This window comes from Kaistella sp. 97-N-M2 (assembly GCF_021513235.1).
In the GTDB taxonomy this organism is placed as follows: domain Bacteria; phylum Bacteroidota; class Bacteroidia; order Flavobacteriales; family Weeksellaceae; genus Kaistella.
The window spans coordinates 921,843-979,513 of record NZ_CP090976.1 but is presented as its reverse complement, the minus strand read 5'-3'; the positions used below and the strand labels follow the sequence as shown (position 1 = coordinate 979,513).

54 protein-coding genes (2 of these 54 cut by a window edge) are annotated in these 57,671 nt (G+C 41.0%); 14 read left to right on the top strand and 40 right to left on the bottom strand.

Annotated features, from left to right (window positions below; genetic code table 11):
• The 5 genes from L0B70_RS04715 to L0B70_RS04695 all read right to left on the bottom strand — a co-directional run.
• Window positions 1-338, bottom strand: partial view of a TIGR00730 family Rossman fold protein gene (locus L0B70_RS04715; protein ID WP_235143551.1) — the 5' end (the start) only. The gene continues 394 nt to the left of window position 1, outside the view; the window shows 338 of its 732 coding nt (coding positions 1-338); its start codon is at window positions 336-338; its stop codon lies beyond the left edge, outside the window.
• Window positions 339-370: 32 nt separating this feature from the next.
• Window positions 371-1,084 (bottom strand): nucleotidyltransferase family protein, encoded by a 714-nt coding sequence (locus L0B70_RS04710; protein ID WP_235143142.1) that lies wholly within the window; start codon window positions 1,082-1,084, stop codon window positions 371-373.
• A gap of 48 nt (window positions 1,085-1,132) precedes the next feature.
• The gene (locus L0B70_RS04705; protein WP_235143141.1) at window positions 1,133-1,558 is read right to left on the bottom strand and encodes an RNase adapter RapZ; all 426 of its coding nucleotides are present in this window, start codon (window positions 1,556-1,558) and stop codon (window positions 1,133-1,135) included.
• A 107-nt stretch (window positions 1,559-1,665) separates the two neighbouring features.
• Window positions 1,666-2,076, bottom strand: coding sequence for a GxxExxY protein (locus L0B70_RS04700; RefSeq protein ID WP_235143140.1), 411 nt, complete (start codon window positions 2,074-2,076; stop codon window positions 1,666-1,668).
• A gap of 24 nt (window positions 2,077-2,100) precedes the next feature.
• On the bottom strand, window positions 2,101-3,123 hold the full coding sequence (locus L0B70_RS04695) for an aminoglycoside phosphotransferase family protein (RefSeq protein WP_235143139.1): 1,023 nt from the start codon (window positions 3,121-3,123) through the stop codon (window positions 2,101-2,103).
• 53 nt (window positions 3,124-3,176) lie between these two features.
• On the opposite strand from L0B70_RS04695, the gene xrtF reads away from it, so the two are divergent.
• Together xrtF and L0B70_RS04685 are read left to right on the top strand one after the other, a co-directional pair.
• Window positions 3,177-3,719, top strand: coding sequence for an exosortase family protein XrtF (xrtF, locus tag L0B70_RS04690; protein ID WP_235143138.1), 543 nt, complete (start codon window positions 3,177-3,179; stop codon window positions 3,717-3,719).
• Complete coding sequence (locus L0B70_RS04685) at window positions 3,706-4,140, top strand: exosortase F system-associated membrane protein (protein WP_235143137.1); 435 nt, start codon at window positions 3,706-3,708, stop codon at window positions 4,138-4,140. Before xrtF ends, L0B70_RS04685 begins: the two co-directional genes overlap by 14 nt.
• On the opposite strand, the gene L0B70_RS04680 is transcribed toward L0B70_RS04685, so the two are convergent.
• From L0B70_RS04680 to L0B70_RS04620, 13 genes are all read right to left on the bottom strand, one after another.
• On the bottom strand, window positions 4,137-5,144 hold the full coding sequence (locus L0B70_RS04680) for a cation diffusion facilitator family transporter (protein WP_235143136.1): 1,008 nt from the start codon (window positions 5,142-5,144) through the stop codon (window positions 4,137-4,139). The genes L0B70_RS04685 and L0B70_RS04680 overlap by 4 nt on opposite strands.
• Before the next feature lie 72 nt (window positions 5,145-5,216).
• Window positions 5,217-6,209 (bottom strand): aspartate-semialdehyde dehydrogenase, encoded by a 993-nt coding sequence (locus L0B70_RS04675; RefSeq protein WP_235143135.1) that lies wholly within the window; start codon window positions 6,207-6,209, stop codon window positions 5,217-5,219.
• Window positions 6,210-6,282: 73 nt separating this feature from the next.
• On the bottom strand, window positions 6,283-6,723 hold the full coding sequence (locus L0B70_RS04670; protein WP_235143134.1) for a hypothetical protein: 441 nt from the start codon (window positions 6,721-6,723) through the stop codon (window positions 6,283-6,285).
• 83 nt (window positions 6,724-6,806) lie between these two features.
• Window positions 6,807-9,296 (bottom strand): TonB-dependent receptor, encoded by a 2,490-nt coding sequence (locus L0B70_RS04665; protein WP_235143133.1) that lies wholly within the window; start codon window positions 9,294-9,296, stop codon window positions 6,807-6,809.
• A 217-nt stretch (window positions 9,297-9,513) separates the two neighbouring features.
• Window positions 9,514-10,374, bottom strand: a complete 861-nt coding sequence (nadC, locus tag L0B70_RS04660) for a carboxylating nicotinate-nucleotide diphosphorylase (RefSeq protein WP_235143132.1) — start codon at window positions 10,372-10,374, stop codon at window positions 9,514-9,516.
• Between the two features lie 35 nt (window positions 10,375-10,409).
• Entirely contained in the window at window positions 10,410-11,255 is an 846-nt protein-coding gene (locus L0B70_RS04655) for a sulfurtransferase (protein WP_235143131.1), read from the bottom strand.
• Complete coding sequence (nadB, locus tag L0B70_RS04650) at window positions 11,255-12,826, bottom strand: L-aspartate oxidase (protein ID WP_235143130.1); 1,572 nt, start codon at window positions 12,824-12,826, stop codon at window positions 11,255-11,257. The genes L0B70_RS04655 and nadB overlap by 1 nt, the downstream gene beginning before the upstream one ends.
• Window positions 12,827-12,899: 73 nt before the next feature.
• Window positions 12,900-13,133, bottom strand: coding sequence for a hypothetical protein (locus tag L0B70_RS04645; RefSeq protein ID WP_235143129.1), 234 nt, complete (start codon window positions 13,131-13,133; stop codon window positions 12,900-12,902).
• Window positions 13,133-13,357: a hypothetical protein gene (locus L0B70_RS04640; RefSeq protein WP_235143128.1), complete on the bottom strand. Its 225-nt coding sequence runs from the start codon at window positions 13,355-13,357 to the stop codon at window positions 13,133-13,135. Before L0B70_RS04640 ends, L0B70_RS04645 begins: the two co-directional genes overlap by 1 nt.
• Before the next feature lie 33 nt (window positions 13,358-13,390).
• The gene (locus tag L0B70_RS04635) at window positions 13,391-14,020 is read right to left on the bottom strand and encodes an NAD(P)H-dependent oxidoreductase (RefSeq protein WP_235143127.1); all 630 of its coding nucleotides are present in this window, start codon (window positions 14,018-14,020) and stop codon (window positions 13,391-13,393) included.
• Window positions 14,021-14,234: 214 nt separating this feature from the next.
• A complete protein-coding gene (gene rnhA, locus L0B70_RS04630) occupies window positions 14,235-14,723 on the bottom strand; it encodes a ribonuclease HI (protein ID WP_235143126.1) in 489 nt (162 codons plus the stop codon).
• 2 nt (window positions 14,724-14,725) lie between these two features.
• Complete coding sequence (gene dnaB / locus L0B70_RS04625) at window positions 14,726-16,321, bottom strand: replicative DNA helicase (protein ID WP_235143125.1); 1,596 nt, start codon at window positions 16,319-16,321, stop codon at window positions 14,726-14,728.
• Window positions 16,322-16,574: 253 nt separating this feature from the next.
• Window positions 16,575-17,813, bottom strand: coding sequence for an MFS transporter (locus tag L0B70_RS04620; RefSeq protein WP_235143124.1), 1,239 nt, complete (start codon window positions 17,811-17,813; stop codon window positions 16,575-16,577).
• A 241-nt stretch (window positions 17,814-18,054) separates the two neighbouring features.
• On the opposite strand from L0B70_RS04620, the gene L0B70_RS04615 reads away from it, so the two are divergent.
• Window positions 18,055-18,393, top strand: a complete 339-nt coding sequence (locus tag L0B70_RS04615; protein WP_235143123.1) for a multidrug efflux SMR transporter — start codon at window positions 18,055-18,057, stop codon at window positions 18,391-18,393.
• Here L0B70_RS04615 and L0B70_RS04610 read toward each other — a convergent pair whose 3' ends face one another.
• From L0B70_RS04610 to L0B70_RS04590, 5 genes are all read right to left on the bottom strand, one after another.
• Window positions 18,394-18,765: a hypothetical protein gene (locus L0B70_RS04610; RefSeq protein ID WP_235143122.1), complete on the bottom strand. Its 372-nt coding sequence runs from the start codon at window positions 18,763-18,765 to the stop codon at window positions 18,394-18,396.
• Window positions 18,766-18,792: 27 nt separating this feature from the next.
• Entirely contained in the window at window positions 18,793-20,295 is a 1,503-nt protein-coding gene (locus tag L0B70_RS04605; protein WP_235143121.1) for a GH3 auxin-responsive promoter family protein, read from the bottom strand.
• Window positions 20,296-20,343: 48 nt separating this feature from the next.
• Complete coding sequence (locus L0B70_RS04600; protein ID WP_235143120.1) at window positions 20,344-20,955, bottom strand: hypothetical protein; 612 nt, start codon at window positions 20,953-20,955, stop codon at window positions 20,344-20,346.
• On the bottom strand, window positions 20,952-21,314 hold the full coding sequence (locus L0B70_RS04595; protein WP_235143119.1) for a hypothetical protein: 363 nt from the start codon (window positions 21,312-21,314) through the stop codon (window positions 20,952-20,954). The genes L0B70_RS04600 and L0B70_RS04595 overlap by 4 nt, the downstream gene beginning before the upstream one ends.
• A gap of 107 nt (window positions 21,315-21,421) precedes the next feature.
• Complete coding sequence (locus tag L0B70_RS04590) at window positions 21,422-21,838, bottom strand: hypothetical protein (RefSeq protein ID WP_235143118.1); 417 nt, start codon at window positions 21,836-21,838, stop codon at window positions 21,422-21,424.
• A 263-nt stretch (window positions 21,839-22,101) separates the two neighbouring features.
• Here L0B70_RS04590 and mfd point away from each other — a divergent pair, with 263 nt between their 5' ends.
• The 3 genes from mfd to pth are packed head-to-tail and all read left to right on the top strand — an operon-like array spanning window position 22,102 to window position 27,029.
• Window positions 22,102-25,518, top strand: coding sequence for a transcription-repair coupling factor (mfd, locus tag L0B70_RS04585; RefSeq protein ID WP_235143117.1), 3,417 nt, complete (start codon window positions 22,102-22,104; stop codon window positions 25,516-25,518).
• A 56-nt stretch (window positions 25,519-25,574) separates the two neighbouring features.
• Complete coding sequence (locus L0B70_RS04580; RefSeq protein WP_235143116.1) at window positions 25,575-26,456, top strand: hypothetical protein; 882 nt, start codon at window positions 25,575-25,577, stop codon at window positions 26,454-26,456.
• A gap of 9 nt (window positions 26,457-26,465) precedes the next feature.
• Window positions 26,466-27,029 carry an aminoacyl-tRNA hydrolase gene (pth, locus tag L0B70_RS04575; RefSeq protein WP_235143115.1) on the top strand — a complete coding sequence of 188 codons (564 nt, stop codon included), beginning with the start codon at window positions 26,466-26,468 and terminating at the stop codon, window positions 27,027-27,029.
• A 97-nt stretch (window positions 27,030-27,126) separates the two neighbouring features.
• On the opposite strand, the gene L0B70_RS04570 is transcribed toward pth, so the two are convergent.
• The 8 genes from L0B70_RS04570 to L0B70_RS04535 all read right to left on the bottom strand — a co-directional run bounded on the left by L0B70_RS04570 (window position 27,127) and on the right by L0B70_RS04535 (window position 34,523).
• Window positions 27,127-27,957 carry a T9SS type A sorting domain-containing protein gene (locus tag L0B70_RS04570; protein ID WP_235143114.1) on the bottom strand — a complete coding sequence of 277 codons (831 nt, stop codon included), beginning with the start codon at window positions 27,955-27,957 and terminating at the stop codon, window positions 27,127-27,129.
• Window positions 27,958-28,294: 337 nt separating this feature from the next.
• A complete protein-coding gene (locus L0B70_RS04565) occupies window positions 28,295-28,963 on the bottom strand; it encodes a carbonic anhydrase (RefSeq protein ID WP_235143113.1) in 669 nt (222 codons plus the stop codon).
• A gap of 95 nt (window positions 28,964-29,058) precedes the next feature.
• On the bottom strand, window positions 29,059-29,616 hold the full coding sequence (locus L0B70_RS04560) for a serine acetyltransferase (RefSeq protein ID WP_235143112.1): 558 nt from the start codon (window positions 29,614-29,616) through the stop codon (window positions 29,059-29,061).
• Between the two features lie 26 nt (window positions 29,617-29,642).
• Window positions 29,643-30,815, bottom strand: a complete 1,173-nt coding sequence (locus L0B70_RS04555; protein WP_235143111.1) for a glycosyltransferase — start codon at window positions 30,813-30,815, stop codon at window positions 29,643-29,645.
• Window positions 30,816-30,819: 4 nt separating this feature from the next.
• Window positions 30,820-31,380: an acyltransferase gene (locus L0B70_RS04550; RefSeq protein WP_235143110.1), complete on the bottom strand. Its 561-nt coding sequence runs from the start codon at window positions 31,378-31,380 to the stop codon at window positions 30,820-30,822.
• A 1-nt stretch (window position 31,381) separates the two neighbouring features.
• Entirely contained in the window at window positions 31,382-32,536 is a 1,155-nt protein-coding gene (locus L0B70_RS04545) for a glycosyltransferase (RefSeq protein WP_235143109.1), read from the bottom strand.
• A gap of 29 nt (window positions 32,537-32,565) precedes the next feature.
• Window positions 32,566-33,585: a glycosyltransferase family 2 protein gene (locus L0B70_RS04540; protein ID WP_235143108.1), complete on the bottom strand. Its 1,020-nt coding sequence runs from the start codon at window positions 33,583-33,585 to the stop codon at window positions 32,566-32,568.
• Window positions 33,576-34,523, bottom strand: a complete 948-nt coding sequence (locus L0B70_RS04535; RefSeq protein WP_235143107.1) for a glycosyltransferase — start codon at window positions 34,521-34,523, stop codon at window positions 33,576-33,578. The genes L0B70_RS04540 and L0B70_RS04535 overlap by 10 nt, the downstream gene beginning before the upstream one ends.
• A gap of 167 nt (window positions 34,524-34,690) precedes the next feature.
• Between L0B70_RS04535 and L0B70_RS04530 the strand changes: the two genes are divergently transcribed.
• A complete protein-coding gene (locus L0B70_RS04530; protein WP_235143106.1) occupies window positions 34,691-35,686 on the top strand; it encodes a glycosyltransferase in 996 nt (331 codons plus the stop codon).
• Here the strand turns inward: L0B70_RS04530 and L0B70_RS04525 are convergent.
• The 9 genes from L0B70_RS04525 to L0B70_RS04485 form a co-directional block, all read right to left on the bottom strand.
• Complete coding sequence (locus tag L0B70_RS04525; RefSeq protein ID WP_235143105.1) at window positions 35,648-36,580, bottom strand: glycosyltransferase family 2 protein; 933 nt, start codon at window positions 36,578-36,580, stop codon at window positions 35,648-35,650. The two genes, L0B70_RS04530 and L0B70_RS04525, sit on opposite strands and share 39 nt — an antisense overlap.
• Window positions 36,577-37,335, bottom strand: a complete 759-nt coding sequence (locus tag L0B70_RS04520; protein WP_235143104.1) for a glycosyltransferase family A protein — start codon at window positions 37,333-37,335, stop codon at window positions 36,577-36,579. Before L0B70_RS04520 ends, L0B70_RS04525 begins: the two co-directional genes overlap by 4 nt.
• A complete protein-coding gene (locus L0B70_RS04515; RefSeq protein WP_235143103.1) occupies window positions 37,332-38,237 on the bottom strand; it encodes a glycosyltransferase family 2 protein in 906 nt (301 codons plus the stop codon). Before L0B70_RS04515 ends, L0B70_RS04520 begins: the two co-directional genes overlap by 4 nt.
• Window positions 38,234-39,100: a glycosyltransferase gene (locus L0B70_RS04510; RefSeq protein WP_235143102.1), complete on the bottom strand. Its 867-nt coding sequence runs from the start codon at window positions 39,098-39,100 to the stop codon at window positions 38,234-38,236. The genes L0B70_RS04515 and L0B70_RS04510 overlap by 4 nt, the downstream gene beginning before the upstream one ends.
• A gap of 52 nt (window positions 39,101-39,152) precedes the next feature.
• Window positions 39,153-39,986 (bottom strand): FkbM family methyltransferase, encoded by an 834-nt coding sequence (locus tag L0B70_RS04505; protein ID WP_235143101.1) that lies wholly within the window; start codon window positions 39,984-39,986, stop codon window positions 39,153-39,155.
• Window positions 39,987-39,998: 12 nt separating this feature from the next.
• Window positions 39,999-41,225 (bottom strand): polysaccharide ABC transporter ATP-binding protein, encoded by a 1,227-nt coding sequence (locus L0B70_RS04500; RefSeq protein WP_235143100.1) that lies wholly within the window; start codon window positions 41,223-41,225, stop codon window positions 39,999-40,001.
• Between the two features lie 88 nt (window positions 41,226-41,313).
• A complete protein-coding gene (locus L0B70_RS04495; RefSeq protein WP_235143099.1) occupies window positions 41,314-42,162 on the bottom strand; it encodes an ABC transporter permease in 849 nt (282 codons plus the stop codon).
• Between the two features lie 29 nt (window positions 42,163-42,191).
• Complete coding sequence (locus L0B70_RS04490) at window positions 42,192-43,175, bottom strand: hypothetical protein (RefSeq protein ID WP_235143098.1); 984 nt, start codon at window positions 43,173-43,175, stop codon at window positions 42,192-42,194.
• A gap of 27 nt (window positions 43,176-43,202) precedes the next feature.
• The gene (locus tag L0B70_RS04485; RefSeq protein ID WP_235143097.1) at window positions 43,203-44,513 is read right to left on the bottom strand and encodes a UDP-glucose/GDP-mannose dehydrogenase family protein; all 1,311 of its coding nucleotides are present in this window, start codon (window positions 44,511-44,513) and stop codon (window positions 43,203-43,205) included.
• A 184-nt stretch (window positions 44,514-44,697) separates the two neighbouring features.
• Between L0B70_RS04485 and rimP the strand changes: the two genes are divergently transcribed.
• The 7 genes from rimP to L0B70_RS04450 all read left to right on the top strand — a co-directional run.
• The gene (gene rimP, locus L0B70_RS04480; protein WP_235143096.1) at window positions 44,698-45,165 is read left to right on the top strand and encodes a ribosome assembly cofactor RimP; all 468 of its coding nucleotides are present in this window, start codon (window positions 44,698-44,700) and stop codon (window positions 45,163-45,165) included.
• A 61-nt stretch (window positions 45,166-45,226) separates the two neighbouring features.
• Entirely contained in the window at window positions 45,227-46,474 is a 1,248-nt protein-coding gene (gene nusA, locus L0B70_RS04475) for a transcription termination factor NusA (protein ID WP_235143095.1), read from the top strand.
• 73 nt (window positions 46,475-46,547) lie between these two features.
• Window positions 46,548-49,442: a translation initiation factor IF-2 gene (gene infB / locus L0B70_RS04470; protein ID WP_235143094.1), complete on the top strand. Its 2,895-nt coding sequence runs from the start codon at window positions 46,548-46,550 to the stop codon at window positions 49,440-49,442.
• 265 nt (window positions 49,443-49,707) lie between these two features.
• The gene (locus tag L0B70_RS04465) at window positions 49,708-52,686 is read left to right on the top strand and encodes a SusC/RagA family TonB-linked outer membrane protein (RefSeq protein WP_235143093.1); all 2,979 of its coding nucleotides are present in this window, start codon (window positions 49,708-49,710) and stop codon (window positions 52,684-52,686) included.
• An 18-nt stretch (window positions 52,687-52,704) separates the two neighbouring features.
• Window positions 52,705-54,183, top strand: a complete 1,479-nt coding sequence (locus L0B70_RS04460; RefSeq protein ID WP_235143092.1) for a RagB/SusD family nutrient uptake outer membrane protein — start codon at window positions 52,705-52,707, stop codon at window positions 54,181-54,183.
• 280 nt (window positions 54,184-54,463) lie between these two features.
• Window positions 54,464-57,256, top strand: coding sequence for a SusC/RagA family TonB-linked outer membrane protein (locus L0B70_RS04455; RefSeq protein WP_235143091.1), 2,793 nt, complete (start codon window positions 54,464-54,466; stop codon window positions 57,254-57,256).
• A 12-nt stretch (window positions 57,257-57,268) separates the two neighbouring features.
• Window positions 57,269-57,671 carry the beginning of a RagB/SusD family nutrient uptake outer membrane protein gene (locus L0B70_RS04450; protein ID WP_235143090.1) on the top strand. Its footprint extends 1,034 nt past the window's final position, so 403 of the gene's 1,437 nt are visible here — the first part of the coding sequence; it begins with the start codon at window positions 57,269-57,271; its stop codon lies beyond the right edge, outside the window.

Sequence of the window (57,671 nt, the reverse complement as noted above, 5' to 3'; positions counted from 1 at the left end):
ATGGATTTTCCACCGCCTTCGCGTGCGCCTTTGTTGCCCGCTTCCATGATGCCGGGACCTCCACCGGTAATAACGCCAAAACCGATATCGGTTATTTTTTGGGCGATTTCTGCGGCCAGATTATAATATTCGCTGTCGGGCGCCAGGCGCGCAGACCCGAAAATTGAAACGCAAGGGCCTATTTTCGCCAGTTTTTCGTAGCCGTCCACAAACTCTGCCATAATTTTGAAAACCATCCAGCTGTCTTTGGTAATGGTTTCATCCCAGGTTTTCTCGCTGAAAGAACTTTGAACTTTTTGATCGATCTCAAATGCCGGACCAGCAGCTTCTTTCGTCATTCCTTTGCCTCTGTTTATCTTACTCATTCTGTTTATTTAAAAATTTTTTCGGCCGCTAAAATAGATTCCGGCCTTCCGACATCAATTAAATTTGCATGATGTTCAAAACCATGAATTTCTTCCGTATGTATCAAATCCAGATATTCTTCCATGATAGAAAATTTACCTTTTCGTTTGATCTTCTTAAAAATTCGGGGATTAATGCAGTGTATGCCACTAAAAGCCAGGGGTTTAAATCCTTTGTTGAATTCTGCCAGGCGTTGCTCACCGGTTTGTACGTTCAGCCAACCGCGCAGAATCATCGCTTCATTGAAAAGCAATTTTCGCGAGCTCACTCTATCGGAGACGGCTAATGTAGCGAAATCTTTCTTTTCCTGATGATATTTAATAAAACTGTTTAAATCCAGATCCGTTAAAATATCCGCGTTCATGATTAAAAAATCTTCGTCGAAGTCCAGAAATTTCCGCGCAAAAACCAGTCCGCCACCCGTTTCCAAAAGTTCAGCCTTCTCATCGGAGAACTCTATTTTGGCACCGAAATTACTGTTTTTCTTCACAAAATCTACAATTTGATTCCCAAAATGGTACACGTTGATTACGAAATCATTAATGCCGTAACTTTGCAGATACTTGATGTTTCTTTCGAGCAACGGAACGCCATTAACAACCGCCAGCGCTTTTGGATGATGATCTGTAAAGGGTTTCAGGCGGGTGCCCTTACCGGCCGCGAATATAAGTGCTTTCATTTTGTTTGATGCTTGATTACCGATAACTGATTTTATTTGCAAAAAATATCAATGATCTTTCAGTGCTGATGAATTGAGCTGAGGTTGCTCATCGTGCTGAACCGTCACCTGTGTCTGCGGATATTTTTCCTTCACAAAAACAGCAATTTTTTCGGCGCAGTAAACTGAACGGTGCTGCCCGCCCGTACATCCAAAATTGATCTGCAAATGTTCGAAGCCGCGCGACAAATAATTATCGATGTTGATGGAAACCATCTTTTTTGCGAGGTCCAGAAAACCGGGCATTTCCGTTTTGGTTTCCAAATAATCTTGAACGCCGCTGTCGCAACCGGTCTGTTGTTTATACTCCTCAATCCGTCCCGGATTCAAAATTCCGCGGCAGTCAAACGTGAAACCGCCACCATTACCGCTGGTATCTTTTGGTATTCCGCCTTTTTTGTAGGAAAAACTGTGTATTTCGATTTTTAAACTCATTGTTATTTTTAAATGTATTTTATGATGACCATTGAATTAATAGTAACGGCGTCACGTAATATTTGCTGTTTATATTTTTAACATTAAGGCATTAAGTCTCATTAAGATTAATCTGGTAACGATGTAAAATATTCGTTAACCAGAGGTTTTAAAGATTTGGTAATATTTTCTGTATAGAAATTAATCAGTAAGCCCTGTGGCTTTTCGAGCAATTTCATGTAGGTTAAAAGTTGTGCCTGATGAACAGGTTTTAATTCTTCTACCGTTTTTAATTCTACGACCACCAGATCGTTAACCAGCAAATCGATTTTTAAACTTGTTTCAATCAGCAAACCATCATAAACAACATTGGCCGTTACTTGCTGCTTAACGGAGTAGCCATTTCTTTCAAGTTCGAACCTCAGGCAGGTTTCATAAATACTTTCCAGTAATCCTGGCCCAAGATTTTTATGAACTTTTATCGCAAAACCAGTAATGTCGTAAGACAGTTGCGTTACCTGCTTTTTTGTTGCTGCCATTTCATCTTAATTTTTCTTAATACCTTAATGGTCCAAAGTCATTTCCTTAATTTTATGTTTAATGGTTTCGGATTGCAGCGCTGCAATTATTTTCCGCAGTTCCGGATAATCTTCCATTTCCGTCCACGACTCGGAGAATTCTGAAAGGTTTTGGATGCCCAAACCAATGCTGGAGATGAAATGCGCTTTTCTTTGAATGAGGCCACGGAAACCATAAGCGCCCAAAACTTGCAGAAAGCGGATCAGTTTAATGGGTTCCAGTGCCTTTTTTAAATGCGCAACTTTAACTTCATCCTTCCAAAGGGAAAAATAATAATCCAGCATTTCATTTTTAAAATCTTCGGGAAAATTGGCTTTTGCCTGAAATAAGAAGGAAACAACATCATACATCAATGGACCTTTCATAGCAGATTGATAGTCGATAAAGTGAACGTTTTCCGTGTTATCCACCATAATATTGCGCGCCTGAAAATCGCGGATCATCAAACCCGTCGGTTCCAGATTTTCGATAAGTGCCACGAGGGCTTTAAATTCCCGCAGCAACGAGGCTTTGTGATACGGAATTTCTAAAACGTCGGCGATGAAACTTTTAAAATAAAATAAATCGTTCAGGACCGGAAGTTCATCATACTTTTCATATTCAAACGTTTTTGAATAATCGATAAGCCCGGCAGTTTCAGTTTGAAGAGTATATAATTTTGCGAGCGTCTGTTTTACGAGGAATTTCGTGCGGTCGGAAAGTCCGTCGGTTGAAATGATCTCAGACAAAGTATGTTCGCCCAAAAATTCCTGAATGTAGAATTGCCGGTCTGCAGAAATCTTTAAAACCTTGGGTGTATTTAAATATAAACGGGAAAAAAGCTGCGAAAAGTAGTAGAAACTCTCGTTTTCCGCCAAATTCGTGTTCAAGGTGATGATGTATTTTGTGGTGGAATTTTTGCCGACAAAATTAATTCGTGCAGAGCCGCTTTGTGCTAAGGTAAAAAATTCGGCGGCCTTTTCACCTAGAAATTCTTCGAAAAAAAGTTGGGCCTTTTCGTTGGTCATACTTTTACAAATATAGGGAAATTACAATTTTAGAAAAGATTATATTTGTCTTAATGTTTAGCGATTTCAAACCGGTTCTCAAGATTCTCCTGCGTTTTATCCTCATTTATGTGGTGATGGTTTTGGCGTATCAGTTTTACTTGAACGAATTTAAAAATACGGGTCTGGATCCTTTTTCCCGTTGGGTAATGGAGCAAACGACGTTTGTACAGAACTTTCTGGGTTATCCGTCGAAGATGATTCCGGGAAAACCGCAGCAGGAAACAACGTGGTTTTTTGTAAGCGGAAAATATGTGTCGCGAATGGTAGAAGGCTGTAACGCCGTGTCCGTAATGATTTTATTCCTCTCCTTTATTTTCGCTTTTTACAAAGGCTTCAAAACTTTTCTTTTCGTCGGCGCGGGTGTTCTGTGCCTGCACGTGATGAATGTTTTGCGGATTGCCGGCCTGAATGTGCTGCTCGTCGAATTGCCGCAATATTCCCGGATCGGACACGACTATCTTTTTCCGGCGATTATTTATGGGAGTGTGGTGGTGCTTTGGCTGCTTTGGATTAAATTATTTGCTTTAAAAGAACCGGAAAATGAAAATTCTTAGGTGGTTTTTGGTGATATCCGCAATTTTTGGTCTCATCGCGGTGCGGATGCTCGAAGATAAAATCTTTTACGATCCTTTTCTGTATTACTTTCACGAGGCAAACAAAAATGCTGACTTCCCCGAGTTTGCATGGCTGAAGCTCGTTGTTAACCATCTTTTTCGCTTTCTCCTAAACCTGATATTCTCTTGTGCCGCGGTTTTTTTTATTTTTAAAAATAAAAAATGGACCATACAGGCGGGCGTTTTAATGCTGATTGTTTTTGCGATTACCTTACCGATCTACCTCTACTGCATCCACACGAAATTTGAAATCGGCTATCTCTTCTCTTTTTATATGCGTAGATTCGTCATTCAACCCTTAATTTTGTTGCTCATCATTCCGTTGTTTTATTACCGAAAACAAATGGCGGGCAAAATTTAGAATTTTGTATTCACGTCGTGTTTATTTTCCTGAGCAATATTTTTGTAGTTCCATCCGATTTTTTTGACGAAAGGTCTTTCCCGAACAGGACATCCAAAAAGTTGGCAAATCTCGCAGGATAAAGGTTTACAATCATCTAAATGGAAATTGAATTCGATCTCGCGATCGGTATTTTCGCCAATCAGTTTATAAAGCTCTTCCATGGAGTTATGTGCTTTTCGCAGTTCAAAATACCACGGAATCGTTAAATGCGCGTCGATATGAAGACCGCTGCCGTGCTGCTGGATTCGCATGTTGTGAATGTCGATCCACTCAGGTTTCCGGTTGTCATTCAGAAAACTTGAGAGACGCGAGAGCATGTCGAGATCAGCTTCATCCATAATTCCACTTAAAGCTTTTCGGATGATCTTGTAACCCACAAACATAATATAACCTCCAAAAAGCAGTGCCACCACGCCGTCGATCCAGTAGATTTTCGTAAAATAAACCAAAACCAAACTGAGTACAACGCCCAAAGTGGTAAACGTATCACTCTGCAGATGTTTCCCGGAGCTTTGAAGCACAAGGGAATTCTCCTTAACGCCTTTTTTATAAGAAATGTAACCGATCAAATAATTAATTCCGGCTGTAACCGCGATAATGAGAATTCCCCAGTCCAGTTTTTGCGGAATATTGCCTTCCAACAACGAATTGACAGATTGCACAATGATGATGACGCCGGCGAAAATAATAAGCGCGCCTTCAATTCCGGACGTTACGAATTCCACTTTGCCATGACCGTACGGATGTTCGCGGTCTTTCGGTTTCGCCGCCAGATACAGCGAATACAGACCCATAAAAGCGGCAATGATGTTCACAATACTTTCCATCGCATCGGAAAAAACCGCGTCGGAATTGGTTAAATGCCAGGCGATGAGTTTCGCAATGAAAAGGGCAATTCCGATGATGGCCACCCATCGCTGAAAGGTGAAACTGGTGGTGGTGGAATCAGCGTTTTCTGTCATTACAGTTCTATTACAGTTATCATAAATGTTTGAGGCGTCTAATTAAAAATGCTCACCTTCGTGAGCATTTGTTTAAACCAATTTGTTTTCGAGCAGATACTCCGCGATCTGCACGGCGTTTGTTGCGGCGCCTTTGCGGAGATTATCGGCGACGATCCACATGTTGAGTGTCTTCGGTTGGGAAATGTCCCGTCGGATTCTTCCGACGAAAACCTCATCTTTTCCTTCCGCGTACAGCGGCATCGGGTAAATTTTATTTTTAACGTCGTCGAGAACAACTACGCCGGGCGTATTGGAAAGAATGTTTCGGATCTCCGCAAGGTCAAATTCATTTTCAAATTCGATATTCACACTTTCGGAATGTCCGCCCTGTACGGGAACCCGAACTGCTGTGGCGGTAATATTGAAGGTGTTGTCGCCTAAAATCTTTTTGGGTTCCGTCATGAGTTTAATTTCCTCTTTCGTGTAATCATCATCAGAAAAAACATCGCACTGTGGCAAAGCATTTTTAAAGATTTCGTACGGATACACTTTTCCGGCCTCTTTATTTCCGGCGATTTCTGCGTTGAGCTGATCGACGGCATTTTTCCCGGTGCCCGTCACCGATTGATAGGTGGAAACGATAACGCGTTTCAGGTTATATTTTAAATTTAAAGGATGCAAAACCATCACCAGCTGAATGGTGGAACAGTTTGGGTTGGCGATGATCTTATCGTCTTTCGTCAATTCTGTTGCATTGATTTCGGGAACAACGAGTTTTTTGTCGGCTTCCATTCGCCACGCAGAAGAATTGTCGATGACCGTAGTTCCCACGGCGGCGAACTGAGGCGCAAACTCCAGAGAAGTTGTTCCGCCGGCGGAAAACAGGGCGATTTCGGGCATCATGTCGATCGCCGTTTGCATGGACACAACTTGAAAGTCTTTTCCTTTAAAAGTAACAACTTTGCCCACCGATTTTTCGGACGCCACGGGAATCAGTTCGGTAAGAGGAAAATTTCTTTCCTCTAAAACTTTTAACATCACCTGGCCCACCATTCCGGTTGCGCCTACAAGTGCTACTTTCATTTTATAAGTAATTATTGATAATTTTAAAAAGAATGAACAGGTATAAGCTGCCTCTTTTTACACGAAGTTATAACTATGCGCCGAAAACTCTTGTCCACGGGAAGGCATAGGCAAACAGCAAGACTGCGACAACGCCCATAATTACAATTCCGAAGTTGAGTTTTTCGTTGGTTTTTAATTTTTTGTTGATGATGGTCATCAAAACTGCACCTACAACCATAGAGAAAGGGTGTTCTACAAATGTTTGTCTGTTGTACGAGTCGCTCATTAATGTTCCACCGTCTAAAGCGGCTTTAAAACCGGGAGAAAAGATGAATAACAAAACAATCCCAATCAGGGCCTGAATATGGAACATAATCATCGTAAATAACGTGGATTTTTTGAGCAGTTTGGAAATCTTTCCGGAGTAGCCAAACATGCAGACGAGCAGTGATACAAGGAAAACTGCCACAAGAAGCAGAACGAGGTAACCGAATCCTTTGTGTGCCTGAAGAAAAATGTTGTAAAAATCCATAATGTTATTTTTAAGTTAAGCGCAAAGATAAAAAAAATCCCGACGAATGCCGGGATTAAAGTTGATAATGAGGTTGCTATTTACTAGAAAGTAAATGTTACCGAAGCGTTCCATGTTCTTCCGAATCCGAAATATACCTGGTTGCCATCTGCAATACCATCATAGATTCTACCAGCTTCCTGATAAGTCTGTGCATTTGCAGCAGAACTTACTTTATCTGTAGGTAAAATACTTGTTCTTGATTCTGCGATATAAGTTTCATCCAGCACATTGTTTACGTTAACTCTGAATCTGAAACCTTGGTCTTTGTTCAATTTAAATTTAAAAGAAGCTCCGGCATCAAGAAGTCCGAAAGAAGGCAGTTCAATCGCCTCTCTTCTGGTGTCTATACTTGCGGCAGGATCGTAGCTGGAATAAAGTTTATCGGCATAACGGTAACTTGCATCAAGAGAGAACCAGTTAGTTACGTCTAAATCTGCTCCTAAAGATGCGGTAAGTTGAGCGGCGTCGCCTACTTTTACGTCTTTAATTAAAAGTTGACCTGCTTTAATAACTTCTCTTGTTTCATCGTCAACGAAAGAAGCGGTAACGTCTTTGTTGTAATACCAGTCACCCACAGATAACATACCGTTGATTCTTAATTTGTTGATCGCTTTCACAACAAAATCAAGTTCCACCCCCTGGTGAATTTCGTTGATTCCTAAAACGCTTGCATAATAGGTTTTATTTGCAACAGCATCACGGTAAGAGATTCTTTTGTAGATATCATCCCAAGATGTTCTGTACACGTTTACGTTTGCATCTAAAATAGGTGATCTGTACCCGTAACCGATTTCTGCCGAGAAAATCTTCTCGTTCGTCAGGTTTTCGTTGATGTCGTTTCTATTATTTAAAAATACAGCACCAAAGAAAGGTTGTCTTTCGTAGTAACCAATGTTACCAAAAATGTTACTTGTGGAAGAGATATTGAAGTTTGCACCCCCTTTAACGTTATAACCGGTAAGGCTTTGGTTTTTGGTTTTTTGTTCGTTCGGAGCGTACAGGAAGTAATCTACTCTTTGGAAACCCTGGTTGGAAACAGATCCCTGAACAAATGCAGAAATTAGATCGTTCGAGTATTCTAACTGACCGAAACCTCCTAACCATTTTACAATCCCATCATTATAATAAACGATTTTCTCTTCGTTGGTTTTGCTTCCGAATGGATTCCAGTTTGGCGTCGCACTATAAGTGTTGGTTAACTGTCTGTTTGGATTGTTAATGTCGGTATTGTCTACAATATATTTCGCGCCTAAAAGATCTGAAGATACTCTGTAGTGAATTCCTTTGTAATATCTGGCATCCACACCTACGGAGAAGTTTAAATTCTCGTTGATTTTGTGATTGAAACTGGAGATTGCTCCAATCCAGTTATGAGAGTTGATGGATGATCTTCTGGTGAAAACAGCATTAGCACCAGTTCCTGGAGCAGCAATTGCTTGGTTTGCCTCCACGATTGCGTCGAAATCGATATATCCTTCAGAGGTTCTGAAACCATTTTCGGTTTTGTTGTTCACTTTTCCTAAAGTTCCAGTTCCACCACCTCTACCAAATGAAGCATAAACCACAGTTGATAATTTAGAAGCAGGAGAAATGGTCCAGTCCCAGTTTAAGGACATTACCGGTTTGTGATAATAATTTCTGGCAAAAGAATATTCTCTTCTTACACCTGTCTCATCACTTTTGTAACCCCAGTTAAGGTTATATCTTCTGTCGATCTCCCCGTTTTCGCTGTATTTTTGATATTCTGCAATTGTGGGTGAAAAAGATCTTTGGTTGTGCCATTGCGGCGCGCCCGTAATCGTAAATTGTAAATCGTGTTTTTCAGAAGGGTTAAATCCTAAAGCAAAATAGTAGTTGTACCCTTCGAATTCAGTTCCGTCTGCGTACATTGAACCTGCTGTTCTGCTCACTAAGAATGAAGAAGACCAACCTTTTTCGGATTTTCCTGTGTTGTAAGAAAATAAGGATTTGTAATAACCATCATTACCCACACCTAAAGTAACATTCGCCTGTCTTTTTTTATCTGCTGATCTGGTTAAAATGTTAATGGTTCCACCAACAGAAGCAATAGCCAGTTTTGAAGAACCTAAACCTCTCTGAACCTGCATTGCAGAAGTTACATCCGCAAGTCCGGCCCAGTTCGACCAGTATACAGAACCGTTTTCCATGTCATTAATCGGAACCCCGTTGATCAATACGGCAGTATTTACCTGATCAAATCCACGAACATTCACTCTGGAGTCTCCAAAACCACCGCCTCCTTTCGTTGCGTAAACGGAAGGTGTTGTGTTTAGAATTTCCGGAAATTCCTGGTTACCCAGTTTTTTAATGATCTGCTCTTCTTTGATGGTAGAGACTGCTACGGGAGTTTTTCTGTCTTTCGCAAGATCGGCAACACCGGTTAATACCACCTGCTCAATGTCTGCTTCTCTGTTCAAAGTATCTTTCACAGACTGCGCATAATATACGCTTGCCGTTGAAAGAGTGATAACCACCGTTAACATCGATTTTTTTAACAAAATACTTTTCATAAATTTTAGACTTATTTTTAGTTCTAATTAATTTTTTGCAAAACTATTTAAAAAAAACGGAACATTTATTAATAAATTGTTAAATTTTAAAGTTTTGTTAATTTTTATATTAAATTATTGATTTTAAATCCGTTGGAGCCGCAATTATTCAAAAAAAAAAATTATGCGCATTGCATAATTTTCGGATTTGTTAGATTATAATTACTATTTCAATAAATTATTTCACCGCTTTTAAACTTAGGTCAATGTTCGAGGCAGAGTGCGTTAAGGCGCCCGCAGAAATGTAATCCACCCCTGTATTTGCAATGTTTTTCAACATGTCGCGCGTTATGCCGCCCGAGGCTTCGCTTTCGCATTTCCCGTTGATGAGGTGTACGGCTTTTTTCATGGTTTGGGTGTCCATATTATCCAGCATAATTCGGTCTGCACCGGCTTTTATAGCTTCTTCAACTTCCAGAAGCGTGCGCGTCTCAACTTCGATCTTCAGTTTCTTTTTATTTTTTTTGATGTATTCCTGCGCCATTTTTACCGCATTCGTAATACTTCCGTTGTAATCGATGTGGTTGTCCTTCAGCATAATCATATCGTACAAACCATATCGGTGATTTGTTCCGCCGCCAATAGCGACGGCCCATTTCTCGCAAATCCGGAAATTGGGTGTTGTTTTTCTGGTATCCAAAAGTTTCGTTTTCGTGCCCAGCAACCGCGAATCCCAGTCGTGCGTTAGCGTCGCAATTCCGCTCATTCTCTGCATGCAGTTTAGGATAAACCGTTCCGTGGAGAGGATCGACCGCGCATTTCCGGTAACAAAAAAAGCCACATCGCCCGCTTTTGCCATTTCTCCGTCTTTAATGAAAACTTCGACTTTCAAATTTTTATCGAAAGTGTTGAAAATAATTTCAGCCAGTTCCACACCCGCCAAAATACAGTCTTCTTTTACCAGCAATCTTGCTTTCTGCTGCAGATCTTTCGGAATCGTGGCTAAAGTAGAGTGGTCGCCTTCGCGAATGTCTTCTTCCAAAGCATTTTTAATAAAAGTTTTTAAGGCATCTTTCGTTACGTAGGCGGGTCTTTTCATTCTTTATTTTTTTGAAAACTTTCGAAGGTTTAAATTTAATCAATATTTTTTGCAACCGGTTTGTCGTTTCGCGACCATTCGCTCCAGGAACCGACGTAGAGACTGGGGATTTCGAAGCCGGCATAATCCAAAGCCAGCAAAGTATGACAGGCTGTTACGCCCGAACCGCAATGGACTGCGATTTTCGTGGAGTTTGTGTTTTTTAAGATCTTATCATATTTTTTCCGAAGAATATCCGGATTTTTAAAAGTTCCGTCTTCGTTCAGGTTTTCTTTAAAGGGAATATTGACCGCACCCGGAATATGTCCCGCAATTTCATCGATAGGTTCAGATTTGCCGTCGTAACGGTCTTTCTCGCGAACATCAATCACGGTAAATTCGGGATTTTCTGAGTTCTTTTCGATGAAATCCATATCAACTTTCGGCAGTTTCCACTTTTTTAGCGTAAGTTTTTCCACTTTTCCCGCTTCTGCAATTTCTGAATTGATTGGAAACCCCTGCGCTTTCGCCGCTTGAAAACCACCGTTTAAAACCTGCACGTTTTCTATTCCTACGGATCTTAACATCCACCAAAATCTCGCCGCCGCGTTGGCTGCATTTTTATCATCGTATACAATAATGTGCGAATTTTCATCGATACCAAGTGTTGCTAAAAGTTCTGCAAATTTTTCCAAATCGGGCAAGGGATGTCGCCCGCCGTCCTTCGCGTTTTCTGGAATTTGCGCTAAATCTTTATTCAAATCAACATACAGAGCCCCGTCGATATGCTCCGAAAGGTAATGTTCAGAAGCAGCATCGCCACTTCCCGCATCTACAATAACCAAATTGCCTTTGCTTAAATTACGTAATTCTGCTGCGTTGATAATGGGAGATATTTTCATTAGACTAAATCTTTATTAAAAAATGCGCCTTTGTTTTTTTTCATTTTCATGGACTGTTTGATGATCAGATAAGAAATGTTCACCAGATTCCGCAGTTCAGAAAGTTGCGGCGAAATGATGGAATAATTGTAAAGTTCCGTTACCGCTTCGAAAATTTCCTGCTGTTTTTTCTTTGCCAGCAACAGTCTTTCGTTGCTTCGTACGATGCTTACAAGATCGCTCATCATTTCCTGAAGCTGTCGCCGAAAATAGGAAACCATCACCATTTCGTCCATCATTTTCATTCCTTCCTCGTTCCATTCGGGGACCGCCTTTAAATCTTCAAAATTAAAATCATTAATTTCCAAAAGTTCGACGGTTTTTAGCGCGGCATTGTGACCGAAAACCAAACCTTCCAGCAAAGAGTTGGAGGCCAGCCGGTTAGCACCGTGCAAACCCGAGTTCGTACATTCGCCCACGGCAAATAAATTTTTAATGGAACTCTGTCCGCTCATATCGGTTTCGATGCCGCCCATCAGATAATGACACGCCGGAACGACGGGAATTAGCTGTTTGAAAGGATCAATACCTTCTTCCAGGCATTTCTGATAGATGTTAGGGAAATGATCCATGAATTTTTCGTGGTTCATATTGCGGCAGTCCAGACCAACATAATCGGCGCCGGAAATTTTCAATTCACTGTCAATCGCGCGGGCTACGATATCGCGGGACGCCAGTTCTTCGCGTTCATCGTATTTATGCATGAATTTTTCGCCGTCTTTTGTTCGGAGTTTCGCGCCGTCACCCCGAACCGCTTCCGAAATCAGAAACAGCATGCCGTCTCTTTTCGAATACAACGCCGTGGGATGAAACTGATAATACTGCATATTGGAGACCTTGCCGCGCGCGCGGTGTACGAAGGCAATTCCGTCGCCTGTTGCGATAAGCGGATTTGTTGTGTTTTTATAAACATGACCGGCGCCGCCTGTGGCAACCAAAGTAATTTTGGCCGTAATCTTTTTGATTTTTTTGTTTTTCTCGTCCAAAATATAGGCGCCGTAGCAGTCGATTTTATTCAGGTCGAAAATTTTGTTTGGAACGTGGTGCTGCGTGATCAGATCGATGACGTAATGATGCGCCATGATTTCGATATTCGGCGATTTATTTACGGTCGCGAGCAAAGCGCGTTCAATTTCTTTCCCCGTGATATCTTTGTGATGCACAATGCGGTTCTCCGTGTGGCCGCCTTCTCGACCAAGCATGAGATGCCCATCTTTCTGATCGAAATTGGTGCCCCATTCTACGAGTTCTTTAAACCGTTCGGGACCTTCTTCGATCACCATTTTCACGACATCCAGATTATTTTCGCCGTCGCCCGCGCGCATGGTATCGTCGATGTGTTTCTGGAAATTATCGTTGTCGAAATTGGTCACCACGGCTAAACCGCCCTGGGCGTATTTGGTGTTGCTTTCGTCTTCATCGGCTTTTGTAACGATGATGATTTTGGCTTCGGGCATTTTCTCGGAAATTTTTATCGCGTAAGAAAGTCCGGAGATTCCGGATCCGATGACGAGTACGTCTGCTTTTATCATTGAGGTGGTCGGGGGTTTTATATTTTGGGATAATTTTCAGGGTTTTGTTTTGTAAAACGGACCCCATGAACAATTACGGTTTCTTTTGAAGCAATAATGAAATGCAATAAAACCGGGAATTTCTTGATCTCCGGATCCGCATTTCATCATATCTGATTTGAAAAAAAGGATTGGTTTCCAGTTGCAAAGAAGTCTCATCAAAGTTTTGAATAAATTTCTTTCCTAATTCCACGGAAATATTGTTGTAAAAACCAACAGCGATCTCCAGATCTTCCATTGCTTTCTCGCAAAATAGAACGGTAAACATTACAAATACTTTTCCCGCAGCTTACGCCAGTCTTCAAATTTCGATGGGTCCGTATTTTTCAACCTTTCCCGCATCAGTCCTTTCTCTTCTTCCGAAAAATCGTAAACCTCTTCTTCCTCAACCGGAAAAATGATAATTTCGACTTTATCGGTCGTAAAAGTGTCGGGTATTTCTATATTGATTTGGTGATCTTTCACCGCCACAATTTTTCTTATTGCATTCATTTATAGTGATTTTGCTTCTCAAATTTACACAATTTAAATAAACTTAAACAGTTTGTCATTGGGCTTCCGCACTTTTTTTAATTTTTGAAACTGATCTTCTTCGGAACGGTAACCGAGCGCCAAAGTAACGGCAACTTTTTCTGTGGACGCATCAATTTCCAGGACCTGGGAGATTTTTTCCGGACTGAAACCTTCCATCGGACAAGTGTCCACGTTTTCCAGAGCTGCGGCGAACATGAGATTTCCCAGGACGATATAGCATTGTTTATCGGCCCACGCCATTACTTCTTCGGGACTTAATTTTTCGATGTGGCTGCTGATGCTTTGTTTAAAAGGGTTTAAACTTTCCAAAGGAATTTCCCGGGTTTGAGAGATATGCGAGAAATATTTACCGATATATTCTTCGCCGATCGTGTTTTTGGACACGAGGACAATTAAATGCGAACACGTAGAAATCTGGGAAGGATTGTAAAAAGCGGGAACGAGTTTTTCCTTCATTTCCGCGCTTTGAACGATGATGATCTCGTATGGTTGAAGTCCCAGGGAACTAGCAGAAAGTTTTGCCGCTTCCAGAATATTGGCGATCAAATCGGAAGAAACTGTTTTGTCTTTGTCAAATTTTTTCACAGAATAGCGGTTGCGCAAAGATTCGAGATAATTCATAATTCAAAGATAGAAAAACGAGGCGAAAGATTGAAAGGAAGTGCCGCGTGAATTTTTATCAGAGCGGATTTCCAAAGGTGAATTTCTTCGCGTCGGTTTTTCGCTAGTAAATCCAAAACAAATTTTTATTTGTCAAAAACAACTTCATGTTCTTTGTTCTTCCTGAATATTAAGGGTTTATCAAACTTTCTTTAAAAGCCTGTTTTCCCCACGTTTATTTATCGAAAAGTCCGCCGTCCTTTTGCTTCTCGAAAAATTCATCGATTAAAAGCGGTTCTTTCTGCGCGGCTTTTACGGCCAGTTCGTCGCAGATCTCATTTTCCGGATGTCCGGCATGGCCTTTAACCCAGTGAAAAGTAGTTTGGTGCGTTTTCAGAAGAGGAATCATTCGCTTCCACAGGTCGGGATTTTTTACGTTTTTAAAACCTTTTTTTATCCAGCCGAAAATCCATTTCTGATTAATGGCGTCCGAAACATATTTGCTGTCCGTATAAATATGGATGTCGTTTTCTGTGGATTTAAGTTTTTCCAAAGCAGTGATCACCGCCAGTAATTCCATGCGGTTATTGGTGGTTAACCGGTAACCCTGAGCATATCTTTTTTCGTAATTTTTCTCGGGAACTTTCATCACGATTCCATAACCGCCTCTGCCGGGATTTCCGCTGCAGGCACCGTCGGTATAGATTTCAATTCTTAAACTCATGCCTAAAAATCAAACTCGTCGTCATCATCCAGATCATTCATCGAGGAGCCGGAAAGATTTTGTTTGCTTGGCAGATCGAAAGCTGCTCCCGGATCGATGGTGGTTTTAATTTTCTCGAAACCGCTTGGCGCGTCCAACTGTGCAAAATTGGAAGGCTGATAACCCGTTCCGTATTGGTTTCCGAAAAGATCGAGATCCGCAAATTTTGCAATATTTTTGTAGAAAGACATCCGCACATCGGCGGTCGCACCGTTACGGTGTTTTGCGATGATGAGTTCTGCCTGATTTTCGGTGGAAGATTCTGCGCCGTCTTCATCGTTGTCCCACGTGGCAATTTTATAATATTCCGGACGGAAAATAAAAGAAACGATATCCGCATCCTGCTCAATCGCACCGGATTCCCGCAAATCCGAAAGCATCGGGCGTTTGCCGGGACGCGTTTCCACACTTCGGGAAAGCTGAGAAAGCGCGATTACAGGAACGTTCAATTCTTTGGCAATGGCTTTTAAGGATCGGGAGATCATGGCGATTTCCTGCTCCCGGTTTCCTGCGCCGCCTTTGCCGGAATTGGCCGTCATCAGCTGAAGATAATCCACCATGATGATCTTTACGCCGTGCTGCATGACGAGGCGTCGGCATTTTGCACGGAAATCGAAAACGGAAAGCGACGGCGTTTCGTCGATAAACAAGGGTGCATTTTCCAAAGCCGAAACGTTGGAGAAAAGCCGCTGCCATTCTTCATCGCTCATTTGTCCTTTTCGTAATTTCTCCGAAGAAATTCCGGTTTCGGAGGCGATCATCCGTGTAATTAACTGAACTGAAGCCATCTCCAGAGAGAATAAGGCCAAAGGTATTTTATGTTCAACGGCAATATTTCGGGCCATGGAAAGAAGGAAAGCTGTTTTTCCCATCGCCGGACGCGCCGCGATGATGATTAAATCTGAATTTTGCCAGCCACCGGTTTCTTTGTCGATGTCTTTGAAACCGGACGGAATTCCGGAAATCCCTTCTTTGTCTTTTAGAGATTTGATGGTTTCGATGGCCTGTTTTACCAACGTATTTGCGGTGTCGAAACCTTTTTTAATGGTTCCGTTCGTGATTTCGAAAAAGGATTGTTCGGCTTTGTCGAGGAGTTCGAAAACATCGGTGGATTCTTTGTAAGAACTGTCGATCACGTTGGCGGAAACATTGATCAAACTTCGCAGGATAAATTTCTCCAGTATCACCCGAACATGATATTCGATATGCGCACTGGAAGAAACGCCCATGGTAAGATCGATGATATAATGATCGCTGCCCGCAAAACCGAGTTTTTCGGTTTTTTTGAGTTCCTGAATTACCGTCATTAAATCGACGGGATGGTTTCCTTCAAAAAGTTTTAAGATGGCCCGAAATATTTCCTGATGCCGTGGATCGTAGAAAACTTCGGGCGTTAATAAATCGATGGAATAATCGAGGCCTTTTTTATCAATGAGAAAAGTTCCGATGACGAGTTTCTCGAAATCAACAGCATTGGGCGGCATTTTGCCGTCGGAAATAGAGAGTTCTTTCGCAAAATTGCCGTGAATGAGAGATGATAAAGTTTCCTTTTGAGTCATTTGACAAAGATAGTTGTTTTATGTTTTTTTCCTAAATTTTTAACCAACAATTGCGGCGGGAAGATACTTAAAATATTGGCAGTCAAATATTTTTGATGTTGGTAAGTCGGCAAAAAGACGGCTTTTTATTCTAACCCGGATTGCAATGAAAATCCTTTTTTTGGCCTCGGACAAAGGTAGGGCGAAAAAAAGATTGTAATGGAAAGCCGGCACTTGTTGCGCAGGAAGATCCCCTTTTTGTGTTCCTCAAAAATCAATAGTTCATTTTTCGGAGTTTCGGTACTTTGGCGGCGACCAAAAGCGCGATGAGGACCGTCATTGTTCCGCCGAAAATGACGGAGCGCACCACGCCGAGAAGTTTTGCCGCGAGACCGCTTTCGAACTGGCCCATTTCGTTGCTGGACATGATGAAGATGGAATTGACGCTTAAAACGCGGCCGCGAATATAATCCGGTGTTTTTAGCTGAACGATGGTGCCGCGGATCACAACGGAAATCCCGTCCAGCATGCCGCTGAAAGCGAGCAGCACAAAGGAAAGCCAATACCATGTGGAAAGTCCGAAACCGATAATACACAGTCCGAAGCCGGCAACGGCGACGAGCAGTATTTTTCCCTGATTTTTTCGCAGCGGAACGAAAGCCAGAAAGGCAATAACGCACATAGAACCGATGTCGGAAGCGGCGTTGAGCAGACCAAAACCTTCCGCACCCACTTTTAAAATGTCGGTTGCGAAGACGGGAATCATGGCGACAGCGCCGCCGAAAAGTACAGCAAACATATCGAGGCACAGCGCGCCCAAAATTTCTTTGGTTTTATAAATGTAAGCGATTCCCTCGCGCATGCTTTGTACGACGCCAACTTCGCTGCCCGTGTTTTCCGAATGATGTTGGTTGAGGAACCAGAAGAAAACCGAAGAGAAAATCATAAGACCGACAACGACTAAAATAGTTCCGGAAATACCGATCCAGTGAATAAGAAAGCCGCCTAAAGCGTGGCCGCACACGGAAGCGATCAAAAAAGTGGCCTGGTTTAAAGTGATGGCGTTGGGCAGGGTTTCGCGGGAAACGATTTTTGGAATCATGGACGGAATGATGGGTCCGATAAAGGCGCGGCAAAATCCGGTGAAAAAGATTACAGCGTAGATAAAATAAGAAATCTGAAGGTTGCTGAAATGCAATAATTTATGGCCGAAAAAGGCAGGAATTACGAGCAAACTGATGAGGAAAACGTACGCGTAATTGCAGATCAAAAGAAGTTTTTTCTTTTCGGAATTATCGATCACGTGGCCGGCATACAGTGCCGTGGAAACTGCGGGAATCACTTCGGAAAGCCCAATGAGGCCAATGGCGAAAGGATCTTTCGTCAGCTGATAAATCCACCAACCCATCAACGTTGCCAACATCCGGAAAGACAAAACCAGAAAGAATCTTCCGGTCATTAAATTTCGAAACTCAGGAATTCTGAGGGTCTGAATGGGTTGCAGTGAAATCATTTTGCAAAAGTAAATTTTCGAAACGGAAAATCATTTAATTATTTGCCGCTATTCGCGAATTATTTAGTGGTGGTGGGTTTAATGGTCTGCCGGTATTTTTGGTGAATTTTGCCTTTTGAGGTTTGCCAGCAATGCAGGAATGCTCAGCCTGGATTTTTTAAGGAGCTTTTAAAGAATGCTAAGAAATCGCGTTATTGAATTCGTGACTTTGAATCTTCCCAAAAAAAATTATCTTTGAAACATGAACTGGATTTTACTCATTATTGGCGGCCTCTTCGAAACGGGATTTGCCACGTGCCTTGGAAAAGCGCAGGAAACGACCGGCAGAGAAAGTTATTTGTGGTGGGCCGGTTTTGTGGTGTCGTTATTTCTGAGCATGTTTTTGCTGTACAAAGCCATTTCTGTGGGCGCGCAACCAATTCCGATCGGCACTGCATATGCGGTCTGGACGGGGATTGGCGCAGTCGGCGCCGCGCTGATGGGCGTTTTCGTGTTTAACGAACCGGCGACGTTTTGGCGCATGTTCTTTGTTTTTACGTTGATCGCGTCGGTAGTTGGGTTGAAAGTGGTTTCGAATTAATTATTGTCCGGCGGCCGTATGTCCGAAAGCCCTGCCAATTTGGGCAACTGCACTAAATATTACCGCTGTAACAACGATGAATCCCGCAGAAGTTCCCACAAGGATTACAGTACCTGCTGTATTGTCTTTCCGCACCTTCCAAATCGTTTTTTTTGACAGAGCAATCCGAGATTTATGATGAAGTCCAATAATGCTGTCTTTTTCAACGGAGGTAATTTCCATGTTGGTTTTTAAATCGTTTTCATGAAAAAAGACATATTTTGTTCCGGCCTGCAGTTTTTCGAAATTTCCCGAATCTTCATCGGCGCTGTATTTATTTGATGAACAGCAGTGAAAAGCAAGAAGGGACATTAGAATCAGCAGATATTTCATAGAAATTATTTAAACTAAAGTATGAATTTAATCTCTTATATATTGCTCAAAAAAATCCGCGATCTTTCGGTCATTGGCCAAACGCGGGATTTTATTTTGTCCGCCTAATTTTCCTTCGGATTTCGCGTATTCCTGAAACGCGTTTTTCACCAACGAAGAAATTTTTAAAGGCTGTAGAATTTTTCCGGAGATGAGATCATCATAATAGGAATTTCTTTGCCGCATTTCTTCGTCTAAATTTTTCCGGAAGGCTTCCAAATTTTCCGGCTCTTTTTCAAACTCGATAAACCATTCGTGGTAAGGCAAACCTTCCGCAGGATTAACCTGTGGGGCGAGATGAAACTCGGTGATCTGCGCCGGAAATGCTTCAACTGTGGCTTTCATGGCTTCTTCCACTTCAAACGCGATAACGTGTTCGCCAAAAGCGGAAGTGAAGTGTTTTGTCCGCCCCGAAACCAAAAGCCGGTACGGATTTTTCGAAATAAATCTCACCACATCGCCGATGGAATACGCCCAAAGTCCGGAATTGGTGGTTAAAATTAAAGCGTAATCTTTATTCAATTCCACGTCTTTTAAAGTCAGTCTTTTCGCCCCGGGTTGTCCGAATTCTTCCAGCGGAACAAATTCATAGAAAATTCCGTGATCCGTTAGCAGCAGCAAACCCTCTTTCTCGTAATCATCCTGAAAGGCAAAAAATCCTTCGCTTGCCGGAAAAGTTTGAATGATATCGACCTTTCCGCCCAAAAGTTCTTCCATTTTTTCACGGTACGGTTCGTAATTCACGCCGCCCGTGATGATGAGCTGCAAATTCGGGAATAAGTGCGTAATCTTTTTGCCGTTTCGCTCGATCAGTTTTTCAAAATACATGATCAGCCAGGGCGGAATGCCGGAAATTAAAGTCATGTTTTCGTTTTCGGTTTCCTTTACGATTTCGTCCACCTTGGTTTCCCAGTCTTCGATGAGGTTCGTTTTTAAGCTGGGCAAACGGTTTTTCTGCAAATATTTCGGGATGTGATGTGCGACGATGCCCGAAAGTCGGCCCGTCTTTATGCCGTTGACTTCTTCCAGTTCCGGGCTGCCCTGCAGGAAAATCATTTTTCCGCCCACGAATCCGGCGTTATTTTTTTGGGCGATATAGTGAAAAAGCGCGCTGCGTGCGGCATTAATATGAAAAGGCATTCCTTCTGTGGAAATAGGAATGTATTTGGAACCGGACGTAGTCCCGGAGGTTTTCGCAAAATATTCTGGCGTTTCCGTCCAGAGAATATTGCGCTGGCCTTTTTTTACTTTTTCGATGTAGGGTTTTAGATCTTCGTAATCCGCAATCGCCACGTGCTTTTGAAAATCCTGAATATTTTTAATGTTTTCGAACTGATGTTCGCGGCCGAACAACGTTTTTTCTGCCGTTTGGATTAATGAAAGCAGGAGTTTTTCCTGATCTCCGACGGCGTTTTGTTTGAAGGACTTGGTTTCTTTAACGTGATTTTTGGCCCAAATTAAAGCGATATTTTTCTTAATGAAATTCAGCATAGCGCAAATTTAGAAGATTTTGGAAATAAAACGGTGGAAGTGCCGATTTCAAAAGTTGTAGCGGTAGCCCAAACTTAAACGCAAAAAAGCGGAATGATTAAAATATTTTTGAATGTCGGCGTTTTCATTATAAATATTGGTGGAATAATAATTGAATTTTCCCGCCACGAAAACCGCCTGATAGCCTTCCGGATCTAAAATATAAATCGCTTTTCCACCCAGATTAAAACCCATTCCGGAATTTTTAAGTTTTTCGTCAGTCAAAGCGATAAACGAGCTGGAATGGTTATAATAACTGAAACCTGCCATTTCTTCCACGAGGAATTCCTCCGAAATATTTTCGCGGTGCGTCAGAAAAACATCGATCACCGTCATTTTTGGGGAACCGATATTGCCGTAAATGTTTTGGCGGTCATATCGCACGTTGGAAAAAAGCATATTATAATCGACGCCGAGGCCAAAGTTAATAGGCGTCATTAAATTTCCGCTGAAACCGAAACCGTAAAATGGCTGCAGGTCTTTGGCGAGCGAATTATTCCCGAGCGCTTTCATCATAATAGCTTTCGCTTCGATGTTTGAAACGACGTCGAGTTTGTATTTCTTTTTCTGGCCGAAAAGAAAAGTGCTGAAACCAAAAAAGCACAGAAGTAGGATTCTCATTCTTTTACTTTTATTTCGTCGAATGTTACATAAGTATTTCCGGCGGGAACAATGATCTGCAGGGAATCGGCGGACAACGTGCAGCCTTGCTTTGAAGCGGTAAAAGATTCGATCTTTTTATTCATAACCACCGAAAAATCCTCTGAAATTAGCGGTCCCGACAAGGTGAAATCCCCGGAATTCGCCGGTACGGTTTCGGCGATATTGGTATCGTCGCTTTCGAGAGCGACGGATATTTTGTCGAACTTCAAATTGTTTCCGGTTATTTTTCCCTGTACGTAAGCGCGGGGATTGTCGCGGCTGTCGGACTGACAGGCCAGGAAAACAGAAAAGATCAGAAAAGCGTAAAAAAGCTTCATCAATTTTTTTTTAAAGATATAAAAAAATGCAAAACTTTTTTTTCCTTATTCAGAATAAAAAAAACCGCTTCAAATGAATGAAACGGTTTCGTTAGTTCTTCTAAAAATTATCTTGTACAGTTTGCCGTCCAGGTTTTACCATCAGCAATATAAAGAATTTTTAAATCGTCGTTATCGATTCTGATGTACGAAGTTGCAGAAGATCCAATGCTGATCAAAGAATTATCGCCTTCTTTTTTAAATTCAATTCCGTTCAGATCCGAAATGCCGTCGGAAAAACTGAAGTTGTACTTGTTTCCGCTGCCTACTTTGGTTACAAAAACCTTCCCGTTGTCCTGAGAATTGGTGGTGGAACCATCGTAATAGGAAATACTTCCGTTGTAAGTTCCCGCGAAAAAATCGTTGTCTGCAGGATCGTCATCGCGGCTGCAGGACGCCAGGGAAATTACAGAGAACAATAGGATAAATAATCCTAAGAATCGCCATGTAGACTTTTTCGAGTTTTTCAAAATTGCTAATTTCATACTGTTTTATTTTTAAATTAAGTTTCAGAGTTTTTCAAACCGTATGCCACGTCCACGTAATACCATTTGGTTTTATGCTTTATTAGGAAGATTTATGAAAAATTAAAAAAGACTTGCATATTATTTCCAGTTTTCTGCATCGCAGCGTTGAAAGAGGTTCTAAAAAATAAATTCATAAATTTGTGTTTTCAAACGGTTTCGGAATTTTCCCGAAATCGCTTTTGTCGTTTTTATTTGGAACGGCTTTAAATTTTACTTTAAGAATGCAATTAAAACACATCCACGAAACTTTTCTGCCCAATTTGCTGAAAAACGAATTTGGCGCTACAATTTTCAAAAATCTGGAAGATTACCAACATCTTTCTGTGCGCGGTTTTGCGGGTTCCTCGCCTTCCGTTTTTACCGCCGAACTTTTTTTGACCTACAAAAAGACCATCCTTTTTTTAATTGAAGACCGCGAAGAAGCACTTTACGTTACGGCTGAAATGGAAGATCTGCTGGGCAAAGAAAACGTTCTCTATTATCCGGCGACGCACGTAGATCCTTATCAGATCGAGAAAACCCAAAATGCGAATCTGGTTTTAAGAACCGAAGTTTTAAATAAACTGAATTCAGGAAAAAAACCGAAAGTCATTGTGGCGGGATTTTCTGCGCTGGCGGAAAAAGTTCTGAAGAAAGAAGATTTCAAAGCCATTTCTCACCTCATTAAAACGGGCGAAAGTTTAGATTTCAACTTTACGGAAGAACTTCTGCACCAGTTCAATTTTAATCTGACGGATTTTGTGTCGGAGCCCGGCGAGTTCTCCGTGCGCGGCGGAATTGTGGATGTTTTCTCTTACTCCAATGAACAGCCGTACCGCATTACTTTTTTCGGAAACGAAATTGAAAGCATTAAAACTTTTGATATTGAAACGCAGCTGACGAACGGCAAAGTGAACAGTTTTCAGCTGGTTTCGAATATGAATTTTGCGGTTTCGGGCACGAAAGTTTCGCTGTTTGAGCTAATGCCGAAAGACAGTTTTGTCGTGTCGAAACATGCTTTTTTAGGTCTGAAGAAAATCACGGATTTTTATGAAAAAGCAGAAGTGAAGTTCGAAACTTTAAATAAGGACATCCGGCACCAAATGCCGCAGGAACTGTTTCTGTCTGCGGAAGTTTTAATGAACGATTATCAAAAATTCCGAAGCATTGATTTCACTTTAGAGCAATTAAAATTAGATCATATTTCGACCGCCGAAATCGAACTTTCTCAGACGCAGCAACCCACTTTTCACAAGAATTTCGAATTGCTTGTAGAAGATTTAAAAGAAAAGCAGCACGATCAGTTTGAAATATGGATCTCGTTCTCCACGGAGAAGCAGAAAGAAAGACTTGAAAGTATTTTTGAGGATCTCATGCGACCGCCTTCGGAAGATTCAAACGTGGAAAATGGGTTGGACGCCTCCTCAAAAATCGCCTTTAAATCATTTAAATCGGAACTTCATGAAGGTTTTGTAGATGTTGATCATAAAATTTCTGTTTATACGGATCATCAGATTTTCGACCGTTACCAAAGATTTAAAGCGAAAAATGCTTTTGCGAAATCGGAGCAGATCACGCTGAAAGACCTCATGCAGATGAAAGTGGGCGATTATATTACGCACATCGATCACGGCATCGGAAAATTTATGGGTTTGGTGAAAGTGAACAACAACGGCAAAATTCAGGAATGTTTTAAACTAACGTATAAAAACGGCGATCTGCTTTACGTAAGCATTCACTCGCTGCATAAAATCTCAAAATTTAACGGCCCGGACGGGAAAGAAATCGTGCTGTCGAAACTCGGATCGCCCGCCTGGAAATCTTTAAAACAAAAAACAAAAGCAAAGGTTAAGCAGATCGCGTTTGACCTCATCCGGCTTTATGCGGAACGGAAAACGGCGAAAGGATTTGCCTTCACGCCCGACACTTATCTGCAAAATGAACTGGAAGCCAGCTTTATTTACGAAGATACGCCGGATCAGGAAAAAGCCACGCTGGACGTGAAAAACGACATGGAAAACGATAACGTGATGGATCGTTTGATCTGTGGCGATGTGGGTTTCGGCAAAACAGAGATCGCGATTCGGGCGGCTTTTAAAGCGGCGACAGACGGAAAACAGGTAGCGATTTTGGTGCCTACAACAATTTTGGCCTTTCAGCATTACCGCAGTTTCAAAGAAAGGCTGAAAGATTTCCCGGTGAATATTTCTTACATGAACCGCTTCCGCACCGCGAAACAGAAATCCGAAACCTTGGCCGGTTTGGAAAGCGGAAAGATCGATATTGTGATTGGAACGCATCAGCTGGTGGGAACTTCGGTGAAGTTTAAAGACCTGGGACTTTTGATTATTGACGAGGAACACAAATTTGGAGTTTCGGTGAAAGACAAACTCAAGACCATCAAAAATAATATCGATACGCTTACTTTAACCGCAACGCCGATCCCGAGAACGCTGCAGTTTTCGTTGATGGCGGCACGGGATCTTTCGGTGATTAAAACGCCACCACCAAACCGTCAGCCTGTGGAAACGAGTATTGTAGGTTTCAATGAAGAAATTATCCGCGATGCGATTTCCTATGAAATTCAGCGCGACGGCCAGGTTTATTTCATCAACAACAGAATTGAAAACCTGAAAGATATTGCGGGATTAATTCAGCGTTTGGTTCCGGATGCGAGAGTGATTACGGGCCACGGACAGATGGAAGGAAAACAGCTGGAACGAAATGTTCTGGATTTTATGGAAGGGAAATACGACGTTCTTGTTTCCACAACAATCATCGAAAGTGGCGTGGATGTGCCGAATGCCAACACCATTTTCATCAACGATGCGCAAAGGTTTGGCATGGCCGATATTCATCAGATGCGCGGAAGAGTCGGACGGAGCAACCGCAAGGCTTTTTGTTTTCTCATTACGCCACCGTTTGATATGATGACGTCGGACGCGCGGAAAAGGCTGGAAGCCATCGAACAGTTTTCGGATTTGGGAAGCGGCTTTCAGATTGCGATGAAAGATCTGGAGATTCGGGGCGCGGGCGATCTTTTAGGCGGCGAACAGAGCGGATTTATTAACGAAATGGGTTTTGATACGTACCAAAAAATCATGCAGGAAGCTTTGGAAGAATTGCAGAACGATGAGGAATTTGAAGACCTGTTTGAAAATGAAGAAGACCGCAAGAAGCTGTTTAAATCCACAAAAGAAGTCAATATCGATACGGATCTGGAATTGATGCTGCCGGATTTTTTTGTACAAAGCATCGAAGAACGGCTTTCGCTCTATCAAAAACTCGCCGACATTCAGAGCAAAGAAGACTTGCAGAAACTGGAAAGTGAGTTGGTGGATCGGTTTGGCGATTTACCGTCGGAAGCTAAAAACCTTATTAAATCGGTAGAGTTAAAATGGATTGCCGCGGAAATCGGTTTCGACAAAATTGTGGTGAAGAACGGCGTTTTTCTCGGATATTTCCCGTCTAATCCGCAGGACAAATTCTATCAAAGCGATAAATTTAAAAATATTATAGCCTATTTAAGCAAAAATCCGCGGGAGGCGACGTTAAAAGAAAAAAGTGCGAAAGAAGGCAATCAACTGATGATGCGCAAAGAAAATGTGCAGAATGTGGATGAGGTGAATTCGGTTTTGGAAAGGATTTTGGGGAAATAAAATACCTCAATCAATTTTCCAAAAAAAGAGTACTTTTGCTGAAATGAATTTTTGAGATGAAACATGTTTTAAATATTTTCGCGCTGATCTTCAGCGCACTTCTTCTCTTTTCCTGCGAACCCAGCCGCGACGAGAACGGTGATTACCTTTTTGGAGTGAATCCGAACCCAAATACCAATCCGGGCGGCGGAACATCAGGAAACCTGAAAAACTTGAAATCGGTGACCTTCGATGACGGCACCGGCGAAAAGGTTACCTATAATTATACTTACGCGGCAGACAAGCTAATTGGCGTGACCACCAGTGATAATTCAGTTTCTTACACGATTTTGTATGACAATAATCTTATCGATAAAATCACGGTCGTTCAGGATGATACAGGAATTACAACAACCGATTTTACGCTTACCTATAACAACGGACAGTTGGTGGAAGCGAAAGGAGTAGGCTCCGAAGAAGGTGGAAACTCCTTTACAAATACGCTCACCGCTTTTTACACCAATAATAAGGTTTCGAAAGTTTTATCAAAAATGGTCGGAATTGACAGCGCCGATCCCACGGTTACTTATGAACTGTTTACGCTGCAGAGCGATATCACCTACGCCGGAAATAATATTTCTATGTGGAAGTTTACAACACTTTTCCCCGCCACCGTACCTTTACCAGCAATTGTACTGACGAGCACTTTTAGTGATTACGACAACAAAAAGAATCCTTTCAACACGCTGCCCGAAGCTTTCAATATTGTAAGTTCGCTTTACGGCTTAGACAGCACCGCCGTTACGGGTTTTTCGGCAAATAATTATGGAAAAGTGACGGTAGCATCAGATTCAGACAGCCAATCAGCAACTTATACCTACACTTACGATGCAGACGGCTATCCCACAAAAGCGGTCGCTTCTAATAATTTAGGAACATTAACCTTCACGTACCAATAAATTTTCAGCATGAAATACCTGATTGTAGGTCTCGGAAATAAAGGCGACGAATATACTGAAACCCGGCATAATGTCGGGTTTAAAGTTGCAGAAAAAATTGCCGAAACTCTGGAAGTCCCGTTCAAATCGTCTAATTTTGGACTGATGGCGGAAGGAAAATACAAAGGCCGAAAAGTCTTCATCCTGAAACCCGATACGTATATGAATCTTTCCGGAAATGCGGTGAAATTTTGGCTTCAAAAAGAAAATATTCCTCTGGAAAATTTGATGATTGTAACGGACGATCTTTCGTTGCCTTTTGGTACTTTAAGAATGAAAATGAAAGGTTCGGATGCGGGCCACAACGGGTTGAAAAGTATTCAGGAACAATTGCAGACGCAAAATTATCCGCGTTTAAGATTTGGCATTTCCGCGGAATTTTCGGAAGGGAAGCAAGTCGATTACGTACTTGGAAGATGGGAAGGCGAGGAAAAAGAAAAACTCCCCGAACGAATCGAGAAGTTTTCTAAGGCGTGTTTGTCTTTTGTTTTCGCGGGAATCCAGAATGCGATGACAGCGTTTAATGGGAAGTAATTTTTTTTGACTGCGCGCAGATTGCGCGGATTTTAAATGTGCTCTTCGTTATTACAACGCCGTGCTTTTTCTTCTCAGCGTTTCGAAAACATCAATTTTATTCCTTTATAAAGCGGTTGATGTAAGAATTTTTGTTGGTTTTAATTTTAATAAAATAGATGCCGGGAGCGAGAGTTTTTACATTTACAGTGTTATTTTTTTCCTTCGCTTCAAATTTTTTACCGGTTATATCCATTACTTCCACGCTCTGCACCGTCTCGTTTTTAAGATTAATCTTAATTTCGGTCGTCGCGGGATTTGGGTAAATTACCAATTTATTCTTACTAATCACGTCCGTAGTTCCAGCGGTGAAATTGTAATTGGTAATATCGTCTATAATGAGGGCGTTCTGATTTTCGCTGTTGTAATGTCTGAAATATAATTTGACCTCCGTTCCGAAAATATCCTGATTATACTTATCAACCAATACTACTTTAGAAGCCGTGCCCGAGGTTAGTGTTTCAAAATAGAGCGGGGTTTCGTTTCCGGTAAATGTCTGGTTTGCCGGAAGCATGTAGAGCGCATACGTTTCTGCGAATTTGGAGGGATCGCCGGCAGAAATCCGAAATGATATCCCCAGAATGTAATTAACGTTTTTAATATGGGGGTATTCATACAAAAAGCCTGGCGAAACCAAAACATTGTCCGGGTTTAAACCCTCGTCAGTAACCTGATCATAAGAATTTGAAACGTAAGTGTAGCCGCTAAATCCCAAACTGGTCGTCAGCGTGTTCGCCGGTGTAAGATTCCAGGTTTTTCCATCGACGTCCAGATCGAGTGTGGACCAGCGCTGATCTGCAATTTCATTTTCGAAATTTTCCTGCAATCCATAATTTTGTGCGGGCGAAATGGTGTAGAGAAAGAGAGAAAGAAGTAAAAAGTGTTTCATATGTTTATATTTAATGGTGTTTTAAAGTGAGGAAAGTGCATAAAACGACTTCATTACATTAAAACATTTTGCCACGTGCTGGTTTGTTTAGCGCAGTTTTTCACAGCTTCCTCAATTCTTCCTGAACACTTAAATAATCGGTATGTTTGTACGATACGATTATTAGGGTGCATCTATCTGTGCTCAAAATCCATCGCAAATTCCGCAGATTTGCGCCGATTTTTTGGTCATGTTCACTGATTTCTTTGGCTTTAAATATTCGGTAAGCAGCGTAATTATCCACCTCACATCCTTGTAAGGCTGTGCATAAAATTTGAGAATATTTGAGTAGCAAAAACTATTTTTTCTTCCGGCTCATCACCCAATCCGAGTTCGTCAGGTTGTAAATCTTCTGAATGTCTTTCAGAATTTTCTCGAAATCGATGTCCAGATCGATGATTTTTCCGCTTTTCATATCGAAAACCCACCCGTGAACGATCGGATATTCATCGACGATATATTCTTCCTGAACCGACGCCATTTTGATGACGTTGATGCACTGTTCCTGCACATTTAGCTCTACCAAACGGTCGTAGCGCTTTTGTTCATCTTCAATTTTATCCAGTTCTACCTGATGCAATCGGTAAACATCACGAATCGTACGCAGCCAGGGATTTAATAAACCTAAATCTTCCGGCGTCATCGCGGCTTTTATACCACCACAACCGTAATGCCCGCAAACAATAATGTGTTTAACCTGCAAATGTTCCACGGCGTATTGGATCACCGCTGTCGAGCTCATATCCAAAGTGTTCACAACATTGGCGATATTGCGGTGCACAAAGAGTTCGCCCGGTTTCATGCCCATCATTTCTTCCGCAGAAACGCGGCTGTCTGAACATCCGATGTAAAGAAATTCAGGAGTTTGAGTTTTCGATAGATTATTAAAAAATTCGGGATTCACAGCGACCTGAGATTCTACCCATTTGCGGTTGTTTTCAAAAATGGCATCGTAAGATTTTTTCATTGAAGGGGATTTGGTGTCATTCGTTTTCTGATGTGTAAAAATAAGTGCTTCCAACTTAATATTAAAAGTTTCGGCGGGAAATTTCGGTAAAAATGCTACTCAATTTTATTGTTGATATAATCGTAAGTTGCGTTTTCATTCGGCGAAATTTGCGCGGGGTTGCCGACTACCACAGAATTGGACGGCACATTAAAATTGACGTAAGCATTTGGCGCGATCAGAACATTATTTCCGATCCGGATGTTGCCGACGAGAACAGCATTTGGGCCAATCCAGACTTCATCACCGATTTCCGGTACGCCTTCATTTCGGCCGCGGTTGGCCTGCGCGATGGTCACGCCCTGCGCAATATTGCAGTTTTTGCCAATCTTCGCTTTTGGATTTATTACTAAAGCGCCCCAATGACCGAGATATAATCCGGCGCCAATCTGCGTTTCCGGATAAATCTGGAAACCGTATTTGATTTGATAATGCCTTAAAATCAAACGCCAGAATTTCCCGGAAAAAGTGTTTTTAGGATGTTTTTGGGTGATTCTTAAAAGATAAATAAAGTGCAGATTCGGATTGATGCATTTCTTCCAAATCTGAACGGTGGAAAGCCAGCTGCCGCTTTCGCGGTAGAAATCTTTTTGTAAAGTCGTTTTTTCAGCCATTGAAACAAAGATAACAGAAAATACATTTATAATTCGTCCAAAATTTTGATGATCGCAGTGACGGAGTTTTCCAGATTAAAAGGCATTTTATACTCTTTCAACTGCGCTTCATATTTGCCAAAACTTTCGGGATTTTGAAGCGCCTGTTTCATGCCTTCGTAAATTCCTTCTTCGGAATTATCGACGATGAGGCCGAGTTTTCCGTCTTCCAACATTTCGCGAACGCCCGAAACATCGGTGGCGATTATTTTCTTCTTTAACGTGATGGCTTCAAACAAAACCGTCGGAAAACCCTCGTATCTGGAACTTAAAATATAAAAATCGGCGGTTTTAAAATAAGGATACGGATTATCGCTAAAGCCGAAAAGTGCTGCCGTTTCGGTCACCTTTAAATCTTCCTGTAATTTTTTAATGTTTTCAAAATCATAACCATCACCGATAATTTCAATTTTATGCGGGAAACCTTCTGCCAACAGCCGTTTGTGCACTTTTAATAACCGATCGAAACCTTTCTGCGGAAAAACAGTTCCAACAGACAAAAAAAGCGGAACCTTAGGCTCGGATGTTCTGCTTTGTTCTTCGTTTATGCGACTTCCAATCTCTGATTTTTGAAGTATTTCGTCCGTATCCAAAGGATTATAAATTCGCACAATTTTATTTTTTTCAACTTCGGTTTGTGCCGTATTTTCAAAATCGCGCTGAATTTTCTCCGAAATAACCATGATTTTATCAAAGCCAAAAAACTTTTGGAATTCCGCGTCGGTGTAATTGCGAAACTCCGTTTTCTTTAGATCGTTGTGGATCCAAATGATTTTTTTTGATGATTTCAACGGTGAGTTTAAAATTTCGTCGCGCATTCCGTGAATGGCGGCAAATTCGATATCGTATTTTTTTCCTTTTAAAATAAACCGGTAAAGAAGGAAAGGAAATAATTGTAAAACTTTCTGATAAAGAACGCGGTACGTTTTTGTTGGAAGATCGTGCAGGCGGTTAGTAGTGATCATTTCGCCTTTGTTCAAATACAAAACATTGATCCATTTTGGAACTTCTGCCAAATATTTCCCCGAATATAAATTGAGCAAAAGATCGATCTCATATTTGTCCTGCGGCAGATTTTTCAAAAAAGTAACCAACACTTTTTCGGCACCGCCGTGACGTAAAGAACCGATTCTGAGGAGGATTTTCTTTTTTGTAGCCACCGATTTATTTTATAGGTTTATAATTGTGCGGTAAATGATTTTTGATGTAAGAATCTAAATTCGGACGGTTTTCTTCGAGTTCTCTTGGATAGAGCACATTGTTTTTCAGTGCCTTGTCGCCGTATTCTTCAATCGTACAAATGAATTTAGCTGGAACGCCGGCGAAAACCGAATTGGCAGGCGTAGAAGAATTCAGCACCGAACCTGCGCCCAAAATACAGTTGTCGCCCATTTCGACGCCCGGAAGGATCGTGCAGTTATTTCCAATGAAACAGTTCTTACCGATTTTTATGCGTCCGAAATTTCTCGCGTCCCGGTATTTTTCCATGGACCGAATGACGTACATTGCGCCATCGTGGTTGATGAAGGTGCAGTTGGCGGTAATTTTCGTGCGGTCGCCGATCTCAATCAAATAAGGTTCGGATCCAAATTTTGGTGCTTCGATGAAAACCACGTCTTTTCCCACTTTCAAACCGCGGGATTTGCAGATTTCGATGTAGGCTTTGTCGCGAAGTTCGGTACAAAGCGTGTGGATTTTTAGAATAATTCGGTAGATTATTTTCATCTTAATTAAATAATTGATCGATCTGATGAAAGATACGGTTGTTTTTTTCTTTTAACTCTGCTAAAGAATCGTGCTGCGAAAATCTTTTTTGCCGCGAAGGATCGTCCAGAACGGCTTTCATCTTCTGCAACAGGTTTTTTTCGCCTGGATCAAACAATAAACCGTTGACGTTGTGGTGCACCATTTCCGGAACGCCGCCCACGTTCGTGGAGAGCACGGGTTTGTTCAGGCAAAGCGCTTCGCCGATTACCATCGGGTAACTTTCGCTGTAGGAAGGCAGCACGAAATATCGTGAGTTTTGAATGTATTTGATTGGATTATTGGAAAATCCGTAAAGGAAGAACGTCTCCGCCAGATTGTATTTTCGAATGAACGCTTCCAGCTCGTCGCGCTGCATTCCATCGCCAATGATGAGGGTTTTGATGGTGTAACCCAACATAATGAGTTGGTGATGTGCTTCCAGCAGATCTTTAATTCCTTTTTGAGAAAACAACCTGCCGACGGAAACAAAATCGATGTTACGAAATTTTTCTTCCACAGGTTCTGCAGCCAGTTTTAGGATATGCTCGATTGCGAGCGGATTATTGATGACTACTGCGTTTTTCAGGTCAACGTTCCAGTTTTTTTCGACGATATTTTTTCCGTGCTGTGATACGAAGACACCGGTGTCGAATTTTGACATGAGATCGACAAAGTTTTTGTTTTGAACGTCCGTAAATCCGGAATTTCTGAGGTCGCCATGAATCCAGTACATTTTTTTGCTCTGTTTGTTCCGACTGTTGTACACGTCCTGAAGCATATAATGGCTGAAGGCAACCTCGTAATCAAAATCTAAAAGCTGATGTTTTTGGTAAAACTTACGCGGAAATCTTTGAAAAAAAGCGTATTTAAGCCTGCGTGTGATTTTTTGGAGCAGATTCAAAAATTTATTTTCTGAAAAAGAACTGCGGTCCTCGCCGATCGCTACAATCTTGACTTCCGGTGGTACGCGCTGCAAAAACTCGCCCTGACCGTAATTCAACAAAAGAACAACTTCATATTTTGTATAATCAAAATGGTTCAGAAGGTTCAGCAGCACGGTTTCGATGCCGCCCATCTCCAGGGAGCGGTGACGAAAGATTATTTTTATTTTTTGCGACTGCATCGGTTTCGGCATAGTGTAGAGGAAATTCAGAAGACAGCGGCTTAACTGGCGACCATTGCGCCCAAATTTCGGTATTGATCCTTAAACTTCTCCACCCATTTTTCAAAATCGGAGACGTTCATCTTGTCTTCGATAAATTTAGAAAAATATTCCGTAGCGAAGTCGTTTGGGAAATTCTGCATGGCATCAAAAGTACCCAAAAGCCAGGCTTCGTTTATCAGATGATTAAAATAATTGACATCAAACGCGATTTCGTATTTGTGATAAGAATTTGTGGCAGATGATTGAAATGTCGTTTTTAAAAATTCTGTCGCCGTTCTTGCAATAAAATTGGGATTGGATTTATTTTTATGATAATACACTGCGGCGTTTCGCAACTGCGCTTTTTCGTCGACCTCATCCTGAGAATCTTTCCAAATGTGCAGCCAGTATTTCTTGTCGTAAATGCCCATGGCGATGGAGTTTAACGACCAGTAACTGTTGCGCGTGTTGTTATCCACAAAACCTAATTTGTACAAAATGGTGAAAATTTTAAACCTGTTATACATCAGACAATCCATGACCCATTTCCTTCCGGTAAATAGTTTTTTCGGGCGAAGCCGATCGATGTGGTTTGTGATCGGGCTCATTTTTACGTGTTCCTCTTCTTCTTTATTTCCGAGCCAGCCCAATTTCAGTAAGGAAATGTGGTGATTTGCCATGTCTTTTTTAATTTCGGATAGATTGACGGGCTGCGTAAACCAAACATCGTCTTCCGTCACGAGAACGTAATCTTCCGCGTCATCTACCGCGTTATACCAGAGTTTGGCAGGAATTTGAAAGCCGTCGATCTCTTTTCCGGACTGAATATTTTCTGCAATGGCCGCCGTTTTGGTCCTGTAATTTTCAGAAGTTAAAATGGTAGCGTGCGGATGAGCTTTTTTTATCTTCGCCAAATATTTGTCCGGCGTACCGTCATCCAGAATAAGGATTTGGAACTTACCCGAAACGAACTTTTCGATGCTTCGCAAACAACGGTCCAGGTAAAAAGGGCGGTTAAAGGATTTGATGATCAGCTGCATGAAACGGGACTTAATTTAAAATAACATTTGGCGAAAAAGGCCGGAAGTTTACTTAAAATTCTGAAAAATTTAAATATGTTATCGTCTCCAAAATCCTGTTCTGCTTTACTTAAAAGCTTATCTGCCTCCATTTTACAGGTGAATTTTAAAGCGGTTCGGAGGGCGAAAACAAGTTCTTCTCTGGAGTTTTTAAAGTCTTTATCCAAAATTTTTACATAAGAGGAAGGTTCAAAAGAATCGTAGGAATCGCGACCGTCTTTTGTTCTTTCCACGAAAAACTGCCGTGCTTTTTCTGTGAAGATCCAGCGAATAAACTTGTCGTCTTTTCGCGAAATGGACGTTTTCAGAATTCGGTATTGTAAAAGGGTTTCATTTAAGTTGGCAAACTTTAAATCCTGCGTCATCAGTCTGAAATAAAGATCGTAATCTTCACAATAGCGCATTTTTTCGCGGTATTGTATTCCGGTATTTCTAAACATAATCGTGGGATGAAACATAGAAATCCGGCGGAACATTTTTTCCTTGATTTTGTTATTTTTCAGCGGGGCTTCCATTTGGTGAAGCGGAGAATCATTTTCGTCAATGCACTGCATATTGCTTCCCACAATAAAAATATCGGTGTGCTCCTCCAGAAAAGTAACCTGTTTTTCCAATCGCTGCAAATCGCAGATATCGTCGGCATCCATCCTGGCGATATACTTTCCTTTGGCCTGTGCTAAACCGAAATTCAGATTTTCGATAAAACCGGCGACGCCTTTATTTTTTTCTTTTTGAATGATTTTAACCCGCGAATCTTTGTTTTGATAAACCGAAAGTATCGAAGCAGTGCGGTCCGTGGAAGCATCATCGATTATGATGAATTCGAAGTCCGGAAATGTTTGATGCAAAACCGAATCCATCGCTTCGCGCAGATATTTTTCGCCGTTATACACAGACATTATTACCGAAACTTTCTTTTGATCATTCATCAAGGCAAAAATATAAAGTGAAATTTATTGATTCCTGTGGTTTAAAATCAGCAACAGAAACGTACTTCTATTTTCTTAGATAACAAAGATAACCGTTTCCCTATAAAATCTGTATTTTTGAAATAAACTTAGATTTTATGCAACCTTTAGTCACCATTTCGATTCCGCTTTACAACTGCGAAGATTTTCTGCCAGCGTGTTTAGAATCGGTTCGACAGCAATCCTATTCGAACCTCGAGGTGACTTTAATTAATGATCAAACGCCCGATAACAGTGTAAAACTTGCGCAGGATTTTATTGCGCGGCACAAACTTCAGACCTGGAAAATCATCCATCTCGAAAAAAATTCGGGTCTTTCTGTCGTCCGCAACAAAGGGATTGAAACGGCGACCGGAAAATACGTGTTTTTTCTGGACAGCGACGACCAGATCATGCCCGATGCCATTAAACTTATGGTAGAATTTGCGGAGGCGAGAAAGGTGCAAATGGTAGTGGGAGACGTGGAAACCGTTGATGTAGGAGCGGCAAAAACCTCCAGTCTGTTCAGCGTCGAGTTTTCCGGAGATACCATTTATGGGAATGGTGCGGTTTTTCGCGCGTACGTCGCGGGACAATATCCTGTAACTTCCTGGAACAAGCTTTTTAAACGCAGTTTTCTCACTCAGAATGAACTTTACTTTACACCAAATATTTTTTCGGAAGACGAACTTCACAGTTTTAAAAGTGCGCTGAAACTGGAAAGTGTGGGTTTCATTCATCAGCCGACCTATCGCTATTTTCTGCATTCGAAATCCATCATTCACAACAAAAGCCGCAAAAATTTTCTGGACTGGACGCTGATTGCGCGGGAGATGGATCGCATACTGAAAGAGGAGACGCAGGCAGAACGCAGAAAACTAATGCTTCAGTATTTGGTGCATTTTAAAAAGATGACGCTCGCAATGAATTGGAAGGCGCAAAAAAATGAAACGCTGTGGAAGGAAAGTTATATCAGTTATAAAAAATTATCGTCACTGACGCTTGCGGATTACCTTTCGGCGGAGGTTCCGCTTTCGCTGAAAAAAGCCGATCTTTTTAGCAGACTGCCCACCGATTTAGGATTTCGCTTCTTCAGGTGGCGCTGGCAGCGTTGAAGCAGTGCCTTTCAAAAATATTTCGCAGCATTTCTTTAAGCTTAAATAGGGTGCGGTTTTTAAAATAAACCAAAGTCGCTCCGCGTAAAGCTTGCTGTCCGCATACAGGAGATCTTTGTAGGCTTTGGAAATTATTAAAATTCGCTCTTCTTTTGTAAAATTAAAAAACAGTTTTTTGATGATGTATTTTTTGGTTAAATACATCGCATAAACTTTATGTTTTAAATCCTGTTTGCTTCCGGAAATGCTGATCTGCGACAAACGCATAAAGCAATACGAATTTTCCAGTGTAAAAATCGTGTTGCCTTCGCAAAACTCCAGCCAGGCGATTTCGTCGCTGCCAAAAGCGTAGGGAAAATGATGGAAACCGTACTTTTTATAAGTGGATCTTTTAAAGATAAATTCCGGCAGGGAAAGATGATAATCCTGCGTGATTTTCTTGATATACGCCGTTGAGGGTTTTTCAAATTTTGGATAATCAAATGTCCGCAACGTCTTGCCACTTTCATCGATTTCGGTCACATTTGCGCGGATAACATTGTGATTTCCCGCATTAATTTCGTGCAGGCTGCCATAAAAATGTTCGACTAAATTTTCCGAGATCAGATCGTCATCACCCAAAAGCATGATCCATTCCTCGTCCTGCGTTAATTCGATGCAGCGTTCCCACTGTTTGGTAAGAAAAGTTCCGCCTTCATTTGTAGGAAAACGCTGATATTGAAGGTTGAGCAAACCGCGGTATTTATTTATAATTTCCGCCGGATCGTTCGGGCTGCAATCGTCACCAATATAAACGTTTAAATTTTTGTTGGTCTGTCTGGATAGCGAATCCAAACATTCCTCAAAAAATTCAATCTTGTAGTAAGGGATAACGATGGCTAATAGATTTTTCATTGTTTCTTCGGCGGTTTATACGTCCAGGAGGCGGAAACGTTGGCATGTTGCTCGTAAAAAATTTCCTCTGCGCTGAGGCTTTCGGGATTTTTGTACCAACCGCCGTGTTTTGCAGTGAAATTTCCGGCGATGCGTAAACCCTTGTAAAAATTGACGCCACTAAATCTGCGGGGATATTGCGGTTTGTACAGCGCAAAAGTCGTGTCGATGTCTGCTAAATAGCAGTTTTTTTCTACTTCATTTTCCCAGAAGGGTTTTTCCCACTCTAAAACCTTTTCGCGCTGCGAGAAATAAACGGGAATATCATCGATCTGCAAAGCGAAACCAACTTTCGTCACGCGGTCGAAATACTGATCCAGTTTCTGCAGAAGAATATTCATGAAATCTTTTGGTAAACTGGTGTTCGGAACAATATCCGCGTCTGTGATCACGTAATATCCTTGGCTATACTTTCGCCGGAGTTTTTCATCTTTAAAGAAAACCAAATGGCCCTCATTCTTTTCCATGAATTCTATTTTTACTTCATGTTGAATATTCCTGTAATACGCCAGTAAAGCAGGGAAAGAAGAGTGATTGTCGATGATGATGATGTTTTCAAAGCCGCGGTTCAAATAAAAATTTACCTGCTCTTTCAAATAAAATAGCTGATTGAAATTAATAATGATCACCGGAATCGACAGCGGATTTTTTCGCTGCGCTGCGATTAGAGGAGTTTTAAAAAGAAAGAACCGGTAAAAAATCTTCAGATATTTCATGCATTGTTCTTTAACAGGAATTTTTTGTAGGGAATTGTCAAAATTTTGTGTGGTTTCCCGATATAGAAATATAAAGGTATTAAATTGATCGTCTTGCGGACTTTCAAATGCCAACAGAGACTGAGATAAAATTTTAATAAAGGTTCTACATTCTTCTTTGGTAACCGTCGGAAATGGCCTAAAAGATCTTCATAAAAGTATAACCGCGCGACTTCTTTCTGTTTGTTATAAGCCGGATCGGCCGTCATGCCTGAGATGCTTTTTTCGGAAATCCGGACAAGAACTGGCGCTGTGCTGACGAAAAAAATAGCGCTAAAATGAGAAATTTCCAGGATCGCCATATCATCTGAAAACCACGCTAAGGGATATTTTTTGAAGCGAAATTTAAGGTATTCGGACTTTCTAAAAACATGTTCTGAAAGGCTGCTGCGCGCGTGCTTCAGAAAGTTGTCCGTCCAAATATCGGTATAATGTGCGATCTTTTTAAAGTTGGTAAATGGGGTTAAGACTGAGCTATTTCTATCCATTTCAGCCTGCGAAAATTTAATGACATTTATCTTCGACTCTTCGATCAGCGCCAGATTATTATAGAATTCTTCCACAAAATTCGCGGAAATCACGTCGTCGTCACCTAAGATTTGAAACCATTCTTCCGTCGTATTTTCCAGGATTCTTTCCCACTGTAAAGCTAAATTTTCGCCGCCAAGATTTTCTTTATACTCGAAATATTGACAGTCTTCTTCGCGAAAATATTTTTGAAGCAGCGGCAGTGGATTATCAGGGCTCGCGTCATTTCCTACGTAAAGCGCAAAATTTTTATTACTTTGGGCCGCAACGGATTTCAGGGTTTCTTCGAAGAAATCTATTTTGAAATAGGGAATGACGATCGCTAGTTGCTTCATGGAAAAAGTTTATACCGCATTTGCGCCACTTTTACGAAGAATGGCATTCTCTTTTTTAAGAGAAATATAACGCTTTTTAGATCAATGTCAAATAAAAATTTGCATAACAGAATGTTCTCTAGAACATGTCCTTCATCCAGGTCTTTGGACAAATTGACCGCAGATGCCTGTTGTGGATGATATCTAAACTTCACCAGTTTCTCGCCTAAAATACCGATGTCATATCTGGCTAAGGTTCTCAACCAATACGCATAATCGAGAATTTGCTTATAGCATTCGCTGAATGGGCCCACCTCCTCAAACAATCTTTTTGAAAAAAGACTTGCACACGGTTCGCCGATAATATTTTCCGCAGAATATACTTTAACGTCTAAATCTCTAAGATTTTTACGCGATAGAATAAAAAGATCGCTTTCCGGTAGGCCTGCAGGTTTTTGTAAATCTTTGTATTTCTCAAACCAGTCGCCCGTTGTGATTTGTAAAGAATCTTCGTCGATAATATTTCTTTTCGAAACAACAATATGCAATTTGTTTTTTAATAGACAGTTCAGCATTTCCTCTATGCAATTTGCTTCCAACACGTCATCCTGAAAAAGGATTTTTATATATTTTCCTCGTGCTTTATTTATAGAATTATTCCAGTTCGCACCAATACCTGCCGGTATGTGGGACAAGATAGATACGGGAAAACTTACTTCGGCTTTAAATTTTTCGCAAATATTTAACGTATTGTCGCTGGACCGATCATCAGAAATAACCACCTCAATATTTTTGTAAGTCTGTGCTTTAACAGATTCTAAAGCTTCCTGCAAATATTTTTCGCCATTAAAAGTGGGAATACAGATAGAAACCAGATCATCCATTCAGTCTTATTTTTAAGGAGATTTTCACTGTTATTTTATATTTGTGAAGAGATTATTTTCGATAGCAAAATATATTCAACTGCTGATTGAAGGTGGAAGGCGACTCATTGCAAAAAGGGAATTTAAGTGTGTCGTCCGCAACTCTGATATAATATTCGAAACCTTTTTGTTTTAAAAGGTTCAGGATTTCGCCTAAGTTTTGTGGTTCGTTCAGCAAGCCGTGATATTCCAAAAAGAGGTTCTTTACATTATCAAGATGAACTGCAATATCGAAAATTACCTTATTTTCCGCGCCTTCAATATCAATTTTAAGAAAATCGACAGGTTTCTGAAGATGTTTTTTTAAATCAACAGCCTGCACTTTTATAACATTGTTATTATTGCCAAAATCCACTACAGAAGATCCTGCCAAGGCACCTTCTGAGAAAAACGAAAGTTCCGTATCCTCAATCCAGACGGCCTCTTTTTTCAAAACGACGTCACTGAAATTATTATAAACCAAAATATTTTTCTTTAAAATATCGAAAATCTGGTCATCCGGTTCAAATGCAAGTATTTTGGATTTGGGAAAACGCTTTTTGAAGTAGAGAATGCTCAGTCCGATATTAGCGCCACAGTCGACGATATAAGGATTTTCTTTGTCGGATTCAAATTTATAAACTTCCTCATCAAACAACTCGTCTACCGAATGTACAAAGGAGGGACCGTGGGAAAACCGAAAGCGTTGTCCGAAGAAATGGCCTTCTCCCTCCATGAAAGGAGGATATTTCAGCAGCCGTTTTCGCTCACTTTCAGATATACCCGTTTTGGGATGGGGTACATCGCGGTTTTTGTACTCGGTATAGGCTTTTTTATTGAGCCGGTAAATCTTTTTAAATACATTCATTACAAGACTTTTTTATTGCCAGGAATAGCGTCCGAACACCGAACCATAATCGTATTCGCCATGTTTAGACAAATAAGAATCGGGATCGATTACGGTAAATTTGCAAACGTCTTCTGCGACGTCTATCTGGGCGACTTTGGGTTGATTGATGAAGGCATGGATGGAATAATTTCCGCGGACTAAAGTATGAGGTTCGATGCTCAACGTCATGTTTTCACTAACAAACTCGCGCTCGCAGGAAAATACGCGTTTTTTTCGCGAATCCAGAATGGTTACAAAAAAACTTGCGTTCGGAATGAGTTCTTTAATGCCCAGCGTAAATTTAAAATCAATCTGTTCATTATAAAAGTACTCGCGGCTCACTTCGCCGTCAACTTTCGTCACCTGAATTTCTTTGATAAACATTTTTTTATTTGAATGGTCCTGTCGGTTCAAATAGATAACGGCGTCATTGTCCGAATTCAAATAAGTGGACACTGTTTCTCTGATGTTGCCCGTATATTCCACCAAACCCTGGTTTAATAATATTCCGGTATTGCAGATCTGCGAAACTGCGTTGAGGTCGTGGCTCACAAACAGAACCGTGCGTCCGTCGCCTTTGCTCACATCGCCCATCTTGCCGAGGCATTTCGTCTGAAATTCAGCATCACCCACGGCGAGGACTTCATCCACAATCAATATTTCCGATTCCAGATGCGCCGCCACGGCAAATGCTAACCGAACATACATTCCGGACGAATATCTTTTTACAGGGGTATCGATATATCTTTCTACGCCCGAAAAATCCACGATTTCCTCAAATTTCCGTGTAATTTCCTTTCTCGTCATGCCGAGGATGGCGCCATTCAGATAGATGTTTTCGCGGCCCGTCATTTCGGGATGAAAACCTGTCCCGACTTCGAGTAAGGAAGCGATCCTGCCGTTCGTGTAAATTTTTCCTGTTGTGGGTTTTGTGACTTTACTTAATAATTTCAGGAGCGTCGATTTTCCCGCCCCGTTCCTGCCAATAATTCCTACTGCCTCGCCCTGGCCAATTTCAAAATTAATGTCGCGCAGAGACCAAACGTAGTCGCTTTCTCCCTTAGAAGCACGATCGTTAGCTTCCCCAATTTTCAGATAGGGATTTTCCTTGCCGCGCATCTGGTGCCAAAAACGGTTCAGGTCATGCGAAAGCGTTCCCGTCCCGACCTGCCCGAGGCGGTATTGTTTTGATATGTTTTCTGCTTTTAACGCGAGCATATTTTAATTTAAAATTTTATAAATCCACAAAGCCAATGAAAAGGAATATGTTCATTTTTTAAAATCACCCATCATCAATCACCCCTCCCTACACTGTGTCCATAAATCCTTTCTCCACTTTATTAAAAAACACGGTTCCGACCGCGAGCAAAATAAAGATAATAACCGAACTGATAATCAGCATGGAAGCGGAAAAATCTCCAACACCGAGCCAGGCATATTTAAAACATTCGAAAATTCCCGAAAGTGGATTGTAATACGCAATGTTTTTCAGCCGTGCAGGCAGCGCAGAAAGCGGATAAATAACGGGAGTGACATACATGAAAAGACTCACGCCGAAACCGAGCAACATCTGAATATCGCGGTATTTTGTCGTGAGCGAGGAAAATATCATTCCCATTCCGAGCGCGAAAGCCGCCATTAAAACAATTAGAAAGGGCGTGGCCAAAATCCAGATATTTGGCTGCACCTGGCCCTGATAGTAGTAATAAAAAAAGACTCCTAAAAATAAAAGCATCTGCACGCCAAAGCGCATTAAATTTGAAATTACAACTGTTAAGGGCATGACGAGGCGCGGAAAATATACTTTACCAAAAATCGCGGCGTTGCCCGTAAATACGTTCGAAGTTCCCGTCAGACACGTGGAAAAATAATTCCAAAGCGTGACACCGGCCAGATAAAATAAAATTTTCGGCGCGCCATCCGTAGACAATCCGGCGATGTTGCCAAAAACAACGAGGTAAACGAGTGTGGTAAAAATGGGATTGATGAAAAACCACACCGGACCTAAGATTGTTTGCTTAAAACCCGAAATAAAATCCCGTTTCACAAACATGTACACCAAATCTTTGTACCGCCAAACTTCCTTGAGCTTCAGATCGAAAAGCGAGTGTTCAGCTTCGATGGTTTCGGTCCATTGTTGTTGAGGTTCGGCCATTTGCGGTTAATAATTTTATCAAAAATAAGTTAAATTAATGAATTCTTTTGCACCTCCAGCCTGCCGAGCAGCAGCGAAGTAAGAAAAATCGGAACATAAAGGCGGATTTCGTAAATAATTCCCGAATAAAAGCACATCAAAATATACGGAAGCGACAGCAGATGAAAAAGCAAAATGAGTTGAACCGCACGGCGGTCTTTTGCAATAATCAGGGTAAAAACAAAAAAAACGACCCAAAAAAGCAGTCCCAAACTATTTTTCGGTTGCGTGAAATTTTCGCGCAGCAGATTTCCGTCGTTCGTCGAAAAACTTTCGTGAAAAAGCCGCATGCCCAAATACACCGCGATAAATCCGGCTGCGAGTGCCAGAATTGGGAAAATCGCTTTTTTCGTCGTTCCAAACTTAACATATAAAAGTGTGGCTGCAAGTGAAAGCGAAAGGGCGGAAGATTCGCGGTTGAGCGTTGAAATCATCAGGATGAGGAGAAGCAGAGTGAGATTTAAAGGTGAATTATTTTTTAAATATTTCATCAGGACGTAAAAAAAGAGCAACATCAAAAAGTAACTCGAAACATCGTATGGGACAATTACAAACTGCGAAAACGCCAGCACAAAGACGGTTACTGCAATCAGCAGTATTTTTTCTGACGGCGTGGCAACAAAATTTTTAAAGTCGCTGATTAAAACAATTACTGCTGCAATGAAAACCAAAAAGATGGTGTTCAAAATATAGAAAGAAAGGTACATTTGCGGTTCGGCATCGTCCCGCAGAAAGTGCAATTTAAATAATTGATAATCAATGTTTAAACCCGATAAGAGATCGTAAATCCATATAAGAAAATAGGCGCTTAAAATGCGGTACTGGTAAATTCCGGACTGAAACTGCTCTGAAAAACCGGCGTAATTTAAAATCTTCGAAGAGTAAATATTTCCAAACGAAAAATAGATAAAACTGTTGACAGTAAATGCCAACAACGCTGCGAACAGGAGTCTGGAAAATAAATTTAATTTCAAAAGGGTGTGTTTTATATAGGCGAAAAATTATGCTATCGTTTTCCGGCCGATCGATTTGTAATAGAAACCGGATTCTTCCACCTGCTCCAGCGGAAACATATTCCTGCCATCGAAAATCGCCTTGTTCTTCATCTTTTTCGCCATCAGTTGAAAGTTCGGATTTTTAAATTCGCTCCATTCCGTCGCAATCAGCAAGCAATCGGCATCTTCCAGGGCAGCGTACATCTCCGAGGCGTAAGAAATTTTATCGCCCAAAATCCTCTTTACATTTTCCTCCGCAATGGAGTCGTACGCGGTAATTTTTGCGCCTTTTTCCAATAAAATTTTAATATTGTCCAACGAAGAAGCTTCGCGAACATCGTCAGTATTTGCTTTGAAGGCCAATCCCCATAAGGCAATCTTTTTACCCTGAAGATTTCCGCCAAAATATTTTTCTATTTCCGAAACCAAAATGATTTTCTGCGCCTGATTGACGTTTTCCGTCGCTTCCAAGATCTGGAAATCGAAATCTTCCTGTTTTCCGGATCGGATCAGAGCTTTCACATCTTTCGGAAAACAGCTCCCGCCGTAACCTATTCCGGGGAAAAGAAATCGATGCCCGATTCGGTCGTCCGAACCCATCCCCAGACGGACTTTATCGACGTCTGCGCCTACTTTTTCGCAGTAATTGGCAATCTCATTCATAAAGGTAATTTTCACGGCCAGAAAAGAATTCGCCGCGTATTTCGTAAGTTCCGAGGATTTTTCATCCATAAAAATAATCGGAATTCCAATATTGGTAAAAGGCTGATAAATCTTTCCCATAATTTCTTTGGCTCTTTCAGATTCGCTGCCTACGATCACGCGCGCAGGATTCATCGAATCTTCGACGGCAAAACCTTCGCGTAAAAATTCGGGATTGGAAACAACGTCGAACTCAAGCGGTGTTTTTTCGGAAATTGCTTGCCGCACAAGATCTGCAGTTCCCACGGGAACAGTAGATTTGTTGACAATCACTTTATATTCGGTGAGCAGTGTGCCTATTTGATCCGCTACGGACAGCACATAAGAAAGATCGGCGGAACCATCTTCGCCAGGCGGCGTTGGCAGGGCTAAATAAATCACCTCGCTTTTTTCCAGGGCATCTTTTAGTTCCGTTGTAAAAAATAATCGCTGAGCCTGAATATTCCGCAGAAACATTTCTTCCAGACCCGGTTCGTAAATCGGCACAATTCCTTTCTTCATCGTTTCTACTTTCTGCGCATCAATATCCACACAGTACACCGTGTTTCCCAGTTCTGCCAAAGTGGTTCCTGTAACCAGTCCCACATATCCGGTCCCAACAATCGTTATATTCAAAGTTTCAGTTTTTTAAAATGTTATCGCAAATATAAATAATTTTCCTGCTTGTGAGTTGGCACTCAATTATTAAGATGAAGGTATTTTGCGGATTTATCAAAATTGTGTATATTTGCATCGGAATTACGGAAATAATGAAAAGGCCTTCGCAAGAATGCCTTTTTTCGTAAAGCAAATTAAGGTTATGGAATTTAGACAGCAAATCGAAGAATTACTCAATACTTTTCTCGCAGAAAGGGAAGATCTTTATCTTATTGATCTGAAAATTTCTGCTGCCGATGCCATCACCGTGATCCTGGATGGTGACGAGGGCGTTACCTTGCAGGATTGCCTGGATGCCAGTCGCGCGATCGAAAATAATATGGATCGGGAGGAGCATGATTTCTCGCTTCAGGTCATGAGTGCGGGTTTGAGTGAACCCTTAAGTTCTCCGCGTCAGTTCAGGAAAAATATCGGCCGTGAACTGGAAATCGTACTTGCGGATGACAAAGAAATTGAAGGAGAATTGATTAAAGTAGAAGACGACAAGGTTACTTTAATTTTAAAATACCGGAAACCCAAAGAAATAGGGAAAGGAAAAGTAGATGTTGTGGAAGAAAGAGAAATCCCATACACCGATATAAAGAAAGCACTTGTTGCAGTAAAATTTTAAATAAAAACGATGCCGAGATATCCTCCCGCGCATCATTCATCACTTATAAAACAGAAGATAAATGGACGGTTTAGCATTGATTGAAGCATTTGGCGATTTCAAAGAAGATAAAAACATCAGCAAAATTGACCTGATGGCGATTATTGAAGATTCATTAAAGACTTTATTAAGAAAAAGATTCGATTCCGATGATCATTTCGACGTTATTGTAAATCCTGATAAAGGAGATTTTCAGATTTTTCTTAATAAAACCATCGTAGAAGACGATATGTCGGAAGATGATGATCTGGAAATTGAACTTTCTGAAGCCAAAAAAATCGACCCAACTTTCGAAGTTGGTGAAGATTTTACCGTGGAAATTCCAATCGCGCAGTTGGGGCGAAGAAGTATTTTAACGTTGAAGCAAATTTTAGCAACTAAACTTCAGGAACATAATAATGCTTATTTATATGAGCAGTTTAAAGATAAAATCGGGGAAATCGTTACGGGCGAGGTTCACCACATCCGTCACAAACATGTGATTTTGCTGGATGATGAGGATAACGAATTTATTTTGCCAAAAGAAAATCAGATTCCGTCGGATTTCTTTAAAAAAGGAGAAAATATCCGGGCGATTGTTGAAAGTGTGGATTTCAAAGGCTCCAAGCCTCAGATCATCGTTTCGCGAACTGCTCCGAAATTTTTGGAGAAATTGCTTGAACTGGAAATCCCTGAGATTCAGGACGGAACAATTATTTTGAAAAAAGTGGTCCGTATCCCGGGAGAAAAAGCAAAAATTGCCGTAGATGCTTACGACGACAGGATTGATCCGGTTGGAGCATGTGTGGGTGTGAAAGGATCCAGAATTCACGGCGTTGTCCGCGAGTTGAAGAACGAAAACATCGATGTGATCCAATGGTCCAAAAATCCTGAAATTATGGTGAAAAGGGCTTTAGGAAACATCACCATCAATAAAATTGACATTAATCTCGAAACCAATTACGCCATGGTGTACACACCGGTGGAAGAAATTTCCAGAGTTATTGGTAAACAAGGGCAGAATATTCGTTTGGCATCATGGTTAAGCGGCTTCGAAATCGATGTTCACAGAGAGTCCAGCGAAGATGATGATGTTGAATTGAAAGAATTTTTAGGAACGGAAGAAGGTGATATTGAACAGTGGATTATTGATGAGTTCCAAAAGGTGGGACTTACCACCGCAAAAAGTATCATCGATAAGGATACAGAGGCACTTTTAAAAATGGTAGATTTGGAAGAAGAAACCATCGAAGAAGTAAAACTGATTTTAAAAGCGGAATTTGAAGACTAAACTTCAGAAAAATCATCAATCAAGTTAAAATAATTTAACTTTACAAAAATTTAAATAAAAGTATAAAATATACATGCCAAAAATTAGATTAAACAAAGCGGTTAAGGAATTTAATATTTCGATGACAAGACTTGTGGAATTTCTGCAGTCCAAGGGAATCGTAGTAGAAAGTAACCCGAACGCTCAATTGGAAGAATCGGCATATTCTGCATTGGAAGCGGAGTTCCGCAAAGACGGGGAACAAAGGAAAGCTTCTCATGAGGTGGTGATTGCAAAAGTTCCGGAAGAAAAACTGGAAATTGAAGCATCCAAACCTGAGGTAATAAGAGCCAAATCAAACCTGAGACCCGAAACAAAAGTTTTGGGCAAAATCGATCTTGATGCAAAGAAAGAGGAAGTTCAGGAACCAAAACCGGCGCAACCGGAAGTGAAAGAGGAAGTTCCTGCGAAAGAAACTCCTACTGTTCTTACGACTCCTGAAAAACAGGAATTCAAGATTTTAGATAAAATTGATCTTTCTCAAATTGAAGGAAATAAATCGAAATCTTCAAAATCTGCTTCACCGAAAAAAGAAGAAGAGAAACCTGCTGCGAAAGCAGAGGATACTCCGACTCCGAAAGTGGAGACCCCTGCAGCAGCTGCTGCACCTGCAGAAATTCCTGCAGCTCCGGCGCAGGAAATTATCCCTTCAGATGGTGAAAATCCGGAATCTACAAAAATAGAAACGGTGTACCAAAAGCTGGGCGGTGTGAAGATCCTGAAAGAGACCGTTGATCTTTCTCAGTTCAATAAACCCAAGCCTTCCGCCAACAGTGCTGCAGCCAAGAAAAAAAGAAAACGTATTGAGAAACCGGGAACTCCTGGTGCCGGGACGCAAGGTGCGGGTGGAAATCAACAGGGCAACCGACCTGCTGGTGCGGGCGGTAACAGACCTCCGGGGCCAGGTGGAAACAGACCTTCAGGACCGGGACAAAACCGACCGGGCGGCTATCAGGGCGGCAACAACCGACCATCAGGACCAGGCGGTTCCCGACGGGGCGCACCTTCAATGCCCGTAGAATTAACCGACGAGCAGGTTAAAAATCAGATTAAAGAAACCCTGGAAAAACTAACCAGCAAAGCAGGTAAGAATAAAGGGGCAAAATACAGAAAAGAAAAGAGGGTTTACAGACGAGAGCAGGACGAAATGCAGCAGGAAATGGATGCAGCAGACAGAACCTTGAAAGTAACGGAATTTATTACCGTTGGTGAATTGGCAAGTTTGATGAACGTTTCGCCTACCGAAGTAATCTCCGCATGTTTCTCCTTGGGAGTAATGGTAACGATGAATCAGCGTCTGGAAGCAGATACGCTTTTATTAGTTGCGGATGAATTCGGATTTAAAATTGAATTCTCCGATGCCGATCTTGAAGAATCTGTTATCGAAGAAAATACAGATACTGCCGAGGATCTTAAAGCCAGAGCGCCAATCGTTACCGTAATGGGTCACGTAGATCATGGTAAAACATCTTTACTGGATTACATTAGAAAAACAAACGTAATCGCTGGCGAATCCGGTGGAATTACGCAGCATATTGGAGCGTACAACGTAAAACTGGAAAACGGTCAGCGAATTACCTTCCTCGATACTCCGGGTCACGAAGCGTTTACCGCGATGAGAGCCAGAGGTGCACAGGTTACCGATATCGCGATTATTGTAATCGCTGCGGACGATGACGTAATGCCTCAAACAAAAGAAGCAATTTCCCACGCGCAGGCAGCAGGAGTTCCGATGATTATCGCTTTAAATAAAGTTGATAAACCAACCTCCAACCCGGATAATATTCGCCAGCAGCTTTCAGCCATGAATGTTTTGGTAGAAGAATGGGGTGGCAGCGTGCAGTCTCAGGAAGTATCTGCTAAATTTGGTAACAATATGGATGCATTGTTGGAGAAAGTTCTTCTTCAGGCAGAAATGTTGGAACTGACAGCAAACCCGGATAAAAATGCACAAGGGGTTGTAATTGAAGCTTCTTTGGATAAAGGAAGAGGTTATATCTCAACCATTTTGGTACAGAGCGGAACGTTGAAAGTAGGAGATTACGTACTTGCCGGTAAAAACCACGGTAAAGTAAAAGCCATTCTTGATGAAAGAGGAAAATCTCTGGAGGAAGCCGGTCCGTCAATTCCTGTTACCATTTTAGGACTGGACGGAGCGCCGACTGCCGGAGATAAATTCCGCGTTTTCGAAGACGAACGAGAGGCTAAATCCATCGCAACTAAAAGAGAACAGTTGCAAAGAGAGCAATCCATCCGAACGAAAAAACACCTTACCCTTGATGAGTTAGGCAGACGTATCGCTCTTGGAGATTTCAAAGAACTGAATATTATCCTGAAAGGGGATGTTGATGGGTCTGTGGAAGCACTTTCCGATCAGTTACAAAGTTTGTCTACAGAAGAAATCAGCGTGAACATCATTCACCAGGGCGTGGGTCAGATCACCGAATCCGATGTATTGTTAGCAGCCGCTTCCGATGCTATTATGATTGGATTTAACGTAAGAGCCGGGGTAAACGCGAAAGAATTGGCAGACAAAGAAGAAATCGAGATCCGAACCTATTCTATTATCTACAAAGCGATTGACGAGGTAAAAGAAGCCATGGAAGGAATGCTTTCCCCAGAAATTAAAGAGCAGGTAATTGGTAACGTAGAAATACGCGAAACTTTCAAAATCACGAAAGTAGGAACGATTGCAGGTTGTATGGTTTTAACAGGAAAAGTGACCAGAAATTCAAAAATCAGATTGCTGCGGGACGGCATTGTGAAATTCGAAGGCGAACTCGAAAGCTTAAAACGTTTCAAAGACGACGTAAAAGAAGTAACCAAAGGTTACGAATGTGGATTGAATATTAAAGGATACAATGACATCGAAGTTGGTGATATCCTGGAAGTCTATGAAGAAGTTTCAGTAAAGAAAAAACTAAAATAAAAATTTAGACCTAATTATAGAAACCCGCTGAAAAGCGGGTTTTTTTGTGATTTGTTCAATATTGGTGAGGTTTTCCCGTGATTATCGTTATTATAGGTAATAATTGAAAAGTAGGTATTTTGGCGGAAATTAGTAAATAATACATAATGAATTGTTAATAAAATTAAGGTTACTTGAAGGATTATACAGATATTCTCTATAATTCAGAATATTGTCTTGTATATGTTAATTTAAATTAACATATTTGCTTTTTAAAATTGTAAATATGAAAATAAAATTACACGTTTTAACCATTGCAGTTTTGTTCTTCGCCGGACACACGGTAATGGCTCAGAAAGCAAAAAGAGATACTGCTACCAAAACAAAAGAAATTGAGGAGGTAGTATTAGTTGGTGGAATTAAGTTGGATCCTGCCCAAAAAGTGGGTGCCTACAATATTGTTTCCAAGGCAAATTTTGAATCCACGCCGTTTTCTTCTGTAGATGAAGTGTTAAATGGCAGAGTTGCCGGTCTTAACTTTTCTGCAGCAAGTGGAGATCCCGGTTCTTCAAATCTTATTACGATCAGAGGCGTAAGTTCTTTAATTGGAACGCCTAACCCTTTGTATGTAATTGACGGCGTTATCATCGGAAAAGGTGCAGATAACGCTTCGTTTATGGAATCCTGGAATCCTTTAGCATCCATAGACCCGAATGCGATAGAAAATGTTTCGGTATTAAAAGATGCTTCGGCTACCGCATTGTATGGCTCCAGGGGTGCAAATGGAGTAATTTTGGTTACGACGAAAAAAGGAAAGTTTAATCAGAAAACAAGATTTGATTTCTCTACCGAAACCGGTGTGCAGTCCAGAGCATTTGATAAACTTCGACTCATGACGGGTGATGAGTATATTAAATATGGCGGTATTTTGATGTGGAACTCCCAGAAGGGCAATGGATTGCCGGCCACTCTCTCTTTTAATAATCTGGACGAGGCCACGCAATATTATTTGGATAATTATATTCCGGATGAAGCGCCCGCCAAAACAACAGGTGAGTATACCGATTGGACAAAAGCGGTAAACAGAACATCCTCCGTTGTAAATACATATAATTTTGGGGCGTCCGGCGGTGGTGAAAGTACGTCTTTTCGGATTGGCGGAACGTATTACGAAAATTTACCGCTTGTAAAATCCTCTAAATTTGAACGTATAAGTGTAAATACTGCCATTGATCACAAAGCTTCGGATAAATTAAAATTTGGTTTAAATTTAAATTATTCCAATATAAAACGGGCGACCTATTTTGGAGGAAGGTCTGTTGCCAATCCGGTGACGTCAACAATTTTACTCTCACCCTTAAGACCCATCTATAATCCGGATGGTTCCGGTTCCTATTATGAAGATTCGTGGCCCGCAGATGCCAATGAGATGACCAAGGGAATGAATCCGGTGGCAATTTTGAACGAAACCGGAACAAAATCTTCCATTAATACGATTATCGGCTCTGTAAACATGGATTACCAATTCGTGAAAAACTTCTATTTTAATTCGCTTTTTGGGGTTCAAGTCCAGTTTATGAAAGAATTGAACTACGGTTTAAAAGGGCATCCGGTTTATATTGGAATGAATGATGACCAGGGATTTCTTGGTGAGGCCCGTACGACAATTTTCGATTATAACTGGGTAAACTCAGTGAGTTACCGAAATATTTTTAATGGCCGCCATAATATTCAAGCTTATATCGGAAGTGAATATCAGGATCATACTTATGACAACATCTTTGCCTTCAGTACCACGCAGAATGATCCGCGACCCTATTTTCAGTATGCAAGTGAGGTTCGAACAGATAATACTTTTTACGAATGGACGCAGATTTCCTATTTCGGCCGTTTGAATTATACTTTGGATACGAAGTACACCTTATCCGGACAATTACGTCGGGACGGAAACTCTACTTTAGGCGATAAAAAATGGGGAAATTTTTGGTCTTTGGGTGGCTCCTGGAATGCGGCAAACGAATCTTTTATGCCGGAAGCATTTTCCTCTGCAACTTTACGGGCCAGTTACGGTGTATTGGGAAATATTCCTTATGCTGACCAGTGGGGAAATCAATATAATCAAATTGCGACAATACGATATGACAATACAATTGGATATGGCGGAAACGGCGGTTATGGCACAATTTTCAACACGGGTAATCCAGATCTTGTTTGGGAAGAATCTAAACATTTGGACATTGGAGCGGATTTCGGATTTTATAATGATCGTTTAAAGTTTAACTTAGATTATTACGACAAACTAACCAGCAAAGCCATTTTCTATGAATTTCCGGCGTTAGAAAGCGGGGGCCCGGACGAGTATTTCGCAAATGCTGCCGATATCAGAAACAGAGGGTTTGAGGTGGTTATTGATGCCGTTCCAATAAGAAACAGTAATTTTTCCTGGTCCGTAAATGCCAATGGGTCTTACGGTAAATCGAAGGTAGAAAAATCCAGTGTGCCTTTAAAAACTTTTGAGGGCGATACGGCAGACGATAGTAATGAACTGGTTGCTGTAGCTCCCGGCCATCTTCTTGGTGAATATTATACTTTGGTTTGGGCTGGTGTTGCACAGGCCGCCGACGAGGAGAATAACATCCAGGCAGGCGATGCTTTATGGTATACGGACGCGTCTCGAACAAAAGTTACAAATGTTAAAACCGACGCAGAACGAGTTTGGATTGGAAAAAATGCCTTCCCAACCTATAACATCGGGCTTACTAACGAATTTAAATATAAAAATGTTTCGCTAAGTTTTTTAATTTCCGGTCAATTCGACTTTTTAGTGCAAAATGGCGTTCATTCTTACACCATTCATGACGGCAGATTTCCTTTAAGAAATCAGATCTCCGACGCGTTGTATAACAGTTGGACGGATGCGCCAGGTGCCGAGAATTACAGTGTGGACAATCCAAAAGCAGTATTAGGCAATCCAAGTAATTCCAGACTTGAATCGACAAGATTTTTAAATAAAGGAGACCATATTAGACTGAAAGAGGCGCGTATAGCTTATTCATTTGGCGAAATCTTTAAAAATGCTACAGGTATTTCAAATTTTACGGTGTACGCCCGAGCTACAAATTTGTTGACCTATGTGTTTGATAAAGATTTAAATTACGATCCCGAATCTACGTCAAATTCATATTCCTGGCTGGGGAAGGGCAGATATTGGTATGCATCTCCAGTTATTAAAACCGTTTCCATGGGCATTCAAATTGGTTTTTAATACATAAATAATTTTAAAATGAAAAAATATATATTAATTATCACTGCATTATTTCTGTTTAGCGCAAATAATTCATGTAGTGAAAGAGATTTAGATTTATTTCCGCCACAGGCAGACGAAATAGCAAATATTAATACAGAAGATCAATTGCAGCAAATACTGAATGGTGCATACTTAACAGCTTCTTCTGTAAACGTTTTTGGTACTAAAGCCACCTTGTTTGGAGATATAATGGCAGACAAAATTTTTGTATCCTTACAAAACCCGTCTTTTTTAGATACTTTTAATTATAATTTTAGTGCTTTGCAGCAGCAGGAATTCAGCGGTTTGTACGGTGGATTATACAATACCATCTTGCGGTGCAATCTTGTAATAAATAATACCAATGTTCCTTCCAGCGAGAAGACCGTCCGAATGAAGGGCGAAGCTAAAATTCTTCGGGGTTTAGCATACTTCACATTGACTAATTTTTTCAGTCCGTCCCCGACCTCGGGTGTCAATCAGGAATATGGCGTACCCATCGTTTTAGGAAATTACGATGTAAACATTCAACCCGCAAGATCTACGGTTGCGGCCGTTTACGACCAAATAATTACCGATTTAAAAGAGGGAATTGAAGGAGCAGATGCAATGCCTTCGTCAAAAACACTTTTAGGAAAAGACGCCGGCCGACTAATACTTTCGCGGGTTTATCTCACCAGAAGAGCTGCTGGGGACGCCCAACTGGCCTTGGATGCTGCAACGGAAGTCATAAATGTCGCTAAAACTGTGGATGCATTTAATGTGGTTCCCGGCGTGCCGATCAATCTTAGTACTTACACCAATTATTTTGCATCCTCAAACTCGACGCTTTCCGAAGAACAACCGGAAACCGTTTGGGAGCTGGATCTTTCCTCCTCTACCAACCTTGTAAACGGAATTGGCGCAAATTTATCTTTACCAGGCTTTTACAACAGAATCGACGCGAAAAGATGTCTTTTGATCAATCAAACCTTATATGGAAGTTTGGCAGATACCGATGTTCGCAAAGGATCGCCTACAACTGGGCTTTTAATTACTGTAGGAACTCCTAATGTGGACACCCCCAAAGGTTATTGGACAAATAAATATCCGCGTTTAACAGATGAAGGAAATTATTTCAGAAACATTAAATTACTTCGATTTTCGGAAGCTTATTTAAATAGGATTGAAGCCCTTAATTTACTGGGACAAACCGGTGCTGCTCTCGACGAGTTGAATGCATTTGCAACTTCGCGAAGAGGTGTCACATATACGGGAGCAGATTTGCAGAATGATATATTAGAGGAGCGTGCAAAAGAATTTTATGCTGAAGGCCAAAGGTTTTTCGATCTTAAGCGCTATAACCTAGGCCTTAACAGACCTTCGAACTGTTTGGTAACCTGCACGATAGCGCCCAATGATAAATTATTTGTTTTACCAATGTCAGCTGGCGCGCTTAACGCTAATGAGAACTTAACGCAATATCCGGGATATTAAAAAAGAAACTTAAAATTTAAACTGGAAAGACTGCAATTTTTAATTGCAGTCTTTTTTTATAGGGTTTTTAGTTTCAATGAACTCTATCGAATTTTATAACTTATTTTATATGATGCTTTGAGACACCACGACCTGAATCTAATAAGTGAATAGATGAGCTGGGAGTAATTATAATGAGAATTTACGGTAAATTTTTTATAAAAAGTTATTTACTGACTTTCGCTTGGAAATGTTAATTTTAATTAACACCTTTGCCAATTAAATATTAAAATTTGTTAATATGAATGTGAAATTAAAAGTATTGAGCGCTGGTGCACTGTTTTTTTTAGGACAAGTTGCTTTCGCTCAGCAGAATCTGAATGATACAATTAAAACAAAAGAAATTGAGGAAGTTGTTTTAGTCGGAGTTGTTAAGAAAAGTAGAGACGAAATAACTCAGGCCGTATCTGTGGTGAATGGTGATGAACTGAAAAGGATGTCTGCAAGTAGTACCGGGGTATCCAATATGCTTCAGGGTAAAATGTCTGGTCTCCAGGTTGGTGCAAATTCTGGTAAGCCGGGAGAGGCAGGTTCTATTAGAATTAGAGGTGCCGTGAACGTTTCTGCCGTACTGGGAGCATCAGATCCTCTTTTTGTTGTAGATGGTATCTACATGACGCAAAGACAATTTAATTCAATTCCATCTACCGATATTGAAAGTGTAACATTGCTTAAAGATGCCGCTGCCTCTGCTCAGTACGGGTCAAGAGCTGCAAATGGAGTAATGATTGTTACGACGAGACGTGGTAAAACTGGCACACCTGCAATAAGTTACGATACACGATTCGGATTTGGGTTTAAGCCAAAGGATAAGAACTTCACGATGATGAATGCTGCTGAAAAAATTCAGTACGAAAATGAAATGTCAGTTCTAGGTGTAAACTCCAATCCTGTTTATACTGCGGAGGAGCAGGCGACATTACTGTCACAGGCTCATAATTGGGAAAAAGATATCCTTAGAAATTCTGCCATCCAGTACCACAATCTATCGATAACCGGTGGAAGTGATAAAAATAAATATTACGCCTCACTTGGATATGATACCGATAGTGGAATCCTACAGGAGTTAGAAGGTTTCAAGAGATATAACGGTAGATTTAACTTCGATCAGACCATTACCGATAAATTAAAAATGAGCTTTGATTTTTCTGTAATTAATACGATTACGAATGACCAAAGATTTTCGTATAATGCACTGAGCCCTTTCTATTCTTTGTATACTTTGAATCCTTACGAGCCAATTTATTTGGAGGACGGATCATTCAATCCTACGGTAAATTCAATTAACCCAATTGATTTGCGGAGAAATGAACAGACAACCGATTGGAGAACCAGACTTACAGGACAGGCTGCTGCGACTTACGAAATTTTATCAGGTTTAAGTTTTAAAACGACGTTTGGTAATATTTACGATTTAAGAAAAAATAAGTATGTAGTACGCAAAGGATCAGACATCGCTACTGTTTACGGTGTGCCGGATGGTCAAATTAGAGATACGAGATCAGATGCTTACAGCTATGTATTTAACAACCGCTTAGATTTTAACCGAAGCTTTGGTGATCACAAAATTTCTGCGGTTGCCTTAATGGAATTTACAAAAGATGATTACGGCTCTCTATCCGGGACGAAAAGAGTGATGTTGGGACCTGAAATTACAGATATTGGTTCTGCTTCCACTCCTGCTTCCATCACGGGTAATACGCTTTCTACAAGAACAGAAAGTTATTTAGGACTTTTAGATTACAACTATAACGATCGGTACTTATTATCTGGATCCATTCGTAGAGACGGTAATTCAAGATTTGGTAAAGAAAAATACGGTAATTTCTGGTCAGCTTCCGCAGCCTGGAATTTAGCGAAAGAATCATTTTTCGATGTGCCATTTTTCAACGATATTAAATTTAGATATAGTATCGGGACAACCGGTTTAATTAGTTCATTATTGGACTATCAAAACCTTATTTCGGTGGTTTCCGGAGATTACGGCAGCGATCCTACATCAGGACCAAGTAACTTTGTAGGTAACAGCGATATTAAATGGGAATCTAAAAAATCTCAGAACTTAGGGATTGATCTTTCTATGTACAATAGAAGACTAAGATTAAGCGCAGAAGTTTTTAAAGACAACAGAAACGATTTTATTTACAATATTTCAAATACACCACTGGAAGCAGGCGGATACCTTTACAACAGTATCGCAAATGCCGGAGATATTACAATTAAAGGCTTCGAATCAGAATTGAGTTTTGATGTTATTAGAACCAAAGACTTTGATTTTACTTTAAGAGGAAACGTTTCACTGCTTAAGTACAATGTTGAGAGCTTGTATAAAGCCAACACGCAGTTGAGTTTAGATGGATATACATTTATGTCTGTGGGATATGAACCTACTATTTTCAAACTGGTTAAAAGTGCAGGTGTAGATGCTCAAAATGGAGATGCTCTATATTACAAATTAGATGGCAGCGTAACCAATGTTTACAGTTCCGGGGACGCTCAGTTTTTAGATGGTAAATCTACTTTGCCAAGTGCGTATGGTGGATTTGGTGCTACTTTCAGATATAAAGGTTTTGATCTTAACACCGACTTTACTTTTCAACAGGGAGGTTACAGTGTTAATCTTTTATATTTAAACGCAGTAGATTTTGGCGGTTACAATTACAACCTAAGTACAGATGCGTTTAACTACTGGAAAAATCCAGGCGACAACGCCCTTTTGCCGGCACCTAATACAGATGGACTACAGGTAACTGACCAATTCCTTCAGAAAACTGATTTTATTCGTTTTCGTAACCTGGAATTTGGATACACGTTTAACAAAAGTTTTATTGGGCCTTTAATCCCGGTTCAAAGCATCAGAATTTACGGATCAGGTCAGAATTTGGCTCTGTGGACAGATTACAAAGGAGACCCTGAAATTGGTGTAGCCTCTGAAACGCAGATTAACAACAGTGCATTTGTACCAGGTTCTTACTCTCTTTATAACTATCCTAATACGAGAACCTTCTTAGTTGGGATGCAAGTAAATTTTTAAAAAAAATCAATTATGAAAAACAAAGTAATAAAACAGATATTATTTTCCACGCTCATTTTACTCACGTCTTGTAGAGACGAGTTGGATGTCGTGCCAAATGATAAAATAATTGTTGACAACTATTATACTACTGAAAGTGATTTCAGAAAAGGATTAGATTATGCGTATGACGGTTTCAAAATCGCAGGATACTATTCCGGAGACAACACACAGTTGATTATTCCCGATGTTATTAGTGATAACTTAATTCAAAATCCTCAGGGAAGAAGATCGAACAGTGATGCCTTTAACTTGGCTTTCGCCGGAAACGTGGGTGCAGTGACCTCTCTTTATGGGGCAGGATATGCAGTAGCTGCGCGGGCAAATATCGTTTTGTCTAAATTGGAAAACTTACCTGCAGGCGCAGCAAGAAATA

Excerpts from the sequence above, each read along its gene's own strand:
- L0B70_RS04710 (WP_235143142.1), bottom strand. The coding sequence starts at position 1,084 with ATGAAAGCACTTATATTCGCGGCCGGTAAGGGCACCCGCCTGAAACCC.
- L0B70_RS04705 (WP_235143141.1), bottom strand. The coding sequence starts at position 1,558 with ATGAGTTTAAAAATCGAAATACACAGTTTTTCCTACAAAAAAGGCGGA.
- L0B70_RS04700 (WP_235143140.1), bottom strand. The coding sequence starts at position 2,076 with ATGGCAGCAACAAAAAAGCAGGTAACGCAACTGTCTTACGACATTACT.
- L0B70_RS04695 (WP_235143139.1), bottom strand. The coding sequence starts at position 3,123 with ATGACCAACGAAAAGGCCCAACTTTTTTTCGAAGAATTTCTAGGTGAA.
- xrtF (WP_235143138.1), top strand. The coding sequence starts at position 3,177 with ATGTTTAGCGATTTCAAACCGGTTCTCAAGATTCTCCTGCGTTTTATC.
- L0B70_RS04685 (WP_235143137.1), top strand. The coding sequence starts at position 3,706 with ATGAAAATTCTTAGGTGGTTTTTGGTGATATCCGCAATTTTTGGTCTC.
- L0B70_RS04680 (WP_235143136.1), bottom strand. The coding sequence starts at position 5,144 with ATGACAGAAAACGCTGATTCCACCACCACCAGTTTCACCTTTCAGCGA.
- L0B70_RS04675 (WP_235143135.1), bottom strand. The coding sequence starts at position 6,209 with ATGAAAGTAGCACTTGTAGGCGCAACCGGAATGGTGGGCCAGGTGATG.
- L0B70_RS04670 (WP_235143134.1), bottom strand. The coding sequence starts at position 6,723 with ATGGATTTTTACAACATTTTTCTTCAGGCACACAAAGGATTCGGTTAC.
- L0B70_RS04665 (WP_235143133.1), bottom strand. The coding sequence starts at position 9,296 with ATGAAAAGTATTTTGTTAAAAAAATCGATGTTAACGGTGGTTATCACT.
- nadC (WP_235143132.1), bottom strand. The coding sequence starts at position 10,374 with ATGAAAAGACCCGCCTACGTAACGAAAGATGCCTTAAAAACTTTTATT.
- L0B70_RS04655 (WP_235143131.1), bottom strand. The coding sequence starts at position 11,255 with ATGAAAATATCTCCCATTATCAACGCAGCAGAATTACGTAATTTAAGC.
- nadB (WP_235143130.1), bottom strand. The coding sequence starts at position 12,826 with ATGATAAAAGCAGACGTACTCGTCATCGGATCCGGAATCTCCGGACTT.
- L0B70_RS04645 (WP_235143129.1), bottom strand. The coding sequence starts at position 13,133 with ATGTTTACCGTTCTATTTTGCGAGAAAGCAATGGAAGATCTGGAGATC.
- L0B70_RS04640 (WP_235143128.1), bottom strand. The coding sequence starts at position 13,357 with ATGAATGCAATAAGAAAAATTGTGGCGGTGAAAGATCACCAAATCAAT.
- L0B70_RS04635 (WP_235143127.1), bottom strand. The coding sequence starts at position 14,020 with ATGAATTATCTCGAATCTTTGCGCAACCGCTATTCTGTGAAAAAATTT.
- rnhA (WP_235143126.1), bottom strand. The coding sequence starts at position 14,723 with ATGAGTTTAAGAATTGAAATCTATACCGACGGTGCCTGCAGCGGAAAT.
- dnaB (WP_235143125.1), bottom strand. The coding sequence starts at position 16,321 with ATGACTCAAAAGGAAACTTTATCATCTCTCATTCACGGCAATTTTGCG.
- L0B70_RS04620 (WP_235143124.1), bottom strand. The coding sequence starts at position 17,813 with ATGATTTCACTGCAACCCATTCAGACCCTCAGAATTCCTGAGTTTCGA.
- L0B70_RS04615 (WP_235143123.1), top strand. The coding sequence starts at position 18,055 with ATGAACTGGATTTTACTCATTATTGGCGGCCTCTTCGAAACGGGATTT.
- L0B70_RS04610 (WP_235143122.1), bottom strand. The coding sequence starts at position 18,765 with ATGAAATATCTGCTGATTCTAATGTCCCTTCTTGCTTTTCACTGCTGT.
- L0B70_RS04605 (WP_235143121.1), bottom strand. The coding sequence starts at position 20,295 with ATGCTGAATTTCATTAAGAAAAATATCGCTTTAATTTGGGCCAAAAAT.
- L0B70_RS04600 (WP_235143120.1), bottom strand. The coding sequence starts at position 20,955 with ATGAGAATCCTACTTCTGTGCTTTTTTGGTTTCAGCACTTTTCTTTTC.
- L0B70_RS04595 (WP_235143119.1), bottom strand. The coding sequence starts at position 21,314 with ATGAAGCTTTTTTACGCTTTTCTGATCTTTTCTGTTTTCCTGGCCTGT.
- L0B70_RS04590 (WP_235143118.1), bottom strand. The coding sequence starts at position 21,838 with ATGAAATTAGCAATTTTGAAAAACTCGAAAAAGTCTACATGGCGATTC.
- mfd (WP_235143117.1), top strand. The coding sequence starts at position 22,102 with ATGCAATTAAAACACATCCACGAAACTTTTCTGCCCAATTTGCTGAAA.
- L0B70_RS04580 (WP_235143116.1), top strand. The coding sequence starts at position 25,575 with ATGAAACATGTTTTAAATATTTTCGCGCTGATCTTCAGCGCACTTCTT.
- pth (WP_235143115.1), top strand. The coding sequence starts at position 26,466 with ATGAAATACCTGATTGTAGGTCTCGGAAATAAAGGCGACGAATATACT.
- L0B70_RS04570 (WP_235143114.1), bottom strand. The coding sequence starts at position 27,957 with ATGAAACACTTTTTACTTCTTTCTCTCTTTCTCTACACCATTTCGCCC.
- L0B70_RS04565 (WP_235143113.1), bottom strand. The coding sequence starts at position 28,963 with ATGAAAAAATCTTACGATGCCATTTTTGAAAACAACCGCAAATGGGTA.
- L0B70_RS04560 (WP_235143112.1), bottom strand. The coding sequence starts at position 29,616 with ATGGCTGAAAAAACGACTTTACAAAAAGATTTCTACCGCGAAAGCGGC.
- L0B70_RS04550 (WP_235143110.1), bottom strand. The coding sequence starts at position 31,380 with ATGAAAATAATCTACCGAATTATTCTAAAAATCCACACGCTTTGTACC.
- L0B70_RS04545 (WP_235143109.1), bottom strand. The coding sequence starts at position 32,536 with ATGCCGAAACCGATGCAGTCGCAAAAAATAAAAATAATCTTTCGTCAC.
- L0B70_RS04540 (WP_235143108.1), bottom strand. The coding sequence starts at position 33,585 with ATGCAGCTGATCATCAAATCCTTTAACCGCCCTTTTTACCTGGACCGT.
- L0B70_RS04535 (WP_235143107.1), bottom strand. The coding sequence starts at position 34,523 with ATGTCTGTGTATAACGGCGAAAAATATCTGCGCGAAGCGATGGATTCG.
- L0B70_RS04530 (WP_235143106.1), top strand. The coding sequence starts at position 34,691 with ATGCAACCTTTAGTCACCATTTCGATTCCGCTTTACAACTGCGAAGAT.
- L0B70_RS04525 (WP_235143105.1), bottom strand. The coding sequence starts at position 36,580 with ATGAAAAATCTATTAGCCATCGTTATCCCTTACTACAAGATTGAATTT.
- L0B70_RS04520 (WP_235143104.1), bottom strand. The coding sequence starts at position 37,335 with ATGAAATATCTGAAGATTTTTTACCGGTTCTTTCTTTTTAAAACTCCT.
- L0B70_RS04515 (WP_235143103.1), bottom strand. The coding sequence starts at position 38,237 with ATGAAGCAACTAGCGATCGTCATTCCCTATTTCAAAATAGATTTCTTC.
- L0B70_RS04510 (WP_235143102.1), bottom strand. The coding sequence starts at position 39,100 with ATGGATGATCTGGTTTCTATCTGTATTCCCACTTTTAATGGCGAAAAA.
- L0B70_RS04505 (WP_235143101.1), bottom strand. The coding sequence starts at position 39,986 with ATGAATGTATTTAAAAAGATTTACCGGCTCAATAAAAAAGCCTATACC.
- L0B70_RS04500 (WP_235143100.1), bottom strand. The coding sequence starts at position 41,225 with ATGCTCGCGTTAAAAGCAGAAAACATATCAAAACAATACCGCCTCGGG.
- L0B70_RS04495 (WP_235143099.1), bottom strand. The coding sequence starts at position 42,162 with ATGGCCGAACCTCAACAACAATGGACCGAAACCATCGAAGCTGAACAC.
- rimP (WP_235143096.1), top strand. The coding sequence starts at position 44,698 with ATGGAATTTAGACAGCAAATCGAAGAATTACTCAATACTTTTCTCGCA.
- nusA (WP_235143095.1), top strand. The coding sequence starts at position 45,227 with ATGGACGGTTTAGCATTGATTGAAGCATTTGGCGATTTCAAAGAAGAT.
- infB (WP_235143094.1), top strand. The coding sequence starts at position 46,548 with ATGCCAAAAATTAGATTAAACAAAGCGGTTAAGGAATTTAATATTTCG.
- L0B70_RS04465 (WP_235143093.1), top strand. The coding sequence starts at position 49,708 with ATGAAAATAAAATTACACGTTTTAACCATTGCAGTTTTGTTCTTCGCC.
- L0B70_RS04460 (WP_235143092.1), top strand. The coding sequence starts at position 52,705 with ATGAAAAAATATATATTAATTATCACTGCATTATTTCTGTTTAGCGCA.
- L0B70_RS04455 (WP_235143091.1), top strand. The coding sequence starts at position 54,464 with ATGAATGTGAAATTAAAAGTATTGAGCGCTGGTGCACTGTTTTTTTTA.